This is a genomic window from Flavobacterium sp. PLA-DH12, assembly GCF_059511845.1.
This window is the reverse complement of record NZ_JCAMPD010000005.1, coordinates 173,015-230,685: the sequence shown is the minus strand read 5'-3', so window position 1 is coordinate 230,685 and position 57,671 is coordinate 173,015. Positions and strand designations below refer to the sequence as shown.

At 33.1% G+C, this 57,671-nt stretch carries 48 protein-coding genes (2 of these 48 running past the window's edge); 24 read left to right on the top strand and 24 right to left on the bottom strand.

What is annotated here, in order from left to right; all coding sequences use genetic code 11:
- Positions 1-998 carry the 5' portion of a patatin-like phospholipase family protein gene (locus AC5ZCW_RS11885; protein WP_496120012.1) on the bottom strand. Its footprint begins 268 nt before the window's first position, so only the first 998 of its 1,266 coding nucleotides appear in the window; the start codon lies at positions 996-998; its stop codon lies beyond the left edge, outside the window.
- 176 nt (positions 999-1,174) lie between these two features.
- Positions 1,175-3,055, bottom strand: a complete 1,881-nt coding sequence (gene htpG / locus AC5ZCW_RS11880) for a molecular chaperone HtpG (RefSeq protein ID WP_343544899.1) — start codon at positions 3,053-3,055, stop codon at positions 1,175-1,177.
- A 203-nt stretch (positions 3,056-3,258) separates the two neighbouring features.
- On the opposite strand from htpG, the gene AC5ZCW_RS11875 reads away from it, so the two are divergent.
- From AC5ZCW_RS11875 to AC5ZCW_RS11865, 3 genes are all read left to right on the top strand, one after another.
- The gene (locus AC5ZCW_RS11875) at positions 3,259-3,765 is read left to right on the top strand and encodes a lipocalin family protein (protein WP_202005805.1); all 507 of its coding nucleotides are present in this window, start codon (positions 3,259-3,261) and stop codon (positions 3,763-3,765) included.
- Positions 3,766-3,784: 19 nt separating this feature from the next.
- A complete protein-coding gene (locus tag AC5ZCW_RS11870; RefSeq protein WP_111424469.1) occupies positions 3,785-4,480 on the top strand; it encodes a YiaD family glycine zipper/OmpA-like lipoprotein in 696 nt (231 codons plus the stop codon).
- 106 nt (positions 4,481-4,586) lie between these two features.
- Positions 4,587-5,537, top strand: coding sequence for an ABC transporter ATP-binding protein (locus AC5ZCW_RS11865; protein WP_343544900.1), 951 nt, complete (start codon positions 4,587-4,589; stop codon positions 5,535-5,537).
- A gap of 108 nt (positions 5,538-5,645) precedes the next feature.
- Here AC5ZCW_RS11865 and AC5ZCW_RS11860 read toward each other — a convergent pair whose 3' ends face one another.
- Positions 5,646-8,057 (bottom strand): alpha/beta hydrolase family protein, encoded by a 2,412-nt coding sequence (locus AC5ZCW_RS11860; RefSeq protein ID WP_496120008.1) that lies wholly within the window; start codon positions 8,055-8,057, stop codon positions 5,646-5,648.
- 261 nt (positions 8,058-8,318) lie between these two features.
- On the opposite strand from AC5ZCW_RS11860, the gene AC5ZCW_RS11855 reads away from it, so the two are divergent.
- Complete coding sequence (locus tag AC5ZCW_RS11855; RefSeq protein WP_008464493.1) at positions 8,319-9,326, top strand: 3-oxoacyl-ACP synthase III family protein; 1,008 nt, start codon at positions 8,319-8,321, stop codon at positions 9,324-9,326.
- 136 nt (positions 9,327-9,462) lie between these two features.
- A complete protein-coding gene (locus AC5ZCW_RS11850) occupies positions 9,463-10,134 on the top strand; it encodes a copper homeostasis protein CutC (protein ID WP_496120006.1) in 672 nt (223 codons plus the stop codon).
- A gap of 94 nt (positions 10,135-10,228) precedes the next feature.
- On the opposite strand, the gene AC5ZCW_RS11845 is transcribed toward AC5ZCW_RS11850, so the two are convergent.
- On the bottom strand, positions 10,229-12,649 hold the full coding sequence (locus tag AC5ZCW_RS11845; protein WP_496120004.1) for a TonB-dependent receptor: 2,421 nt from the start codon (positions 12,647-12,649) through the stop codon (positions 10,229-10,231).
- A 330-nt stretch (positions 12,650-12,979) separates the two neighbouring features.
- On the opposite strand from AC5ZCW_RS11845, the gene argS reads away from it, so the two are divergent.
- The 5 genes from argS to AC5ZCW_RS11820 all read left to right on the top strand — a co-directional run bounded on the left by argS (position 12,980) and on the right by AC5ZCW_RS11820 (position 21,102).
- Positions 12,980-14,758 carry an arginine--tRNA ligase gene (gene argS, locus AC5ZCW_RS11840; protein ID WP_343544904.1) on the top strand — a complete coding sequence of 593 codons (1,779 nt, stop codon included), beginning with the start codon at positions 12,980-12,982 and terminating at the stop codon, positions 14,756-14,758.
- Between the two features lie 414 nt (positions 14,759-15,172).
- The gene (locus tag AC5ZCW_RS11835) at positions 15,173-18,370 is read left to right on the top strand and encodes a SusC/RagA family TonB-linked outer membrane protein (protein WP_496120002.1); all 3,198 of its coding nucleotides are present in this window, start codon (positions 15,173-15,175) and stop codon (positions 18,368-18,370) included.
- A 14-nt stretch (positions 18,371-18,384) separates the two neighbouring features.
- The gene (locus AC5ZCW_RS11830) at positions 18,385-19,815 is read left to right on the top strand and encodes a SusD/RagB family nutrient-binding outer membrane lipoprotein (RefSeq protein WP_496120000.1); all 1,431 of its coding nucleotides are present in this window, start codon (positions 18,385-18,387) and stop codon (positions 19,813-19,815) included.
- Positions 19,816-19,829: 14 nt separating this feature from the next.
- Positions 19,830-20,591 carry a BT_2262 family domain-containing protein gene (locus AC5ZCW_RS11825; protein WP_496119998.1) on the top strand — a complete coding sequence of 254 codons (762 nt, stop codon included), beginning with the start codon at positions 19,830-19,832 and terminating at the stop codon, positions 20,589-20,591.
- Positions 20,592-20,649: 58 nt separating this feature from the next.
- Positions 20,650-21,102 carry a lipid-binding protein gene (locus AC5ZCW_RS11820; protein ID WP_496119996.1) on the top strand — a complete coding sequence of 151 codons (453 nt, stop codon included), beginning with the start codon at positions 20,650-20,652 and terminating at the stop codon, positions 21,100-21,102.
- 89 nt (positions 21,103-21,191) lie between these two features.
- On the opposite strand, the gene AC5ZCW_RS11815 is transcribed toward AC5ZCW_RS11820, so the two are convergent.
- Complete coding sequence (locus tag AC5ZCW_RS11815; protein ID WP_281633832.1) at positions 21,192-22,094, bottom strand: DUF6607 family protein; 903 nt, start codon at positions 22,092-22,094, stop codon at positions 21,192-21,194.
- Between the two features lie 105 nt (positions 22,095-22,199).
- On the opposite strand from AC5ZCW_RS11815, the gene AC5ZCW_RS11810 reads away from it, so the two are divergent.
- From AC5ZCW_RS11810 to AC5ZCW_RS11760, 11 genes are all read left to right on the top strand, one after another.
- The gene (locus AC5ZCW_RS11810) at positions 22,200-24,266 is read left to right on the top strand and encodes a TonB-dependent receptor plug domain-containing protein (RefSeq protein ID WP_496119994.1); all 2,067 of its coding nucleotides are present in this window, start codon (positions 22,200-22,202) and stop codon (positions 24,264-24,266) included.
- Positions 24,267-24,292: 26 nt separating this feature from the next.
- Positions 24,293-24,913: an HmuY family protein gene (locus AC5ZCW_RS11805; RefSeq protein WP_496119992.1), complete on the top strand. Its 621-nt coding sequence runs from the start codon at positions 24,293-24,295 to the stop codon at positions 24,911-24,913.
- A gap of 278 nt (positions 24,914-25,191) precedes the next feature.
- Positions 25,192-26,670 carry an SGNH/GDSL hydrolase family protein gene (locus tag AC5ZCW_RS11800; RefSeq protein WP_496119990.1) on the top strand — a complete coding sequence of 493 codons (1,479 nt, stop codon included), beginning with the start codon at positions 25,192-25,194 and terminating at the stop codon, positions 26,668-26,670.
- Positions 26,667-28,088: a GDSL-type esterase/lipase family protein gene (locus tag AC5ZCW_RS11795; RefSeq protein ID WP_496119988.1), complete on the top strand. Its 1,422-nt coding sequence runs from the start codon at positions 26,667-26,669 to the stop codon at positions 28,086-28,088. The genes AC5ZCW_RS11800 and AC5ZCW_RS11795 overlap by 4 nt, the downstream gene beginning before the upstream one ends.
- Before the next feature lies 1 nt (position 28,089).
- Positions 28,090-29,772: an MBOAT family O-acyltransferase gene (locus AC5ZCW_RS11790; RefSeq protein WP_281633827.1), complete on the top strand. Its 1,683-nt coding sequence runs from the start codon at positions 28,090-28,092 to the stop codon at positions 29,770-29,772.
- 248 nt (positions 29,773-30,020) lie between these two features.
- Positions 30,021-31,385: a signal recognition particle protein gene (ffh, locus tag AC5ZCW_RS11785; RefSeq protein WP_095929402.1), complete on the top strand. Its 1,365-nt coding sequence runs from the start codon at positions 30,021-30,023 to the stop codon at positions 31,383-31,385.
- Between the two features lie 154 nt (positions 31,386-31,539).
- Positions 31,540-32,427, top strand: a complete 888-nt coding sequence (locus tag AC5ZCW_RS11780; RefSeq protein WP_496119985.1) for a bifunctional 5,10-methylenetetrahydrofolate dehydrogenase/5,10-methenyltetrahydrofolate cyclohydrolase — start codon at positions 31,540-31,542, stop codon at positions 32,425-32,427.
- Between the two features lie 392 nt (positions 32,428-32,819).
- A complete protein-coding gene (locus AC5ZCW_RS11775) occupies positions 32,820-33,746 on the top strand; it encodes a magnesium transporter CorA family protein (RefSeq protein ID WP_281633825.1) in 927 nt (308 codons plus the stop codon).
- Positions 33,747-34,059: 313 nt separating this feature from the next.
- Entirely contained in the window at positions 34,060-34,674 is a 615-nt protein-coding gene (locus tag AC5ZCW_RS11770) for a hypothetical protein (protein ID WP_496119983.1), read from the top strand.
- Between the two features lie 8 nt (positions 34,675-34,682).
- Positions 34,683-34,973: a winged helix-turn-helix domain-containing protein gene (locus AC5ZCW_RS11765; RefSeq protein WP_057114812.1), complete on the top strand. Its 291-nt coding sequence runs from the start codon at positions 34,683-34,685 to the stop codon at positions 34,971-34,973.
- 59 nt (positions 34,974-35,032) lie between these two features.
- Positions 35,033-36,424 (top strand): DUF4153 domain-containing protein, encoded by a 1,392-nt coding sequence (locus tag AC5ZCW_RS11760; RefSeq protein WP_496119981.1) that lies wholly within the window; start codon positions 35,033-35,035, stop codon positions 36,422-36,424.
- A 41-nt stretch (positions 36,425-36,465) separates the two neighbouring features.
- Here AC5ZCW_RS11760 and rluF read toward each other — a convergent pair whose 3' ends face one another.
- The 5 genes from rluF to AC5ZCW_RS11735 form a co-directional block, all read right to left on the bottom strand.
- Positions 36,466-37,329 (bottom strand): 23S rRNA pseudouridine(2604) synthase RluF, encoded by an 864-nt coding sequence (gene rluF / locus AC5ZCW_RS11755; protein WP_496119980.1) that lies wholly within the window; start codon positions 37,327-37,329, stop codon positions 36,466-36,468.
- Between the two features lie 227 nt (positions 37,330-37,556).
- Positions 37,557-37,901, bottom strand: coding sequence for an antibiotic biosynthesis monooxygenase family protein (locus AC5ZCW_RS11750; protein ID WP_496119978.1), 345 nt, complete (start codon positions 37,899-37,901; stop codon positions 37,557-37,559).
- A gap of 37 nt (positions 37,902-37,938) precedes the next feature.
- Positions 37,939-38,811 carry an alpha/beta fold hydrolase gene (locus AC5ZCW_RS11745; protein WP_496119976.1) on the bottom strand — a complete coding sequence of 291 codons (873 nt, stop codon included), beginning with the start codon at positions 38,809-38,811 and terminating at the stop codon, positions 37,939-37,941.
- A gap of 185 nt (positions 38,812-38,996) precedes the next feature.
- Positions 38,997-39,776: a zinc ribbon domain-containing protein gene (locus tag AC5ZCW_RS11740; RefSeq protein ID WP_091496387.1), complete on the bottom strand. Its 780-nt coding sequence runs from the start codon at positions 39,774-39,776 to the stop codon at positions 38,997-38,999.
- 3 nt (positions 39,777-39,779) lie between these two features.
- Positions 39,780-40,874, bottom strand: a complete 1,095-nt coding sequence (locus AC5ZCW_RS11735) for a Nif3-like dinuclear metal center hexameric protein (protein WP_496119974.1) — start codon at positions 40,872-40,874, stop codon at positions 39,780-39,782.
- 98 nt (positions 40,875-40,972) lie between these two features.
- Between AC5ZCW_RS11735 and lpxK the strand changes: the two genes are divergently transcribed.
- Complete coding sequence (gene lpxK, locus AC5ZCW_RS11730; RefSeq protein WP_496119972.1) at positions 40,973-41,995, top strand: tetraacyldisaccharide 4'-kinase; 1,023 nt, start codon at positions 40,973-40,975, stop codon at positions 41,993-41,995.
- A gap of 23 nt (positions 41,996-42,018) precedes the next feature.
- Here lpxK and AC5ZCW_RS11725 read toward each other — a convergent pair whose 3' ends face one another.
- From AC5ZCW_RS11725 to lipA, 3 genes are all read right to left on the bottom strand, one after another.
- The gene (locus AC5ZCW_RS11725) at positions 42,019-44,190 is read right to left on the bottom strand and encodes a tetratricopeptide repeat-containing hybrid sensor histidine kinase/response regulator (RefSeq protein ID WP_496119970.1); all 2,172 of its coding nucleotides are present in this window, start codon (positions 44,188-44,190) and stop codon (positions 42,019-42,021) included.
- 26 nt (positions 44,191-44,216) lie between these two features.
- On the bottom strand, positions 44,217-45,215 hold the full coding sequence (gap, locus tag AC5ZCW_RS11720; RefSeq protein ID WP_496119968.1) for a type I glyceraldehyde-3-phosphate dehydrogenase: 999 nt from the start codon (positions 45,213-45,215) through the stop codon (positions 44,217-44,219).
- 76 nt (positions 45,216-45,291) lie between these two features.
- A complete protein-coding gene (gene lipA / locus AC5ZCW_RS11715; protein WP_496119966.1) occupies positions 45,292-46,158 on the bottom strand; it encodes a lipoyl synthase in 867 nt (288 codons plus the stop codon).
- Between the two features lie 300 nt (positions 46,159-46,458).
- Between lipA and AC5ZCW_RS11710 the strand changes: the two genes are divergently transcribed.
- Together AC5ZCW_RS11710 and AC5ZCW_RS11705 are read left to right on the top strand one after the other, a co-directional pair.
- A complete protein-coding gene (locus tag AC5ZCW_RS11710; protein WP_496119964.1) occupies positions 46,459-47,331 on the top strand; it encodes a M48 family metalloprotease in 873 nt (290 codons plus the stop codon).
- A gap of 198 nt (positions 47,332-47,529) precedes the next feature.
- The gene (locus AC5ZCW_RS11705) at positions 47,530-48,405 is read left to right on the top strand and encodes a M48 family metalloprotease (protein ID WP_496119962.1); all 876 of its coding nucleotides are present in this window, start codon (positions 47,530-47,532) and stop codon (positions 48,403-48,405) included.
- A 57-nt stretch (positions 48,406-48,462) separates the two neighbouring features.
- Here the strand turns inward: AC5ZCW_RS11705 and AC5ZCW_RS11700 are convergent, their stop codons facing one another.
- The 11 genes from AC5ZCW_RS11700 to AC5ZCW_RS11650 all read right to left on the bottom strand — a co-directional run.
- The gene (locus AC5ZCW_RS11700; protein WP_095929421.1) at positions 48,463-48,843 is read right to left on the bottom strand and encodes a PH domain-containing protein; all 381 of its coding nucleotides are present in this window, start codon (positions 48,841-48,843) and stop codon (positions 48,463-48,465) included.
- A 62-nt stretch (positions 48,844-48,905) separates the two neighbouring features.
- A complete protein-coding gene (locus AC5ZCW_RS11695) occupies positions 48,906-49,643 on the bottom strand; it encodes a DUF4184 family protein (RefSeq protein ID WP_496119960.1) in 738 nt (245 codons plus the stop codon).
- Between the two features lie 89 nt (positions 49,644-49,732).
- Positions 49,733-50,554: an energy transducer TonB gene (locus tag AC5ZCW_RS11690; RefSeq protein WP_496119958.1), complete on the bottom strand. Its 822-nt coding sequence runs from the start codon at positions 50,552-50,554 to the stop codon at positions 49,733-49,735.
- A gap of 159 nt (positions 50,555-50,713) precedes the next feature.
- Complete coding sequence (locus AC5ZCW_RS11685; RefSeq protein WP_281633811.1) at positions 50,714-51,265, bottom strand: RNA polymerase sigma factor; 552 nt, start codon at positions 51,263-51,265, stop codon at positions 50,714-50,716.
- On the bottom strand, positions 51,256-52,362 hold the full coding sequence (locus tag AC5ZCW_RS11680; RefSeq protein WP_343544929.1) for a glycosyltransferase: 1,107 nt from the start codon (positions 52,360-52,362) through the stop codon (positions 51,256-51,258). The genes AC5ZCW_RS11685 and AC5ZCW_RS11680 overlap by 10 nt, the downstream gene beginning before the upstream one ends.
- A gap of 84 nt (positions 52,363-52,446) precedes the next feature.
- Positions 52,447-53,061 carry an FMN-binding negative transcriptional regulator gene (locus tag AC5ZCW_RS11675; RefSeq protein ID WP_496119956.1) on the bottom strand — a complete coding sequence of 205 codons (615 nt, stop codon included), beginning with the start codon at positions 53,059-53,061 and terminating at the stop codon, positions 52,447-52,449.
- A 64-nt stretch (positions 53,062-53,125) separates the two neighbouring features.
- Positions 53,126-54,139 carry a UDP-N-acetylmuramate dehydrogenase gene (gene murB, locus AC5ZCW_RS11670; protein ID WP_496119954.1) on the bottom strand — a complete coding sequence of 338 codons (1,014 nt, stop codon included), beginning with the start codon at positions 54,137-54,139 and terminating at the stop codon, positions 53,126-53,128.
- A 108-nt stretch (positions 54,140-54,247) separates the two neighbouring features.
- Positions 54,248-55,351 carry a pyridoxal phosphate-dependent aminotransferase gene (locus AC5ZCW_RS11665; protein WP_496119952.1) on the bottom strand — a complete coding sequence of 368 codons (1,104 nt, stop codon included), beginning with the start codon at positions 55,349-55,351 and terminating at the stop codon, positions 54,248-54,250.
- Between the two features lie 158 nt (positions 55,352-55,509).
- The gene (locus AC5ZCW_RS11660; protein WP_496119950.1) at positions 55,510-56,556 is read right to left on the bottom strand and encodes a glycosyltransferase; all 1,047 of its coding nucleotides are present in this window, start codon (positions 56,554-56,556) and stop codon (positions 55,510-55,512) included.
- Positions 56,557-56,630: 74 nt separating this feature from the next.
- Positions 56,631-57,368, bottom strand: coding sequence for a hypothetical protein (locus tag AC5ZCW_RS11655; protein WP_496119948.1), 738 nt, complete (start codon positions 57,366-57,368; stop codon positions 56,631-56,633).
- A 45-nt stretch (positions 57,369-57,413) separates the two neighbouring features.
- Positions 57,414-57,671, bottom strand: partial view of a DUF2461 domain-containing protein gene (locus AC5ZCW_RS11650; protein WP_496119946.1) — the final stretch only. 420 nt of this gene lie beyond the right edge of the window; the window shows 258 of its 678 coding nt (coding positions 421-678); the start codon falls outside the window, past its right edge; its stop codon occupies positions 57,414-57,416.

Sequence of the window (57,671 nt, the reverse complement as noted above, 5' to 3'; positions counted from 1 at the left end):
TTTTCATTTTTATTGATTTCGTTTTTGTCATAACCCAATTTGATTCCGAAAGTTGGGGAAGCGGGAACATTCATGTTTTCATGAAAAATATCTATGGGGAAATTTGAAATAATACCGCCATCCATAAACATAACTTCTGAAGGTACGGATGTTCTAAGACAAGTTGCGTCATTCCATTTGTTCCAAGCATCTATTCCGCTTGGAATATTTTTAATTTTAAAAGGGGTAAAAAATAAAGGAATCGACATAGAAGCACGGACAAAGTCGGCTGGATTTTGAACATCTGGGTTGGAGTAAAACAAATCGATCATTTTTGGAAAGATGATTTTGCTTTCGGTAGTAATATCGGCCGTAATTATAGCCATTTGGCTCCAATGATCTACCCGAGTATATTCTTCTTTGTCTCCATTATTTAATCTGTTTATTCGATATAGTTGATTTTTGTCTGAAACGCCTTTTTCTCTCAAAGCTTTCAAATCGGCATAATTTTTTATCCCTTTTTGCGAAAGGAGATTGGTCATCCATTGATGAAAATTATTTCCAGGATTCAGTCCTAAATCATCTTTAAAATTGTCCACAACCTGACAGCCTTTCATTATTAATTTTAGATTTCCGGCATCACTTAAAAGTGCATCAATAAATTCGCGCGCATCATGATCGCCATCAACAAAATCGTATAAATTTTTATTACATAAACAATCTAGAATCCATTCCGATTTTTCAATATCACAAGTTCCCGCAGCAGCCATCAGCATGGTGTTGATGCTTCCTGCAGAAGTTCCTGCGAGACTTAAAAAACGGATTCCCATTTTTTCTAATACATATACATATCCAACAAGTGCAATTCCGAGCACGCCGCCGCCTTCTTGTACAAGATCTACATATTGGCAATTGTTGTTGTCGACAATGTCAGAGAATTTTTTGCCTTTAATCTGTTCTTTTAAATCCTTTATAATTGCTAGAATTTCTCCATTTTCTGTGAATTTTCTTTTATCCATGATTTCTAGAATTTTAGATTTGTTGTTTTGGTTTTAATTTATTGACTTTCAAAATTATGCAATCATGTTTTGCAAGAAAAGGGGAGAATAGCCCTTTTTTTAAGGGTGATTTTAGTGCAAAAAAAATCCTGCAAAACTTAATTTGCAGGATTTTGGAAATATTTATTTTCGAATGATTATTTAATCATCTCGAAACTTCTTTTTACGAAAGCGGTAAGCGCTTCACCTTTTAAAAGGTTTTGAGACAATTTAGCTAAATCTAATGCTTGTTTAACCAAATGCTCTTGGTGCGTTTTGTCTTCTGTATTTAAGATGCTTGAGGCCAAATCAGAATTGGTGTTTACAACCAGATTGTACATTTCTGGCATATTGCCCATTCCGAACATTCCGCCGCCTGTCTGACTCATTTCTTTCATTCTTCGCATAAATTCTGGTTGCGTTATAATGAAAGGAGCAGCCTGAGAATCCATAGCTTCTAGCTGAACGCTGTATGCTTTTGGAATATATGCTTCTAATGAAGTTTTTAAAGCAGCTTTTTCGTCATCAGATAATTTTGAAATCGTATTTTCTTCTTTTTTGACTAAGTTGTCAATATGGTCAGAATCTACACGAACAAAAGTTACATCTTTATTGTCGTTTTCAATTTTTTGAATCAAATGCGAAATAATCGGAGAATCTAAAAGCAATACTTCGTATCCTTTGTCTTTCGCTGCTTCAATATAAGAGTGCTGTGCATCTTTGTTTCCAGCATAAAGAACTACAAGTTTACCATCTTTATCAGTTTGGTTTTCTTTTAGTTTTTCTTTTAATTCTTCTAAAGTAAAATATTTATCGTCTACAGTTGGATACAAAACAAATGCGCCCGCTTTTTCGTAGAACTTATCTTCAGAAAGCATTCCGTATTCTAAAACGATTTTAATATCATTCCATTTTGCTTCAAAATCAGCACGGTTTTCATTGAATAAAGCTTTCAGTTTATCGGCTACTTTACGAGTAATGTAGTTCGAAATTTTCTTAACCGCACCGTCAGCCTGTAGACCAGAACGAGAAACGTTTAATGGAATATCTGGAGAATCGATCACACCTTTTAACATCGTCAAGAATTCAGGTACAATTCCTTCTACGTTATCTGTAACGTAAACTTGGTTTTGGTACAGCTGAATTTTGTCTTTCTGGATCTGCATGTCACTTCCTAATTTCGGGAAGTACAAAATACCAGTTAAGTTAAACGGATAATCTACATTTAAATGGATGTTAAACAACGGATCTTCAAACTGCATTGGATACAATTCTCTGTAGAAGTTTTTGTAATCTTCATCAGTTAATTCAGAAGGCTGTTTTGTCCAAGCTGGATTTGGGTTATTGATGATGTTATCAATTTCAACAGTTTCATTCACATAATCCTCTGGAGCATCTTCTGGTTTTGGAAGCGTTTCAGTTCTTGTTCCGAATTTAATCGGAATAGGCATGAATTTATTGTATTTGTTTAATAAGCCACTGATTTTAGAATCGTCTAAGAATTCCAAAGAATCTTCTGCAATATGAAGAATGATTTCTGTTCCGCGTGAAGTTTTGTCAGCTGGTTCTAGAGTGAATTCAGGACTTCCGTCACATGTCCAGTGTGCAGCTGGCTCATCTTTGTATGATTTTGTAATGATTTCAACTTTTTCAGCTACCATAAAAGCAGAATAGAAACCAAGACCAAAATGTCCGATAATACCAGAATCTTTAGCAGAATCTTTGTATTTGTCTAAGAATTCTTCAGCGCCAGAAAAAGCTACTTGATTAATATATTTTTCAACTTCATCAGCAGTCATACCTAAACCTTGATCGATAATGTGGATTTTTTTTCCTTCTTTATCCACTTTTACTTCGATAATCGGGTTTCCGTATTCAACTTTAGCTTCACCAATGCTGATAAGGTGTTTTAATTTTAAAGTAGCATCAGTACCATTAGAAACAAGCTCGCGTAAGAAAATTTCGTGGTCGCTGTATAAGAACTTTTTAATTAAGGGAAAAATGTTTTCTACTGAAACATTAATTTTACCTGTTGCCATATTTTTTAATTTTTGATTTAATTTGATGATTTTCATTTGTTCAAATAGAATACCAATTGTTTTTTGGGTGACAAAATGTCGCAAATGTTAATTTTGAAAGAAAATAAATGGATTGTAAAACAAAAAATAACTGAACGAATCGTATATTTGTGGTACAATAATTGTTAAAAAGACAAATATTAATCCTAAAAAAATTGTACAAAATGAAGAAGAGTATTTTAATGTGTATGATTGCCGCTCTGTTTTTTGCGTGTAAATCATCTTCGTCCACTGCAGCTTCATCTTCTGAGGCTACTACACTTTCAACTAAACTTGACAAGAAAACTCAGGTAGCTCTAAAAGGGAATTGGGTTCTAACTAACGTATCTTATCCAGGTTCAGATTATATCAAAGTAAATTCTTTCGATCTTGCCGATTCTAAATGTTTCATTGGAAGTACTTGGAGTTTTATTTCTAATAATAATAAAGGAAATATGGCTTTAACATCACCAAGTTGTACTGGATTTTCTTCTCCAATTGTATGGAGTATAAACAGCCAAGGTTTGTTTGTGCTTAAAATTCTTAACGCAGGTGAAAAAGCGAAAAAAGTAAGAGATGGATATTTACTAAAAGTTGATGGAGTGACTGAGAGTTCATTTCAGTTAGTAGACAATATAAATGTTGGAGGTCAGGTAAAAGATGTGGTCTACCAATTTCAAAGAGCTAATTAATATTTTAAAGGTATAAAAAATGAGAAAGATAAAGGTTTTAGGTTTAAGTAGTTTATTGGTATTAGCTAGCTTTTTTACAAGTTGCGATTCAGTAAAAAATGCAAATAACACGCAAAAAGGAGCAGGAATTGGTGCTGTAGCAGGTGGTGTTATTGGTGGTATTTTAGGAAATAATATTGGTCGAGGCGGTAACGCTGCACTAGGAGCTGTAATTGGAGCTGCTGTTGGAGGTGGAACTGGAGCTTTGATTGGTAATAAAATGGATAAACAAGCTCGTGAAATCGATCAGGCGCTTCCAGGTGCTGATGTTGAAAGAGTTGGTGAAGGTATTCACTTGACTTTGAACGAAAATGCAGTTCGTTTTGATACTAACAAATCATCTTTGACTACTCAAGCAAAAGCTAATTTAGATAAATTGATTCCTGTATTCACTGAGTACGGAGATACTAATATTGAAATTTTTGGTTATACTGATAATACAGGAAAACCAGAATATAATTTGACACTTTCAGGACAAAGAGCTGCGTCTGTTCAGGCTTATTTAGTTGCTAAAGGATTAAAAGCTAGCCGTTTCAAAACTTCAGGTTTAGGAATTGCAGATCCAATTGCAACAAATGATACTCCAGAAGGAAGAGCGCAAAATCGTCGTGTTGAATTCTCAATTACAGCAAACGACAAAATGGTAAATGACGCTAAAGCGGAAGCTGGAAAATAATTTCACAATAAAATAAAATATAAAAAAAGCTGTTTCATAATTGAGGCAGCTTTTTTTTGACTTTAGAAATTAAACATTGTAAATTTGACGTCTCATATTACAACTCATGCTCGACATACAAAATATATCTTTTTCGTACACCGAAAATCCTGTTATCAAAAACATCTCTTTTTCTATTGAAAAAGGTCAGAACATAGCCATTATTGGCGAGAGTGGCTGCGGAAAAAGTACCCTGCTCAAGCTTATATATGGACTTTACGATCTAGATGAGGGAAAGATTTTTTATGGGGATAAACCAGTTTTAGGACCAAAGTTTAATTTGATTCCAGGAATGCCTTATATGAAATATCTGGCACAGGATTTTGATTTGTCTCCTTATGAAACAGTTGCAGAAAATGTTGGTAAATTTCTATCCAATGGTTTTGCAAACATGAAAAAACTTCGTGTTCAGGAATTATTAGAGATGGTAGAAATGGATCAGTTTTCTAATGTAAAGACAAAATTCTTAAGTGGAGGACAGCAGCAGAGAGTCGCTTTGGTAAGAGTTTTGGCTTTAGAACCAGAAGTAATTTTATTAGATGAGCCATTTAGCCAGATTGATGCTTTTAGAAAAAATGCATTGCGCCGTAATTTATTTCGTTACCTAAAGCAAAAAGGAATCACTTGTATTATTGCAACTCACGATAGTACCGATGCTTTGTCTTTTGCAGATCAGGCAATCGTGATGCGAAATGGAGAAGTCTTGGTAAAAGATGATCCAGCAAAAATATATGAAGATCCGCAAATTAAATATGTTGCTTCTTTGTTTGGAGAAGTAAATGAAATCCCAACTCATTTATTATTATCGTACAAAGACGAAAATCATAAAACGCTAGTTTATCCGCATCAATTTAAAATGGTTTCAGAATCAAAACTAATGGTAAAAATTAGAAGAACTTATTTTAGAGGAAGCCACTATTTAATTGAAACTGTTTATAAAAGACAATTGATTTTCTTTGAAAGTGAAATAGATTTACCGCTTGAGCAAGAAGTTTTTCTGGCTTTAAATTATTTATAATTAGGGAATGTGTCAATTAGAAAATTAGATAATTTCTAATTGTTAAAATAATAAACCCGACAAGTTTTAAAAACCTGTCGGGTTTACTTTTGGAATCAAATTATGAATTTAGTTTTTCAAATATTTTTCTAAAAATTGATCTTGTTCCCAAAGCAAATGAAGAATGTTTTCTTTAGCTACATAACTGTGAGATTCTTTTGGTAGAATAACCATTCTTGCAGGAGCTCCTAAACCTTTTAATGCCTGAAAGTAACGTTCTGTCTGTAAAGTAAAAGTTCCAGGATTGTTATCTGCTTCTCCGTGAACCAATAAAATCGGAGTTTTCATTTTTTCTGCATTCATAAATGGAGACATTGCATTGTAAACTTCTGGAGCTTCCCAGTAATTTCGTTGTTCAGATTGGAATCCGAATGGTGTTAGAGTTCTGTTGTACGCACCACTTCTCGCAATTCCGCAAGCAAAAAGATTAGAATGTGTCAATAAATTTGCCGTCATAAATGCTCCGTAAGAGTGTCCACCAACAGCAACTTTTTTACGGTTAATATATCCTAAAGCATCAACAGCATCAATCGCCGCCGCCGCATTGTCTACTAATTGCGAAATGAAGTTGTCGTTTGGTTCTGTAGTTCCTTCACCAATAATTGGAAAAGCGGCATCATCTAAAACAATATATCCTTTAGTAACCCAATATACAAATGATCCATAATAAGGGAATGTGAATTCGTTCGAATTTTGAGTCGATTGCGAAGCGCTGTTTCTATCTTTATATTCTGCAGGATATGCCCAGATTAATAGCGGTAATTTTTCTTTTTTAGTTTTATCATAACCTGCAGGGAGATATAAAGTTCCCGAAAGTTCTAATCCGTCTTTACGTTTGTATTTAATAACTTCTTTACTAACGTTTTTAATGCTTTCAAATGGATTTTTGAAATCAGTAACTTGTGTTAGGCTGTTTTGTTTTTTTATATTCCTGAAAAAGTAATTCGGGTATTCACTCTTTGATTGAATCTGAACTAATATTTTCCCAGACTTAAAATCTTCAATTTCTAAGATATCCTCTTTTTTATCTTTGTATGGAGAAGTATAAATACGTTTTGATTTTAAAGTTTCCAGATTGAATTCGTCAACAAAAGGAAATTGTCCATCTTTGGTGTAACCTTCGCCAATTCTATACAAGTTGTTTTTTTCGACAGCTAAAACATATTTGTTGTAGGCATTTTTTCTTGTTTCGAAAACTCCAGGATCTGAATAAACATCCTGAGAATTTCTATCTGTAATCAATTTTGGCTCCTGACTTGGATTTGATGGATTTATTAAAAACGTTTTGGTATTTCTAGTATCATACCATTCTTCTGAAAGAACCGCTAAATTGTCATTCCCCCAAGTAATATCACTGAAACGCTGTGGTGTTTTTGCTAATGAAGATGCTTCTTTGTCGAAAGGCGCATCCCAAAGAAAAACTTCATCTCTAAAATTAACTTTGTTAGCAGGATCTCCTTCATCTAAAGCTACAACATAAGATAATGTTGCAGGTTTGTCGTTTCTCCAAGCCATTTCTCTTTTTCCTTTTCGAACAGCCATAAAACCTTTTGGCATAATTTCATTTAAAGGAACCTCATTTACCGTTTTAATTTCTCTTCCGCTTAAATCATAAACAACAGTTTTGAATGGAAATCTGTTCAAAGGAACTACATAAGAAAATGGTTTTTGAATTGTTGTCAGCATAATGTAATTGCCATCTGGTGAAATTCTTTCTCCTGCAAACATAGCAGCATCTTTATACAAAACAGCGTCACCATTTAGTTTTACTTTGTATAATTCAGAAGTTATGCAGTTTTCAAAATTAGCTTCGTCATTTTTGTTTTTCAACATATCAGGATACGTTCTGTTTTGAGATTTTTCTCCCGAAGTATTCGAAATAATTGGGCCAGTAGGCAGATCCTTTTTAGAGTCCAAAAGCGGCTGTCTGTTTTTAGGAAGCATTTTTACTAATATAGTTTCACTATCCAAAAACCAGCTAAACGGATTTCCAAGATTTGCATTTACTCTAGCCTCTGTAAGTTTTGTTGCTTGTGCTGTTGCCACATCCAAAACCCAAAGTTCAACGCCAGAATTTGTAGTATGAGAGAATAAGATTTTTTTGTCGTTTGGCGACCAAAGAATGTTTGTTGTTTTTGGATTTTCAGGCAGTCCTTTAACCTGAATTTCTTCCTTTCCGCTTATTTTTCTTAGTTTTAGATTGTTTAGGTAAGTTACAGTGCTTGAAATATTAGTAACAGGATTAATTCTTAAACCAGCCAAACGAACTTCGTCTTGATTGAGATCATCGAGCGTTTTATAAGTATTGCGATACATCAATAGCATGTTTTCTTTTTTTGTATCCATAGACACAGAAGGTGCTCTTTGATAATCTGCCAAATCTAAAATGGATTTAGAAGGTTTTTGATAAGTTAGATTCTCTTGAGCAAAAGAGAAAAAACTTATATTTAAAAATAAAAACAGCGTAACCTTTAATTTCATAGTTTAAATTTTATGGGTTCGTAATAGTATTCAAAATGTTTGTCTAAAATACTTTTATGTTGTTACATCTTGGGTCTTATTTTTAATTTTTTTCAATGTTTGTGTCTTAATATTGTCTTTTCAAGAAGTAAATGATCATAAGTCACTTTAGAATTAAAATATATTAAATTGCTAATAACGAAAAAAATAGTATTTTGTGTACGTATATTTTAAAGTATGCGTAAATTTGCAATCCAATTTTTTAATAAATAATAATAGATTATGTATCATTCAAAAATAGCTGGTTTAGGATATTATGTTCCTTCCAATGTAGTGACTAACGATGATTTGTCTAAGATAATGGATACCAATGATGAATGGATTCAGGAAAGAACTGGAATTCAGGAAAGAAGACACATCATTCGTGGAGAAGACACTACGACTTCAATGGGAGTAAAAGCAGCTAAAATTGCAATAGAACGTTCTGGTGTTGCCAAAGAAGATATTGATTTTGTAGTTTTTGCTACATTAAGTCCAGATTATTATTTTCCAGGACCTGGAGTTTTGGTTCAAAGAGATTTAGGTTTAAGAACAGTTGGAGCATTAGATGTTAGAAATCAATGTTCTGGTTTTGTTTATGCATTATCTGTTGCAGATCAATATATTAAAACCGGAATGTACAAAAATATCTTGGTTATTGGTTCTGAGGTTCACTCTACAGGATTAGATATGACCACTCGCGGACGTGGAGTTTCTGTAATTTTTGGAGATGGAGCAGGAGCGGCAGTTTTAAGCCGTGAAGAAGATTTGACAAAAGGAATTTTATCTACGCATTTGCACTCTGAAGGAGAGCATGCAGAAGAATTGGCATTACAAGCACCAGGAATGGGAGCGCGTTGGGTAACAGATATTATTGCAGATAACGATCCGAATGATGAAAGTTATTATCCATATATGAACGGACAGTTTGTATTTAAAAACGCTGTAGTTCGTTTTGCAGAAGTAATCAATGAAGGATTAGAGGCTAATGGTCTTCAGGTTTCAGATATTGATATGCTGATTCCGCACCAGGCGAATTTGAGAATTTCTCAGTTCATTCAAAACAAATTCAAATTAACAGACGATCAAGTTCACAACAATATTCAGAAATACGGAAACACAACGGCGGCGTCTATTCCAATTGCTTTGACTGAGGCTTGGGAACAAGGAAAAATCAAATCTGGAGACACTGTAGTTTTAGCAGCTTTCGGAAGTGGATTTACTTGGGCAAGCGCTATTATTAAATGGTAAATTAATTCATCTTACATTATATTTAAAACCTGCTTCTTATTGGGAGCAGGTTTTTTTATACTTTAGTATTGAAAAATAAATTGCACAATTTTTGTTGTTCTTTGCAATAACAAAACCGAAGAAATTATTCTATTAAATGAAAAAAAATCAACTAGAAATAGCTTGTTTTAATTATGAATCGGCATTGATTGCTAAAGCAAGCGGTGCGGACAGAATTGAGCTATGTGAAAATATGAAACTTGGAGGAACTACTCCAAATTCTATTTTGGTAGTAAAAGTTCGTGAAAGCGTAAATATAAAAATGCATGTTATTATAAGACCTCGTGGAGGTGATTTTGTTTATTCGGATGAAGAACTTACCGAAATGAAACAAGATATTAAACAGTATAAAAAACTAGGTGTTGACGGTTTTGTTTTCGGAATTTTAAAAGAAAACGGAAAAGTTAATAAAAAGCAGAATAAAGAATTGGTGCATCTTGCACATCCTTTATCGTGTACTTTTCATCGTGCGTTTGATGTCGTTAAAAATCCTGAAAAAGCACTTGAAGATGTAATTGACTGTGGCTTCAAAACCATTTTGACTTCAGGTCAAGGTGTAAATGTAGAAGAAGGAATTTTGGCTTTAGAAAGGCTCCAGGAGTTGGCAGGAGATCAAATAGAAATTATGCCGGGAGGTGGTTTACGATCTTCAAATATAAAATTATTGCAAGAGAAATTAGATCTTACTTTTTATCATTCGTCTGCAATTACAGATAACTCAGAAACGGCAAATCCAGAAGAAATAAAAGAATTGCGTAACTTTTTATAGAACTAAAAATAAAAAAGTCTGGAGGTGGCAATCTCCAGACTTTTTCTACAAGAAATTATTTAAAATAGTATTAAAAAAATCTTCTTAGGTGAGATTAGAACATTCCGCCCCCGCCTTTATTAGTATTATCATCTCTTTGTTTACGCTGTAAATTTTTGATTTTTCCGCCTCCAAAGTTGTAAGTTAAACCAAAATAAACAGTTTGGCTTTCCCATTTAAACTGACCTGCTTGAGGATAAGGATTTAATGTGTCGAAAGCATATTTCATAGTATTGAAGACATCGTTGAAACGAACACTTAAATTCATTTTATTGTCTAGCAACGTATAACGCGTACCAATATCCATTTTGTACATTTCGTGGCTATTGTTCTGAAGCCCGTCAGTAGCGCCTCTATAGAATCCGAAAGCTAAGAAGCTTAAGCGTTTGTTTACTTTAAAATTAGAGTTCATACGTCCATTAAATGCGGCAACAGTAACGGTTTTATTTGTTGGTCCAATTTTATTTTCTTCTGGAATAAAGGCATATATAACTCCTGATTGATCAATGCTTGAAAAATCAATCGATGGCTGAATGTCCCACCATTTTGTAATTTTATAATTGAATGACATTTCAAATCCGTAGGCAGTATTATGATCAAAATTTGTATAACTCATAATTTGCTTTTGCTCACTTGGATCGTTAGGATCTGGATATAAAATTCTGCTGATTTGATCATTAATGCTTCTCACAAAAACACCCGCTGTAAAACTTCCTTTTTCAAGAGTTTTCGTATAATTTACTTCGACAGAGTTAGTAAATTGAGGCCTTAATTCTGGGTTTCCTATCGAAGTTACTAATGGAGTAGCAAACTCACGAATAGGTTTTGTCTGTTCTAAACTCGGACGGTCTACACGACGGCTGTAGCTTAATTGCAAAGTATTTTTCTCAGTCAAATTATAGGTCAAATATGCCGATGGATATAAAGTGATGTAATCATCATCAAACTTCTCTTTTCCATAATTTAAATTTGCCTGTACTTTGTAGCTTTCAAAACGTGCACCTAATTGATAGCTTAGCTTTTTAAATTTCTGTCCAAATGTTACATAAGCAGAATAAATATCTGTGTCATAAGTATAGTGAGACGTTTGATCTGCTACAGGAAGTAAAGGATTTCCGGTAATATAATCGTTTTCTGTTCTTGTGATTCTTGCTTCAGCTCCAGCTTCAAGCGTTGTTTTTTCGTTTAATGGATTAACGTAATCAATGTTTACAGTACTTAATTTTCTGGTTCCTTTTAAATAATCTTCATAGAAAACATTTCCAGCAGTATTGTCTGTTTTTGTCGTTTCCGTATCAAAAGAAGCATTTTGTGTTTCTTTATTATCACTATAATTTGCTTCAAAATCTAAAGTATGGCCTTCTTTTTTAAAGATGTGTTTGTAAGCTAAATTATAAGTTCCAACTCGGTCTGGTCCCCAATATTTTGATTTTTGTAAAATATTTGAAATATCAGAACCAGTTACATTATTGTAATCAATATTAGTATCTACATAACCTTTTCCGTCAGATTTGTTTTGGTTGGTATAAATAGATAAAGTGTTGTGATCATCAATTAGATAATCCATACCAATCTTGTATAAATAAGACTCATTATCATTCAAAACATCTATATTTTGAGTGATATCTTCATCAAATCTTTGGATAAAACCTTTATTATGGTATGTTCCAAAGTTTTGTCCCACGTTTCCAAAGAAGTTTACTTTCCCTGTTTTATAGTTCAGATCTAAAGACTGATTGTATTTTGCAGTTTCACCAAAAGTAATACCGCCACTGTAGCTTCCATTAAAACCTGTGTTAGCATTTTTATGCAAAATAATATTAATGATTCCAGACATTCCTTCTGGGTTATATTTTGCACTTGGATTAGTAATTAACTCAATTTTTTTAATTGAAGTCGACGGAATCTGTTTCAATAACTGAGCAGGGTCAATGTTTGTAGGGCGTCCGTCAATTAATACACGAACATTATCATTTCCGCGAAGCGAAAGTTTTCCGTCTTGATCCACATTTACAGAAGGAATATTATTCATAATATCAGATGCCGAAGCTCCTGCAGTTGTTAAGTCCTTTCCAACTGTAACTACTTTTCTGTCAATTTTTTGTTCGATAGTAGAGCGTTCGCTAACAATGTTAACACCTTTAAGCTGAGTTGCTTCTTCTTCTAAAGAAACATTTACAGTTGCATTTTTTTTGTTTTCGCTCAAAAGGATAGAACCGATATATTTTCTAAATCCAATGTATTGAATTTCGATCGTGTAACTTTTTAAAGCAATATTTTTAAATGAAAAGTCTCCGTTATCGTCTGTATTAACGCCTGAAACTACTTTTCCATTTTCTTTAAGCGAAACAGTGGCGTAAGAAATTGGTGCGTTGTTTGACTTTTCTGTAATTTTTCCAGAAATACTTCCAGCATTCTGGGCCTGTGCTGTTGCGATTATACCTAATAACGCAAACAGAAAGAGTTTTAATTTCATGATTTTTTACTGATTATTTTTGATTTGATTGATGATGATTTCGTTTTGTTAGCTTTTTCTTTTTTGTTTTTCCTGACTTCAAAAAAAAATTAAAGTCTCTATTAAGACTCTTTTACGGTTGATATGTTACAAGAAATTCTATAAAAAAGTATATTTTTTTTCTCATTGACTGTTTTGTAAGAGATTACGCTTTTGGTTTTTTGATAATTTTAATAATTAATAACTATATCTTTTTGTCAAATTGAAACTCTTTTCTTGAATTTAATATGTTTTTGATTTTCTCTAATTGATGAATAAGCAGTATCTTTGCTCACTTTAAAATAAGTTTACATGTCATTATCACAAATTCTTACACCTTCTATACAAAAAGCAATACAAGCATTATTTGATGTTACTGTTGATAAAATCGAGTTTCAAACTACTAGAAAAGAGTTTGAAGGAGATATTACGATGGTAATTTTCCCTTTGCTAAAAGTGATTAAAAGTAATCCGGCTGAATTGGGAAATAAAATTGGAAATTATCTAGTAGAAAATGTTTCTGAAGTTGCTCGCTTTAATGTAGTTTCTGGTTTCTTGAATATTGTGATTTCAGATAGTTATTATCTAGATTTCTTTAATGGAATAAAAGACCAAAAACAATTCGGTTTTGTAGCTCCAAATCCTGAAGAAAAGGCAGTTATGGTAGAATATTCTTCTCCAAATACCAACAAACCGTTACACTTAGGACACGTTCGTAATAATTTATTAGGATACTCTGTTGCAGAGATTTTAAAAGCTTCTGGTAAAAAAGTGTACAAAACTCAAATTATCAACGATAGAGGAATTCATATCTGTAAATCGATGCTGGCTTGGGAGAAATTCGGAAACGGAGAAACTCCTGAAACTTCTGGTTTAAAAGGGGATAAATTAGTTGGTAAATATTATGTAGAGTTTGATAAAGCTTACAAAGCCGAAATAAATGGTTTAATAGAAACTGGTAAAACAGAAGAAGAAGCTAAAAAACAAGCACCAATTATTATCGAAGCACAAGATATGCTGAAAAAATGGGAAGCTGGTGATGAAAAAGTAATTGAGCTTTGGAAAAAAATGAACGAATGGGTTTATGAAGGTTTCGCAACAACTTACACTAATCTTGGAGTTAATTTTGATAAATATTACTACGAAAGCAACACTTATCTTTTAGGAAAAGATGTTGTTCAGGTAGGTTTAGATAAAGGAGTTTTCGAAAAAGATCCAGACGGTTCTGTTTGGATTGATTTGACAGATGAAGGTCTTGACAGAAAAATTGTTTTACGTTCTGACGGAACAGCGGTTTACATGACACAGGATATCGGAACAGCCATTCAGCGTGTAAAAGATATGCCAGATGTGGGCGGGATGGTTTATACAGTTGGTAACGAACAAGATTATCATTTTAAAGTATTGTTCTTAATCCTTAAAAAATTAGGTTTTGACTGGGCTTCAAGTTTATATCATTTATCATACGGAATGGTAGATTTGCCATCTGGAAAAATGAAAAGCCGTGAAGGAACTGTTGTAGATGCTGATGATTTGATGCAGGACATGACCGATACAGCCAAACAAATCTCAGAAGACTTAGGAAAATTAGACAGCTATTCTGCCGAAGAAAAAGCAAAACTGTACAAAACAATTGGTTTAGGTGCCTTGAAATATTACATTTTAAAAGTAGATCCTAAAAAACGTATTTTGTTTAATCCAGAAGAATCTGTTGATTTTGCTGGAAATACTGGTCCTTTTATTCAATACACATACGCAAGAATTCAATCAATAATCCGTAAAGCCGATTTTGATTTCTCAAACAAAATCGAGATTGAAGAATTGCATGAAAAAGAAAAAGAATTGGTAAAACAAATTGAACTTTTCCCAGAAGTGATTCAGAACGCTGCTCAAAATCATAGTCCAGCGTTAATTGCCAACTACACTTATGATTTAGTAAAAGAATATAACTCTTTTTACCAGTCGGTGCATATTTTAGGAGAAGTTGATTTGACAAAAAAAATATTCAGAGTACAGCTTTCTCAAAAAGTTGCCGAAGTAATTAAATCTGCATTTCACTTATTGGGAATTGAAGTTCCAGAAAGAATGTAGGAAAAAAGATTAAACAGTTAACAGTGAAAAAAGCCAATAGTTTTAGACTATTGGCTTTTTTTATTACTTTTTTGGCTTTTAGGGGGTAAAAGTAAGAATATACTTCTTTAATTTTGCTCCTGTAGAAATGATTATAAAGATAGTTTGTTGCTTAAACTATGCTCGGTAATAGTATAGTTTTTTGTTTATGAGTTTTTTAAGATATTTTTCCTATTATTATTTTTAACTATTTTGGATTAGTAAGCTTTTAGAAAAAAGTGATAAAGGAATAAAAACCGTATAGATTTATAATCTATGCGGTTTTTTATTTTGTAAGTAAAATATTTCAATTTAATATGTTAATTAGTGATTAATTCTTGTTAAAATTATTTTAATTTTTTAAGTTCGCCACCTAATAACTCAAAATGAAAAATAATGAAACAAAAATTAAAAGGATTAATAGTGATTTTTTTTGTGTTTGCGTTGCAATTTACTTTTGCCCAACAGAAAAAAATTACAGGGACAGTTTCAGACAATACAGGAATCCCTTTGCCGGGTGTTAGTGTTTTGGTCAAGGGAACTAAATCAGGAGCTCAAACTGATTTTGATGGAAAATATGTGATTAATGCCAGCTCGGATCAAGTTTTGGTGTTTAGTTACATTGGGATGAAAACGCAGGAAGTAGCTGCAAGTTCTTCTATAATTAATGTAAAAATGGTGGATGCGGGTGCACAAGAACTTGAAGGGGTTGTTGTAACAGCCTTTGGTATTAAAAGAGAAAAAAAATCTCTCGGTTATGCTACAACTACTTTGAAATCGGATGCGCTTACTCAGGTTGTTAACACTAACCCATTTGAAACACTTTCTGGTAAAATTGCGGGAGTTGATATTACAGCTCCATCACAACCGGGAGCTGCTACAAAAGTGGTTATTCGTGGTTTAAATACGATTACTGGTAATTCAGGTCCTCTCTACATAGTTGATGGTACTCCTATAAACAATACCTCTACAGGTACTAGTAATAACGGAGTTGCATCTGTTAACAGATCTTATGATGCTGGAAATGGAGTGAGTGACTTAGACCCTAATAATATAGAAAGTATGACGGTACTAAAAGGAGCTGCTGCTTCTGCATTGTATGGATCACGAGCTGGTGGAGGTGTAATTATTATAACTACTAAAAAAGGAAAAGCGAATTCAGGGATTAAGGTTGACTTGTTAGCTTCAACAGAGCTAAGCGAAGTTGCACGAGTGTCCCATTTGCAAAATGAGTTCGGACAAGGATGGAGTGGAGCTGGATATACTGCTGGTGGACCTAGTAATGAAAATGGTTCTTGGGGGCCAAAATTTAATGGAGAAATCAGGCCATGGGGAACAGTTTATAATAATAGTCAACAAATTAAACCATATGTAGGTTTAAAGGATAATATTAGAGATTTTTATAATACAGGAATATTATCTACTCAATCTGCAAATATTAGTGGTGGTGGTGATGCTTCAGATTTCTCTTTAGTATTTTCAAATGTAAATAGTGATGGAGTAGTGCCAACAGATGTTGATTTGTATAAAAAGCAATCTTTAGGTTTTAATGGCGGATTAAAAGGAAAAAGAATTAGTTTAAAAACTTCATTAAACTATATCTATAAAGATCAAAGTGTTGTGAATTCTGGTCAGGGTGATAATGCAGGTCAAGGAACTACATTACAGCAGAATTTAATACAAATGCCTGTAGATATTAGTATAATTGATCTAAGGGATTATAAAAACAATATTTTTAATTCACCAAGCTATTTTTTTACTCCTTATGCTGCGAATCCATATTTTACAATTAATGAAAATAGTACAAAAATTTACGGTAACAATATTTTTGGGAATGTAAATTTAAGTTATAAAATAACAGATAAGTTAATAGCTACTTTTCAGATTGGTGGAAATTTAAGAGAGGAGAGATTAAAGAGTTACGGTGCAATTGTTGATTACCTGCCAGGAAGTGCTCAAGCTAAGGCTGGTGCTAGTAAAGTTGTGGGTGGAGTTACAGAAAGCAGATCGGAATATAGTGAATTTGATACATTTTTCAATCTTAACTACACTACAAATTTAAGTGAAAACTGGACATTGAATCTTTTAGGTGGTATAAATTACAATAAAAGAGAGTCTGATCGATTGGTTAATACTATTACGAATTTAGGAGTTCCAAACTATTATGAGCTTTCCAATTCTTCGATAATGCCTACAATTACTCAAACTAATACTTTAAGAAAGACGGGAGCAGTTTATGGATCGGCTGAGTTTGCTTTTAAAAATAGATACTTTGCAACTATTACAGGTAGAGAAGATATAACTTCTACCTTACCAATAGGAAACAATGCCTATTTTTATCCATCTTTATCATTAGGTGCTAATGTAATTGATACGGAGAATACATTTCTAAAACTAAGAGGAGCTATTTCTAAAATTGCAAATGATACCGATCCTTACAAGACAGCAAATTCTTACGTTTCTGGCGCAGCAGCAGCTTATTTTGGTAACATCCTATCTCCAATTGGCGGTGTAAGTTATTATGAAGCATCTGGTACACTTGGAAATTCAGAATTGAAGCCTGAAAGTACTGTTGAATATGAAGTTGGTGCAGAAGGATCATTTTTTAAAAACAGAATTAGCTACGATGTTGCTTTATATTACAAAAAAACTTCTGACTTAATAGTTAGTTCTCCGTTAGACCCTTCTACCGGTTTTTTAACTAAATCTGTTAATGCGGGAGATCTCGTAAATAAAGGTATAGAGTTTTCGCTTAGTGCAAGTCCTATTAAAAATAAAGACTTTACTTGGAGTTTAAATTACACATTTACTAAGAATCTTAATGAAGTAACAGAATTAAAAGGAGAACAGTCTTATGTTGATATCGCAACTGCATATGGAGTAACTTATAGAGCTGCTAAAGGACAGCCTATTGGCTCATATTATTCTTTAGTACCAAAAACGACCCCAACCGGTCAACCCATTGTAAGTGCAGCAACAGGTATTAATGTTGGAACTAGCGATGTGCAACTTATCGGAAATTCTCAACGAGATTTTGTTATGGGTTTACAAAATACATTTAAATATAAAAATTTCAATTTAGGTCTGTCGTTAGACTGGAAGCAGGGAGGAGAGTTTTATTCTTATACAAAAAGACTATCGCATTTTGTAGGGAACGGTATTGAAACGACTTATAATGACAGAAACCCATTTATAGTTCCTAACTCAGTTAATGAGATTGTAAACGCAACAACAGGTGCTGTAACATATGTAGAGAACACTACTCCGGTTGCTTGGGATAATATAAGTAATTACTATAATACGTCAAGTAATTTAGGTATCGAACAAACCCATGTTATAGATAAAACTTTTGTGAGATTGAGAGAGGTAAACTTGAATTATGACTTTCCTTCTGCAATTAGCAAAAGCATAGGATTAAATAAGATAACACTTGGTATTTATGCGAGAAACCTATTCATGTGGACTCCAGGAGATAATCCGTATGTTGATCCGGAAGTAAGTACTTACGGAAGCGGTGTGCTTTCAGATTTGGGAGAATTTGGGGCCAACCCATCACAAAGATCACTAGGTGGAGTTTTAAAATTATCATTCTAAAAAAGTATTTAAAAATGAAAAAAATAATAACATTAATAACAGCTGTTTTTTTATTGGTGTCATGTGATGAAACATTTGATATTAATAGAAATCCGGACACATTGGGTTCAGGGCAGGCAAATAGTACTATTTTCCCTGCTGGTATTACAGGGCTGGTAGGCGCACAAGGGTCATATTACGCCATAATTGGTGGTTTTTGGTCTCAATTTTGGACGCAAAATAATACTTCTAACCAGTATAAAACTATCGATCAATATAGTATAGGCACAAATGATTTTGGAGCTGCTTATACAGCAATGTATGATGCTTTAAATGATATTAGAGTTGTAAAAGCGCAAGCTGCTAAAGAAGGAAATACAAAATACTATTTAATGGCAACTATACTTGAGGTTGAAGGGTCTCAGGTATTAACAGACCTATATGATGCTATTCCATATAGTGAAGCTAATAATCCAAATATATTACAACCTAAGTTTAATAGTGGAAAAGAAACTTATGATTTAATGATTTCTGACTTGAAATTAGCTTTATCAAAAGATTTAAGCGCTTCCGTAGGAGATGGACCAGGAAATGATGATTTTCTTTTTAAAGGAGATATGACAAAATGGACAAAGTTTGGGAATACTTTATTGTTAAAACTTTACATGAGATTAACAAAAGTAGATCCAACATTAGCACAGTCTGGGATTACAAATTTAATTAATTCAGGTGCAACATTTTTAGATACTGATGATGCGGGAATGACTCAGTTTATTGATGCAGCTGATAGAAGTAACCCATTATACGAAACTGACAGAAGAAAATTAAACAGTACTTTAAATTTAAGAGCAAGTAAAACTTTATATTCTTATTTGCAAACTAATGCAGATCCGCGTTTGTCGAAATACTATGGAGCTGGAAATCCAAACAATCAGGGAGATTTCTTAAATACTGCTACTAATCTTTCGTTAGTTACGTTGAGTCCCACAACACCAGTATTCTTTATTAGTAAAGAAGAAAGTAATTTTCTACAGGCAGAAGCTCTTGTGAGATATTATGGAGGAGCAGGAGCAAAAGCTAAATATAATGCAGCTGTTACAGCAGCCATGGCAAGATTTGGAGCAACAGCAACTGCGTTTCTAACGGCTGGTGGGAAATATGAATTTCCAGCAGCGGGAGTAACTGCACAAATTGAGGCAATTATTACTCAAAAATGGATTGCCAGTTTTCCTGGCAATGGTTATGAATCATTTATAGAACAAAATAGAACTGGCTATCCAAAAATATCAGCTGTTCCTCAAACAAGTGATTCTTATGTTCCTGGGCAATTTGCTATTTCTGTAAACAATCAAACAGGTAATCTATTCCCAAAAAGAATTGTACTTCCTAGTACTGTAAGAAATAGAAATCCAAATGCACCAGCTTTAAAGTTAATTACTGACTCAGTTTGGTGGGATGTTAAATAATTAAAAAATAAACAATGAAAAATATATTTATTAAACTGACAGTTATGGTAGTTTGCAGCATGCTTTTTATTGCCTGTGATACAGACTCAACTGGAAATGTGTCGAGAGTTACCAATTATCCGATTATAGAAATAAACGGTGCTAATACAGTATTTACACCAATTGGTACAGCTTTTACGGATCCTGGAGTTGTAGCAAAAGAAGCTGGAGCTGTTATACCTACAATAGTAACCTATTCAGGAAATTTTAGAGGAGCTAAAACATTAGATATTAATCAGGCAGATGAATATACCCAGACTTATACTGCCACGAATAAAGATGGTTTTAAAACAAATTCAACTAGAAAAGTAATTGTTTATAAAACTGGTGATTTAGTGAACAGCATTGAAGGGGTTTATCTTTCTACAACAACTAGAAATGGCACATTATTACCTGCCTCTCAAGGAAGTTCAGTAGATCAGAAATATATCTATATCTGGAAAAATAGTAATGGAACTTATGGAGTATCTGATGCCTTTGGTGGCTGGTACAGTATTGGTAGAAATATTGGTATAACTTCTGCAACTCAAGGAGGAACGATTGCAGGTACTATTTCTACAAATACTTTTACTTTTCCAGGGGGTATTTTAAGCAATCAATATTTTGGTGGTACAGCCAGCATAACCAAATTAACAGTTAACGCTGGAAGTAAAACATTAGTATTGACAACTAATTGGACCGCAAGTGACGGTACGCCTTATTCTTTTGTTTCAACATTAACTCAAGTGCAATTTTAAAATTCTAAAAATGAAAAAAATAAAACTAAACGTAATATACATATTTGTAACAATGCTGATGCTTGTATCGTTTACGGCTTGTGATGAAGTTGGGAATACTGATCCAGGAGGAACATCAGTAGAAGCTATGGCAGGAAGTTGGTATATTACTCTTACTGATTCAGATGGACATATTGTGAAAGAACACGCTTTGCATTCAACTTATAATACTGCGGCAAATAACAACACGATGTGGATTGATGATGCAAAAAAAGGATATGTGATAAAATGTATAGTAACAGTAGACACTAAAACTGGAACTTTTTCAACAGTCTCTGCTGATAATGTATTAGACAAAGGAACGAAAGTTACTATCACTGATGGTAAAATTGAAAAGGGAGCTGGACTATCTAAAGGTGGACATAAAGTAGATAAAATATCATTTAGGGCTCATTTCGATTATGATAAAACCGGATATGATATTCTTTATGAAGGTCATAGAAGAACAGGTTTCTTAGAAGATGAGTATTAATAACTTTTCACGCTGAAAGATCAGTCTTTTACAAACAAAAAAGCCGGAAGTGTAGAAACTTCTGGCTTTTTTATAACAACTAATTCTAATTATTTAACAAATTTGTCAATGATTTTATCAGATTCTGCTTTTGACGCATCTGGTTTCAAATCAAATAAAAGAGAATAAAGTGCTTTTCTATCAACTTTAGCTTCTAGGTTTAAGTCTTGGTGTCTGTCAAAAAGAGTTTGCCATTTGTCACGAACATTTTTCCAAAGAGCATTGTTTTCCTTCCACCATTTTTGCCCTGCAATACATTTTGAATCAGGAACTTTAGTGTAAACATCAAATCCTTTTTCTTGCGCTAATAAAACATCTTTTCCTGCATCATCGCGAACCAATTTGTCATTGTCTTGCTCGTGATTCCATCCTGTAGCAGTGATTTCGTGGATGTTTCTTCTTTTTAAAACATTATAATCGTTACGCTTTGTCTGCTCTCTTCTAGGAAGTGGTGCATCTGCAACGTTTGCCCAATAGTCTTGTCCGTCAACATGTACCCAAGTTGAAGATCCTTCGTATCTTGGACTATCGTCTACTTGATATACTTTTTGAGTCCACTGACCTTTAACCGCTTTTTTATCTAATTTCTTGTATTTCCAAGAATTGCCTTTGTCAAAAGTATATAAATCTGTGTTTTCGTAAAGCCAATCTTGTCTCCAGTGTTTGATAATCATATCAGGACTTACAATAAGTAAATGCTGCATTACAATTTTGTTTGGAGTATCTTCTAATAGCTCAACCCATTCTAAAGCAGATTCGTGTTTAGTCTCAGAAGGTTTATAAGTAAGAGAATCTTTTGGGTACGAGAAAGTTTCTGTGAAATTGAATTTCACCTCATAACAACCGCACATCGATTTAATAGATTTTATGTCTTGTTGTTTCTTGTCCTGACTAAATCCAAGACCACATGTTAAAGCCATAGCGGCTGACAAAAAAAGGCTTTTTGAAATCATAACTTATTGTTTTGTTTTTAAATTTTTCGCAAATATATAAATTTAATTTAGAACAATTAAAAATAGTTATATATTTGCATCGATTATTAAGACTGAATAAAAATAATGAACTTTAAAATTACTCTTTTTGCTGTTGTGCTTTTTTGTCAAATTTCTGTTTCTCAGAATGTTAAAAAAGACAGTGTGGAAACAAATGAATTATCGGAAGTAAAAGTTACTACTGCAACTAGAACAGAAAGAGTGCTTTCATCTTTGCCTTTGCCTATGACAATTATTACGTCTGAAGCAATTATGAAGTCTGGTGTTACAAGATTAAATGAAATTTTAAGTGAACAAACCGGTATTATTTTAATTCCTGACGAAAGTGGTTTTGAAGGAATTCAAATGCAAGGATTGGATGCGGCTTATACTATGATTTTAATTGATGGAGTGCCATTAGTGGGTAGAAGTGCTGGTGTTTTGGACTTATCAAGGGTTTCTGTGGGAAATATAGAAAGAATAGAAATTGTTAAAGGGGCTTCTTCAGCATTGTATGGATCTGAAGCAATGGGTGGAGTAATAAATGTAATTACAAAAAGACCGAAGAAAGATACGTTTACAGGAAGCCTTTCTTATAGATATGCGACTTTTAACACCAATGATGCTAACACGAATTTGTTGTGGAAGAAGAAGAAGTTTTCAGCTAATCTTTTTGCTAATTTTTATTCTACAGATGGTTATGATTTAGATAAAAGTACGCCACTAAAAAATGTGGAGCCATTTTATAATTTTACAATCCAGCCTAAGATATATTACGATTTTTCAGAGAATTTAAAGTTAATTGTAAATAATCGTTTTTATGATATGAAAATGGATAATGTGGCAATTATCGATTCTGAAAACTATAAGGGTGATGCAAAAGAAAAAGAATGGAATTCGCAAATTAAATTTGAGCATAAATGGAGCTCAAAAGTGTATTCTGAATATGAGTTTTATACCACAAATTACAAAAATGATTCCTTTTTAAATGATAAAAATAACGCTTTATATGAAAGTGCTTATTATAATCAATGGTTAGTTCGACCAGAAATTCGAACAACGCTTTCATTAAAAAATGATAAACTAACAGGTGGAGTTGGATTAAATTATGAGACTTTAGACAGAACTTATTTTGAAAAGCAAGTAAATTTTAATTCGCAATATATTTACCTGCAATACGATTACAATCCAACTGAGAAATGGAATGTTCTTGCTGGATTTAGATATGATAATCATAGTGAGTATGCCTCACAGTTTAGTCCAAAATTAGCAGTCAACTATAAGGTTAATGAGAATTTTTCTTTAAAATCTTCTGTTGGTTATGGCTACAAAGCACCAGATTTTCGTCAATTGTACTTTGATTTTACAAATCCATCGGTTGGATATACGGTTTTGGGATATAATGTTGCAGAAGATCGTTTGAATCAACTTGAAGAACAGGGGCAACTTTTGTCTAGAGTAGATGGAGTAAATTTTGGTGAACCGTTGAAGCCAGAAAGTTCAATAAATGTCAACCTTGGAACTTTTTACAAAAAAAACAAATTAAGACTAGACGTGAATGCTTTCTATAATTCAATAGAAAATTTAATTGATACTCGAGTTGTTGCCCAAAAAACTAATGGTCAGAATGTCTTCAGTTATTTTAATATTAGTAAAATCTTTACTTACGGTCTAGAGTTTAATTCAACTTATGATTTTACAAAACAATTATCAGTATCATTTGGCTATCAGTTTTTAACAGCAAAAGACAAATCAGTTCTGGATAATTTTCAAGATTACCAATACATCCGTAACTCGGATTTACAAACAATTCAAATTAAAAAATCGGATTATTTCGGATTGTTTAACAGGTCAAAGCATACGGCCAATGTTAAATTCGCTTACACGATCCCTAAGATAAAAACCGATATCAACTTACGTGTTTTTTACAGAAGCAAATACGGAATGTTTGATACAAACGGTAATCAGATACTTGACAAATATGACACATTTGTCGATGGTTACTTCTTAACAAACCTGTCAATTTCAAAATATATCGGAGATAAATTTATGCTTCAGGCAGGAGCCAATAATTTATTTGATTTTACAGATCCAAGCCAAATCAGCAACTTGGCAGGCAGACAGTTTTTTGCACGAATTCAATATAATTTTTAATCAATATTTATTTAAACCTTTTCAAAATGAAAACAAAATTCTTAAAACTTTCGCTTTTAGCATTATTTATTTTTACAGCATCTTGCAGCAGCGATGATGATAAAAATGAAGTAGCACCAGTAGTAACTACAAAAGTTTCTAATATTGCTGCACCACAAACAGGTGGTCAAGGACAACCAGCTGGAGGAGCATTTGCAAAATTTAGTTTTTCTCAAAATAAATTAGTAACTGATAATAGCTGGGATATCGCTTTTCGCGGTACTACAATTATTGTAAATGGAGGAGCTAAAATTGGTCTTACAGATGAGCCAGAAAGAACAGGATCTGGTGCTGTAAGTATTGTGTCTGGAACATTTGGTGGTGTAACAACATTTCCTGCTTCTAGTACTTTTGCTCAAGATGCATCTACTGTTTATTCAATCCCAACAGGAAGCGGAAAAGGCTGGTATTCTTACAATGCAGAAACTCATATCATTTCTCCTATTGCAGGAAAAGTATTTGTTGTAAAAACACACGATGGTAAATATGCAAAATTTGAAATATTAAGTTATTATAAAGATGCACCTGCAAGTCCAACACAAACTTCGGAGTCACCTTACTATACTTTTAATTTTGCTTACCAAGCAAACAGCACTACTACATTCTAATAAAAAATAATAATCTAGAATAGTTTATTTTATAAAGTGTACTCTTAAATAAAAAACATCAAAAATCTAGTTAATCATTAGCTTTGTTTTTTTTATTTTTTTTTGATAAGGAGGTTAGAATTTTTCTAACCTCTTTTTTTGTTCTACTTTCTTGTTAAAATCAAATAGAAACAAAATGTTATTCTATCTTTGCACAAATTTTTTCTGCAGTAAGTTAACTATTATTGAATTGGTTTAATTTTTGAATGCAGTTCCGCATATTTTATTATAATTATTAAGTGAATACAAAGTCTTATTTTTTTCAGTCTTTTGCAATCGTGGCTTTAGCGCTGGTTGCTTTTATTGGGTTTAAACAAATCCTTCCAGATAAAATATTTTCAGAGACTAAATTAGATTCTAAAAATATATTGATAGATAGTATGCTTTTAGAATCTGTTGCCGACGATTCATTATCGCTAGACAAAGACAGTATTGCAAAAAGTGAGCAAGAATTAAGTGGGCAGAAAATTGTTTTTGATGAAACAGAAGGAATTGAATTTCCTGCGGAAACATTCGAAAACTATAAAGGATATCAATATCTGATTTCTTTCTATGAGAAATTGTATCAGTTAGAAAAAAATCCGCAGAACAAAGTTAGAATTGCTTATTACGGAGATTCTATGACCGATGGAGATTTAATCGTTCAGGACGTTCGTACCAATTATCAGGAACGTTTTGGAGGAAACGGTGTTGGTTTTGTTCCTATTACATCAGAATCGGCAGCATCGAGAGGATCTGTAAAATCAACTTATTCTAAAAACTGGAAAACACAGTCTTATTTAAATGTAAAAAGACCAACGAGCCCTTTTGGAGTTAACGGACATGTGTTTTTTGCCAATGATAGATCCAATTCAACTTGGGTTCAGTACGAAGCTGGATTGAATAAATATTCGACTTCATTAGATAATGCAACATTATTTTATGGACGTTCATCTAAGGTTGGAAAAGTGAATTTCATTATAGGAAAAGATACCCTTAAGAAAAGTCTTTCTCCAAATAGTTTAGTTAACACACTAAAAGTTTCATCAGGAAGTTTAAAAGCCTTTAAAGCAAATTTTGTACAGGCAGATTCTATTCCGATTTACGGATTTAATTTTGATAATGGAAGCGGAGTTCATGTTGATAATTTCTCTCAGCGAGGAAATTCAGGGCTTCCAATTTCGATGTTTAATGCAGATGTAATGAGGGCTTTTAATAATAGCTTAAGATACGATTTGATCATTCTGCACTATGGAACCAACGTTTTAAATTACGGAACAAAAAATTATTCTTGGTATGAAAAAGGAATGACGAAAACCGTTAATAAAATAAAAGAATCATTTCCAGGCGTTTCGATTCTAATTGTTTCAACTGCTGACAAGTCAACAAAATATGATTTAGAAATGAAAACCGATTCGGCAGTAGTTCCTTTAATGAAAGCACAAAAGCATTATGCATTAGAAACTCATGCAGGATTTGTAAACCTTTATACTTTGATGGGAGGAGATGGTTCTATGATAAAGTGGGTTGATGAAACTCCAGCCAAAGCCAATAAAGATTACACACACTTTAACCAGCGCGGTGCAAAAGCAATCGGTAATTTACTTTATGGACAGTTAAATAAAGGATACGAAGAATATAAGGAACTCAGACAAAAAAGAGATGCTGAAGGGACTAAGCCAAAACCAGTAAAAAGAGCCAAACCCGATTCCGTATCAGTAACAAAAGACAGTGTATGATAAATAAATTAATGGTTTTCTTTTGTTGTCTTTTTTTTACAACAAATGAAAAAACTCCAAAAACAGACGTACAGCCAATACCAAAAAGCATGATTCAAAAAGTGGATACCGCAGCAATTGATGCGCCTTCTGATGGTCAGATTTATAACGCAAAAGCGATAAGTGATTTTTTTCATAAACTGGAAAAAAATGAAGATCAGAAAAATCAGAAAATCAATATTGTACATATTGGAGATTCGCATATTCAAAGTGATTTGATGACGAATGAAATCAGAAAAAAACTGCAGCAGCAATTTGGCAACGCAGGACGTGGTCTGGTTTTTCCGTATCAATTAGCCAGAACAAACGGATCTTATAACGAACGTTTCAAATCGAACAGAACTTGGGAAAGCTATAGAAATATTTACCCAGTAAAGCAATGCCCGATTGGATTAAGCGGTATTGGTCTTTGGAGAGATTCAGGCGGATTTGTAATGGAGATGAACATAAAAGATCCAGCGTACAAATTCAATACAATAAAAATTATTACGCCCCAAAATCAGAATATGTTTGATTTGGCTATTTCTTCTAAGATCAATTCTATTCAGACAACAGAACGAAGAGTCATTACGCATAAAATTAAAAAAGGTGAAGTGCTTGGAAGTATTGCAGATAAATACAATGTTTCTGTTGCCGAGATTAAAAGAGAAAATCGTTTAAAGTCAAATAATATCCGTGCAGGAAGAACTTTAAAAATCTCAACAAATGAAACAAGGCCAAAGACCATTTCAATGTCAGAGTTTGTTCCGTTGGCAATCGAATCAGATTCTTTCTCACATTATTATAATTCAGAAAATGCTTTAAGCCGAATTTTCTTGATTCCGAATAAAGAAGCAAAAGATTACGAGTTAAACGGAATTATCTTAGAAAAAGATGCCCCAGGCGTTATTTATAGCAGTATTGGAGTAAACGGAGCTAAATATTCAGATTACAATAAATATCCTTTATTTTTTGAACAGCTAAAATCATTACATCCAGATTTATTGGTTTTTTCATTAGGAACAAATGAAAGTTACGAGAAATTGGATGCTGGAGGTTATATTAAAGAATTACGAGAATTTATACAGAATGTAAGAGCACAGAAAATAGATGCGCCAATAATTGTAATGACACCACCGCCATCTTTGCTAAGAAGAAAACCAAATACATATATCGATGATTACACTCATCACATTATTGATATAGCCCAAAAAGATGATTTTGCTGTTTGGGATTTGTACGATGAGTTTGGAGGCATGAGCGGAATCAAACAATTGAAAGTTCAAGGATTAATAGGGCCAGATTGGGTTCATTATTCAAAAAAAGGATACGAGAAACAAGGAAATCTGTTTGCTCAGGCGTTTTTAAGATCATACGATAATTTTAAATTAAAGAAGTAAGTTGACAACAATAGATAGCATTAATAATTGGTTCATTCAAAATTTTGGTGCAATTACAATAGAACAAGTTAAGAGTTGGTTTGTTTACAACGAAGACGAAAAACTTTTATTCAATACCGGTTTATTCTTAGGTTTATTTCTGGTTTTCTATTTTGTGTATGGTTTTTTACGCAAAACATTTTATTTGAGATTAACGTATGTTATTCTCTTCTCATTATTCTTTTACTATAAATCAAGCGGGATTTATTTTCTGCTGTTATTGCTTTCGTCAGTCGTAGATTATGGTTTGAGCCAGATTATTTACCGAGAAAGCAGAGATGGAGTTAAGAAATTTTATTTGGTAATTAGTGTCATTTTGAATTTAGCACTTTTAGGCTATTTCAAATACATGAACTTTTTGATCGTGACGTACAACGATATGTTTCATGGTAATTTTGAACTTCATAATGTTTTTCTTCCTGTTGGAATTTCGTTTTATACGTTCCAATCTATGAGTTATATTATTGAGATTTATAGAGAAGAAATTAAACCGACAAAGAATTACATCGAATATTTATTCTTCGTATCATTCTTCCCTCAATTAGTTGCGGGACCAATTGTTCGTGCGAAAGACTTTTTGCCTCAGATTTATCAAAAATTAAATCTGACAAAACAAGATGTAAACAACGCCTTGTTTTTGATTATTGGAGGTTTAATTAAGAAAACAGTAATCTCAAATTACATATCGGTAAACTTTGTCGATCGTGTTTTTGATACGCCGATGAGTTATACTTCTTTTGAAAATTTAATGGCTTCGTACGGATATGCCATTCAGATTTACTGTGATTTCTCTGGATATTCAGATATGGCAATTGGTATTGCATTATTGCTTGGATTTAAATTGCCAGTCAACTTTAGAACTCCATACAAATCGACTTCGATTACCGATTTCTGGAGAAGATGGCATATTTCGCTTTCGACTTGGTTAAAAGATTTTTTATACATTTCGATTGGAGGAAACCGTAATGGATCTTTCGCGGGATATTTATTCCCAAGTTTATTTTTCTTCGGATTATTGCTTTGGGGAATGTCTTGTTATAATGAGAGTGTAATTCCGCTTATTATTGCAGGAGTCAGTATTTTAATTTTCGCTTTGTCATTTTTACTTTCAAGCAAAATAAAACAAACTTTAGTAACCAATTTCAACCTGTTTACTACAATGCTTTTAGGAGGTTTGTGGCATGGAGCAGGAGCACAGTTTATTGTTTGGGGGGCACTTCACGGATTAGCATTAGCGGTTCATAAAATATTTATGGAATTCTTTCCTTCGAAGAAAGATAAAAGTCCGAATTTCTTATGGAGATTTTTCTCAATCGTAATCACTTTCCATTTTGTAGTTTTCTGTTGGATTTTCTTCAGAGCAAGAGATTTTGAAACAGCATTACAAGTAATTAATAACATCGGTCAATTAACATTTGAACCAGAACTTTGGAAAACAATTGTTTTAGGTTATAAAAATGTTTTCGGATTAATGCTATTCGGTTACGTTTGGCATTTCTTACCAGAATCATTCACCAACGGAATGAAATCTATTTTTGACAAAACACCATTATTAGTAAAAGCGATAATTCTAGGTTTTGTTTACTGGATTGTTTATGCAACTGCTGTTGCAGGTTCACAGCCATTTATTTACTTTCAATTTTAAAGGTTCATAGCCACAAAGGTACAAAGGCGCAAAGGTTTTATTCTTTGCGCCTTTTTTCTCTCGCAGATTTTGCTGATCTAGGTGATATTTCTCATACCCAATTTAAAAAATAATCTTTTGAATCTGCTAAATCTGCGAGAAACAAAAAACTTTGTGCCTTAGTGCCTTCGTGGCAAAATTGGGTGGAAATAAAAATTGCCTGAAATATCTAATTAGATTATCTTTGCACTTCAAATAAAGAAAATGATATGTTTGATAATTTAAGTGATAAGTTAGATAAAGCGTTCCATATATTAAAAGGACACGGTAAAATTACAGAAGTAAACGTTGCCGATACTTTAAAAGAAGTTCGTCGTGCTTTACTTGATGCCGACGTTAACTTTAAAATTGCTAAAGATTTTACAGCTAGAGTAAAAGACAAAGCTATTGGACAGGACGTATTGACAACCTTACAGCCAGGACAATTATTAGTAAAACTGGTAAAAGATGAGTTGACAGAATTAATGGGTGGAGATGTTGCTGGTGTTAACTTATCAGGAAATCCAACTGTTATTTTGATGTCAGGACTTCAAGGTTCTGGTAAAACTACTTTCTCAGGAAAATTAGCAAACTTCTTAAAAACGAAGAAAAACAAGAAACCACTTCTTGTAGCGTGTGATATTTACCGTCCTGCGGCGATCAACCAGTTACATGTTGTGGGAGATCAAATAGGTGTTGAGGTTTACTCAGAACCAGAAAATAAAAATCCTGTAGAAATTGCTCAAAATGCAATTAAGCATGCTAAAGCAAACGGATTCAATGTTGTTATCGTCGATACAGCAGGACGTTTAGCAGTAGATCAGGAAATGATGGACGAAATTGCACGTGTTCACAAAGCAATTCAGCCACAAGAAACATTGTTCGTTGTAGACTCTATGACAGGACAAGATGCTGTAAATACAGCAAAAGCGTTCAACGATATCTTGAACTTTGATGGAGTTATCTTAACCAAATTAGATGGTGATACTCGTGGTGGAGCTGCACTTTCAATCAAATCGATTGTAAACAAACCAATCAAATTTGTTGGTACTGGAGAAAAAATGGAAGCAATTGATGTTTTCTATCCAGAACGTATGGCTGAGCGTATCTTAGGAATGGGAGACGTTGTGTCTCTTGTTGAAAGAGCTCAAGAACAATTTGATGAAGAAGAAGCAAGAAAACTTCAAAAGAAAATCGCTAAAAATGAATTTGGTTTTGATGACTTCTTAACGCAAATTCAACAAGTAAAGAAAATGGGTAACATGAAAGACTTGGTTGGAATGATACCAGGTGCTTCAAAAGCCATGAAAGATGTGGAAATTGAAGATGATGCTTTCAAACATATTGAAGCGATCATTTATTCGATGACTCCAGGAGAAAGAAGCAAACCAGCTATTATCGACGTAAAAAGAAAAGCTAGAATCGCTAAAGGTTCGGGAACTAAAGTCGAGCAAGTAAATCAGCTGATGAAACAATTTGACCAAATGAGCAAGATGATGAAGATGATGCAAGGCCCAGGCGGAAAAAATCTGATGAAAATGATGGGAGGTATGAAAGGGATGCCGGGTGGTATGCCAGGAGGAATGCCGAAATAATAAAAAGAGTTTCAAGTTTAAGGTTTCAAATTAAGAGACCAAAACTTGAAACTTTTTTAATTCAATAAAAATTAAGTTTCGCAAGTAACGTGAAACATGACCCGAGGCTAAAGCCGAATTGGCGAAGCAAACTTTAAACTTGAAATAACACACAATGCAGCTACTAGACGGTAAAAAAACATCTAACGACATTAAAAACGAAATTGCAATCGAAGTTCAATCTATAAAAGCAGCTGGAGGAAAAGTGCCTCATTTAGCAGCAGTTTTAGTGGGTAATAACGGAGCAAGTTTAACTTACGTGGGAAGTAAAGTAAAATCATGCCAAGAGATCGGATTTGATTCTACTTTAGTTGCTTTACCAGAAACCATTAGAGAAGACGAATTATTGGCTAAAATTAAAGAGTTAAACGAAGATGACAATCTAGACGGATATATCGTTCAGTTACCCTTGCCAAAACATATCGACGAGCAAAAAATCTTATTAGCAATCGATCCAGACAAAGACGTAGACGGATTTCACCCAACTAACTTTGGAAGAATGGCACTTGAAATGGAAAGTTTTATTCCAGCAACCCCATTCGGAATTATGGAATTGTTAGAGCGTTACAAAGTAGAAACTGCAGGAAAACACACAGTTGTAATAGGAAGAAGCCATATAGTAGGACGCCCAATGAGTATCTTAATGAGCCGTAAAGGAAATCCTGGAGATTCGACAGTTACACTAACTCATAGCAGAACTAAAGATTTAGCAGAATTCACTAAAAATGCTGATATCATCATTACAGCTTTAGGAGTTCCAGAATTCTTAAAAGCAGACATGGTAAAAGAAGGAGTAACGGTTATCGATGTTGGAATTACGCGCGTAGAAGATGCATCAAACGCAAAAGGATACGTTATTAAAGGAGATGTTGATTTTGACGGAGTAAGCAAAAAAGCATCTTTCATTACGCCAGTTCCAGGTGGAGTAGGACCAATGACAATTGCAATGTTGCTTAAGAATACGCTTTTAGCAAGAAAAATGAGAAGCGCAAGAAATAAATAAAATTACGTCAAAATATATTATAAAGCCTGTTCGATTGAGCAGGCTTTTTATTTTTTTAACACATAGAAATATAGAATTTAATTTTTTAAAAAGAATGCAAAAGAGAAACAAATTTCTTCCACAGAGTTTACCCAGACTTCTACTATGTTTATTTAAAAAAGTGAAACGCCTTTTCTACAGTTACAATATCTATGTCTCTATGTGTTTAAAATCATCTCAAAGTGCCATTTTAATATATTATTAATAGATTAAAGTTTTGGTTCTTAAAAATAAAGGATACTTTTGCACCACTTAAAAAACACTTCTCCAAATGGACGATTATTATTCGTTAGTATTAAATTAAGCAGCTTTTGAAAATTTCAAAATGCTGCGCTAAAAACCTGTATTTTGAAATGAAAGCCTTTTACACAAACAACAACGGATTAGTAGAAATCCAAAAATGGACTTCAAATTGCTGGATTCATATCGAATCTCCAACAGAATCAGATAAAAATTACTTATTAGAAGAACTTCAACTTCCTGAAGCCTTTTACAATGATATCGAAGATATCGACGAAAGACCTCGTATCGAAATAGAAGACGGTTGGACGCTTATCATTATGCGTATTCCGATTAAAAGCGGAGATGTCAAAATTCCGTTCCATACCGTTCCTCTCGGAATCATATTTAAAGACGATATCTGTGTTACCATCAGTTTTTATAAAACGGAAATAATAAAAGATTTTGTCGCCTATTCGCAGCGCAAAAACATCGAAATCGAAGATAATTTCAATTTAGTGCTCAGATTGCTTTTGTCATCAAGCGTTTGGTATTTGAAATATTTAAAACAAATCAACCATAAAATAAAACTGGCAGAAGATAATTTAGAGAAATCGATCAAAAATGAAGAATTGCAAGCGCTACTTCAAATCGAAAAATGCTTTGTGTTCTTCATCACTTCTTTAAAAGCAAATGACGTTTTGTTTCAAAGAATCAAAAATCTAAAGGCTCACAAAGCTAGTTACGATCCAGAATTATTGGAAGATGTTGAAATCGAATTAAATCAGGCACAAGACACAGCCAATATTTACAACAACATCTTAACAGGAATGATGGATGCTTATGCTTCTGTAATTTCAAACAACATGAATAATATCATGAAACAGATGACATCAATTTCGATCATTTTAATGATTCCAACCCTAATCGCCAGTTTGTACGGAATGAACGTACCAAACGGATTAGAAGAAAGTAAATACGGAATCTGGATTCTGCTTCTAGTTTCAATAATCTTATCCACTTTTGGAGTATTTTTATTCAAAAGAAGAAGATGGTTTTAATTTAAAATCTCGTAATAATAAAAGCCTGTTCGTTAAGAATGGGCTTTTTCGTTTTTATATTTTGGGCGTGACCGTATCGAGATAAGAAGGCAAACATACTTTACTCATATACGCCTTCTTATCTCGATACGGTCGGGCTATCCGCGCTACTTCGGTAGCTAGCTTCTATCCATCACGCAATCATTTTCATAAGAAAGTTTCGTTTTTAAAAAGTTTGCAGAATCCCAGAGGGTTGAAATATTAAAAATAAAATCACTTTTTTATTTGTCAATTCGAAATAAATAATAACTTTGTAACGCAAAGTACTTTAATTATGAATCAAAAGCACCAAGAAGATTTAGCACATATTCGTTCCATGATGGAGCGCTCTTCAAGATTTATATCATTAAGCGGACTTTCAGGAGTTTTCGCTGGTCTTTCAGCTTTAATTGGCGGAATCTATGTATATCAGCTTTTCAAAGTAAACGGTATCGATTATTTAAACGATGGGCATAGATTATATTCTACCAATCTGGTTTCAGAATTATTCTGGATCGGCATCATAATTATGGTCGTTGCGTTGGTATTTGCTGCTTTTTTTACCATTAGAAAAAGCAGAAAATACAATTTGCCAATTTGGACTTCGGCAACAAAAAAGATGCTGTTTCATTTATCAGTGCCACTTATAACTGGCGGGATATTTTGTCTGGCTTTAATACATTATGGGAACTTTGGTTTAGTGGCTCCTGCAACATTAATTTTTTACGGACTTGCTGTTGTAAACGCTGAAAAATATACATTTTCGGACATAAAATATCTTGGTTTCTCGGAACTGATTTTAGGATGTATTGCACTTTTTAATATAGGGTATGGATTGATATTCTGGATTTTAGGATTCGGAATTCTGCATATCATATATGGATTAGTGATGTTCAAAAAATACAAATAAATAACCCAATGGGAATTATTGATAAACTAAATAAAGATTTTGAAAGCCGTGTCAGACTGGGTATTATGTCCGTTCTGATGGTTAACGACTGGGTAGATTTTACCGAGATGAAAACGCTTTTAAATATCACCGATGGTAATTTAGCGAGTCATTCCTCTGCGCTTGAAAAAGCAGGTTATATAGAAGTAAAAAAAGAATTTGTAGGGAAGAAGCCTAAAACCTCTTATCAAGTAACCGATTTGGGGCGTGCTGCCTTCAAAGAGCATTTGTCTTATCTCGAAAAATTAATGAAATCGTAATAACGCTATTTTTTTATCTAAAAACTTTGAATTACAAAGTACTTTTAAATTTGTCAATCATGAAAAAACATCAAATTATCTTAGCTTGTACAGCGGTTTTTATACTGCTTTTTTACAACGAATCTGTTGGAATCAATATTTCTATTTTTGGCGTTTTACTCACGCTTTTAATTAGTTATTTCTTTCAGGAAAAGATGGTAGAGCGATCACATCTTGTTCTTGTAATGACCTCTATTTTGTCTTGTTTTGCTTTTGCTTGGTACGGAGATGCGGCATCATTTTTTGCTTTAGCACTATCAATTTTATTTTTGCAATTCAAAACACAAAATGATGAACTCAAAATAATCCAGGTTTTTCCTTTAATATTTTTAAACGGATTTACTTCCATCGGCCGAATATTCATCTTTAAACAATGGCTTCCAGAACGAAAAATCCATAATGATTTTGCAAAAAAACTAGTGGCATTTGTTCTTATTCCGGTTATCTTTCTCGGATTGTTTTTCATTGTTTACTCTTTCGGAAGCGATCATTTCTCTTCATTATTTACAGATTATGAACTAGATATCAATTTACCGCAATTAATTGCAATGTGTGTTTTAGGATTTTACATCTCGTTTAGTTTCTGGAATTATTGGGTTCCTGATGTTTGTTACGAATACAATCCGAAATTGAACAATGATTTCACAAATGTTTCTGAAGTAAAAAATCAAAGCACTTTTTCTTTTTTAGATCTTGATTTCGAAAGAAAAAGCGGTGAGATTACATTATTTCTTTTAAACATCATGCTTTTAGTTTTTATTGGAACTTACAATTATGAGCAATTTTTTGAAGTAGTCAAAAAAACAAATTTAAGCGCAGACACACATGAACGTGTAAACGCAGTAATTTTTTCAATTTTAATGGCAGTTGGCGTAATCTTATTTTACTTTAAAGGAGGTTTTAATTTTGATGAAAAAGCCAAAACTTTAAAGAATTTAGCAAAAGTTTGGCTTGCGCTAAACGTCATTCTAATTGTAAGTGCTGTGATTAAGAATACAGAATATGTTTCTTTTTATGGTTTAACATACAAACGTCTTGGTGTTTATGCTTTTTTAATCTTAGCTATTATCGGTTTGGCAGTTTCATTTCAGAAAATAAAAAAGCAAAAAACCAATGCTTATCTTTTTAACCAGATGGTTTGGTATTTCTACGGAACAATTCTTTTATGCAGTTATATCAATTGGGGAAACCTTGTTACGAATTATAATATTTCAGTTAACAAAGGAGTAGAACCTGTCTTCTTAAGCGGTTTGAATTTTAATGATGATGCACGTCGTGAATATTTTGAAAAAAATAATTTAAACGGAAAATATGCAGAAGCTGTGCGAGAACAATTGATTTGGAATTATCAAGACGCCAGTTTTTTATCTAAAGCGTTGTATTATGAATTTTTGAATAAAGAAAAGAAATAGAATAAAATGAGAAATCCCATTCAGTTGAATGGGATTTCTTTTTATTTATCATCTCCTCTTTTTTTAAAGCGAGGATCATGTTTTGAAATAAACGTTGTTCTTCGACTTGAATTTTGAGTCGAACCTTGAGTTGAACTTCTGTTTGAATTTCTATTCTGATTTTCTACTTTCGGAAGACTAGCTTCTTCTGTTTTGCTAGAAGGTTCAATTAAGTGGTTTAATTCTTTTATCTCAGCATCGGTTAAATCTCTATATCTTCCAACAGGAATATCCAAAGAAATATTAATGATTCTAATACGTTTTAAGGCTGTAACTTCATAACCCAAGTATTCAGACATTCTTCTAATCTGACGGTTTAATCCTTGCGTTAAAATGATCTTGAAAGTGAATTTGCTAATTTGTTCGACTTTACATTTTTTAGTAACCGTATCGAGAATCGGAACGCCATTTCCCATACGCTGAATAAAACGTTCTGTAATAGGTTTGTTTACTGTAACCGTATATTCTTTTTCGTGGTTATTTCTAGCACGAAGAATTTTGTTTACGATATCGCCATCATTGGTCATAAAAATTAATCCTTCACTGGCTTTATCCAATCTTCCAATTGGGAAAATACGTTTCGGGTAATTAATATAATCAACAATATTATTTTTAACTTCAAGGTTAGTCGTGCATTCAATTCCGACAGGTTTATTGAAAGCCAAATAAACTAATTTTTCATTTTTCTCTACGATTAATTTACCATTAATGCGTATTTCATCATCTGGCGAAACTTTAGTCCCCATTTCAGCCACAGCGCCATTTATCGTTACGCGTCCTTCTTCAATCAATTTATCAGCTTCACGACGAGAGCAATATCCCGTTTCACCAATAAATTTATTAAGACGTTTTAAATTTTCTTCCATACTGCAAAAGTAGACAAAAGTTTAGACATCTTGGGATTTTAGATTTCAGACTTTAGATTATTGGGTTGTTTTGAATCTCATACTGTTTTGTCATCCTGAGGAACGAAGGATCACACTCGTAACTCGACAAAGATTGGCGATTTTGATTGCGGAGTTTCTTGTGTGATCCTTCGTTCCTCAGGATGACAAGTTTGTGCAAAACCTTTGTCTTTTTTTACGCTTGAATCTTAAGAATGAAATTCAGAACTATCACTTGGAGTTTCTTTTCGATCAAACATTCCATAATCACGAACCACAGATGCAATTCTTAAATGATAATCTTTGAAAACTTCATTTCTGCCTTTTGCCTGAGCTGCACGATGCATCTCTAGATTTCTCCACTGTTGGATACTTTCTTCATCTTTCCAAAAAGATAAAGACAGCACTTTTGAAGGATTAGTAAAACTTTGAAATCGCTCTATCGAAATAAATCCTTCAATATGGTCTAATTCTGGACGCAGACTCGCTGCGATATCCAGATATTCTTCTTTTTTTCCTTCGTTAGGGATTACTTCAAAAATTACGGCAATCATTTTGATTTTGGATTTTAGATTAAAAAAGCTTAGAGTCTTAGCGACTTAGTGGCTTAGAAACTTCAGAAAACAGAAACTCAATCACTTTATCATACAATTCATCATCATGCATTCCGTGACCTAAACCGCTGGTTTCAATAAACTGACTGTTTTTCCAATTGCTGGCTATTTTTTTTCCTTCTTCAAAAGCTACAATCTTATCTGTCGTATCATGAGCAATAAAACCTGGAATAGTAAATTGAGAGGCAAATTTTTGTCCCGAAAAATCTTCCAGTTTAAAATTGAAACGATTGACGAATTTGCTTTCCAAAAGAGGCAGCATTCTTCTATTCAAACTAAGCATCGAAATGTAATTGTTAATCAAAGTTTTTAAATCAGAAGGAGCGCCAAGAACAACCATTTTGTTAATGCTCGTATTCGGGAACAAATATTGATGATAAACGCAGGCAGCTCCACCAATAGAATGCCCAATTATAATTTCGGGCTGATATTTTTCTACAGCTTTGTTGATGAATTCGGCGTAAAGAGGCACATTAAATTCTTTTCCGCTGCTTTGTCCGTGTGCAGGCGCATCAATTGCAATAATAGTGCTTCCAGATTTTTGAAGATGCGGTAAGGTTTTTTTCCATCGTGCAGCATTGCTTTCCCAGCCATGCACTAATAGAATTTTGGTTTCATTTCCTTTCCAGATGTAAGTTTGAAAATGATGTTCATTGTGATGAAATGTTTCTGTTTCTGTATGTCGCAAAACTTTTGGTAGATCTTCTTTTTTTAATCGGCCAATTCGAGGCTGGCTAAAAAGAGCATAAGAAAGTTCCATCGCTTTTTGCGGACGAACATAGCTCAAAAAATTAATGTAAGATCCAACTGATTTTAATGTTATGAACCGAATTCCTTTTTTAATTCCCAAAACTTAAATTTTTTCTAAAGGTAAAAAATGTTTTGCCACTCCCGATAGCTATCGGGATAAAGGATTAAAAGATTTTATTAAGCATAAGAATAATTTAATCTGAGTTAATCCTTTTATCCCGATAGCTATCGGGAGAGAAAAAAATAAACGCAAAAAAAAGTCCCGATTTAATCGGGACTTGATATTTAGAATTTTGCGAACAATTGTTCCATTTTTTCTTTTTCTTCTTCAGCTAATTGAGTGTCAACTAAGATTCTTCCAGAGTGCTCATCTGTGATGATTTTCTTTCTTGAAGCAATTTCAACCTGAGTTTGTGGTGGAATTGTAAAGAAAGATCCAGCAGAAGCTCCTCTTTCGATAGAAACAACAGCCAATCCGTTACGAACACTGCTTCTGATTCTGTTGTAAGCAGCTAATAATCTATCTTCGATTTGTGCAGCATACTCAGCAGATTTCTCAGTTAAGAAAGTTTCTTCTTTCTGAGTTTCAGCCATAATAGCATCTAACTCAGATTTTTTATGTTTTAAATGAGAGCTTTTAGCATCAAGTTTTTCTTTTAAATTAGAAATAACTTCTTTTTTGTGCTCGATAGAAGCTTTCATTTCTTTGATTTGCTTTTCAGCCAATTGAATTTCTAATTCCTGAAATTCAACCTCTTTTGTCAAAGAATTAAATTCTCTGTTGTTACGTACTGATTCTTGTTGTTTTGTGTACTTCTTGATAACCTCTTTATGCTCCTCAATAGCAATTTTTTTTGCTTTGATTTGCTCCTCAATCACTTCAAGTTCACCTTTCAGTTTCTCTGAACGAGTGCTCAAACCTGCAACTTCATCTTCTAAATCTTCAACCTCTAAAGGAAGTTCTCCTCTAACGTTTCTGATTTCGTCAATTCTAGAGTCAATAAGCTGTAAATCGTATATTGCTCTTAACTTGTCCTCAACACTTAATTCTTTCGTATTCGTCATATTTTATAAGTACTTAACTGGATTTGTATTTTCTTCCGATAAAATGATTGCAAAATTAAGAATTTTTTTTCGAAGATAATCAACAATATAATTTTTTGTATAGCGTTCGCTCTCAAAATGACCAATATCTGCCAAAAGTAACTTGTTTTCAGCTTCATAAAACTGGTGATACTTCAAATCAGCAGTCAAAAATGCATCTGCTCCAGCACTTATTGCGTTTCTAATTGCAAAACTTCCAGAACCTCCTAACACAGCAACTTTTTTTATTTTTTTGCCTAAAAAAGCAGAATGGCGAATTCCGTCGGAAATCATTTTTTCTTTTACGAAATACAGGAAATCTTTTTCATCCATTTCAGTTTCAAATTCACCAATCATTCCTAAACCAATATTCTGATGAGAATTTTCAAGATTATAAATTTCATAAGCGACTTCTTCATAAATATGATTGGCAAAAAGCGCTTTTAAAATTCGGGATTGCAAGTGCTTTTCAAAAGTAACTTCAATTTTTATTTCTTCAGTTTCGGTTAGTTCATGACGTTCACCAATTACAGGATTACTTTCAGAATTTCCTTTGTATGTTCCAATTCCGTTTGAGTTGAAACTGCAATTTTCATAATTTCCAATTGTTCCTGCGCCAGCTTCAAATAAGGCCTTACGAACTTTATCTGCATTATCTGGAACGGTATAAGTAATTAGTTTTTGAATGAAATTCTGTTTTGGAACTAAAACTTTGGTATTCACTAAACCTAATGCATTACAGAAAATTTTATTAACGCCTTGAGAATGATTGTCTAATGCTGTGTGGACTGCATATATTGCAATGTCATTTTTAATTGCTTTTAAAATTGCACGTTCAACATAATTTTTACCAGTGATTTTTTTAATTCCAGAGAATAAAATTGGATGAAAGCAAACTACCAGATTGCAGTTTTTTGCAACAGCTTCGTCAATTACATTTTCTAAGGCATCGTGGCAAACTAAAACACCAGTGCTTTCGGTTTCCGAATTGCCAACTAAAAGTCCAACGTTGTCAAAATCTTCGGCGTAAGCCAAAGGAGCCATTTCTTCAAGAACCGATATAATATTTTTGATTTTCATTTTAAGATTTGTTTCAAGTTTTAGGTTTCATGTTTCAAGTTCTTTGACTTGTGCCAAAACCTTAAACAAATTAACGAAAAAAATTATACTTTCGTAAAATGAACTTACTTCGAAAAATACTTTTCCCATTCGCAATTTTATACGGATTCATAACTTCAATCCGAAATTTTCTTTTTGATAAAGGAATTTTAAAATCGACTTCATTTGATCTTCCTGTTATTGCTGTTGGAAATTTAAGCGTTGGCGGAACTGGGAAAACACCACAAATAGAATATTTAATTCGATTGTTGTCTGATAAATATAAAGTGGCAACTTTAAGCCGTGGATACAAAAGAAAATCAGAAGGTTTTGTTTTAGCAGATGAAAATTCGAATGCTGAAATTTTGGGTGACGAACCCTTTCAGTTTTATCAAAAATTTCCAAATGTAATGGTGGCTGTAGATGCCAATCGTACAAATGGAATTCAGAAGTTGCTTTCGCAAAATGAGAAACCGGAAATTATTTTACTGGATGATGCTTATCAGCACCGAAAAGTTAAAGCAGGTTTTTATATTTTGCTGACTTCTTACGGAGATTTGTATGCAGATGATTTTATGCTGCCAACAGGGAATCTGAGGGAAAGTAGAAGCGGAGCAGAAAGAGCTAGTATCGTAGTGGTTACAAAATGTCCAAGTATTTTAACTGAAGAAGAGCAAGCAATAATAAAGTCAAGATTAAAGCTTAATTACAAACAACAGTTGTTTTTTAGTTTTATTGATTATGATAATGTGATTTATGGTAAAAATGAAAAAATTACTTTAGGCGAAATTAAACCAGAATCAAAATTGCTGCTGGCAGGAATTGCAAAACCAAAACCATTTTTTGATTATTTAAAGAATGAAAACGACGAATGTCTGACTTTTCCAGATCATCATCATTTTTCTGATAATGATTTAGATGCAATTCAAAATAAAGCAAACGGAAGAAAAATCATTACAACCGAGAAGGATTATGTTCGATTAAAAGACTCAAAGTTAGTTTCGCAATTATATTATCTTCCAATTAAAAGTTCATTCATCAATCATCAGCAAGACTTCGATGCTGCGATTTTAGAGTATGTGAAAGAAAACTTAGAATCTTAGTGTCTTAGCGTCTCAGAACCTTTTTAATCAAAAAATTTAGCAATTGTAGTATAGAATTCATCTGGAACAAAAGGTTTTGTAATCACATCATCCATTCCGTAAGAAAGAAGCATGTCGCGATTTTCATCGAGCGAAATAGCTGTTAAAGCTATAATTGGAGTCGTTTTGTCAAATTCACGAATCAGCTTAGTTGCTGTAGTTCCGTTAATGCCAGGAAGATGGACGTCCATTAAAATCATGTCAAAACGTTTGATTTTTAGAAGTTCAACAGCATCTTCTCCATTGTCAACAATCTCGCAGGTAATGTTTTTGTTTTCCAGCATTTTGCGAGTGATCATTTGATTGATTTTGTTGTCCTCAATCAATAAAATAGATTTGTTTTTCAATTGTTTGTCATTATAAGGTTTTACTTCTTCGATTACTTCCAATGGTTCGTTATTGATTTTGAAATTTAATTTGAAGGTAAACGTAGAACCTTTACCAACTTCACTTTTTAGTTTTATTTCGCCTCCTAAAAGTTCGATTAACTTTTTTACAATAGTAAGACCAAGACCTGTTCCGCCGTATTTTCTGTTTACTTCGATAGAACCTTGAGAAAAGCTTTCAAAAACTGACTGAAGTTTGTCTTCTGGAATTCCAATTCCAGTATCGACGATTTCAAAATAAACAGTTGCTTCTTCTCCTTCTTGTGAGTATAATTTAGCAATAACGTTTACATGTCCGTTTTGAGTAAATTTTAAAGCATTGTTGATTAAATTAAGTATGATTTGAGACAGTTTTGTTGGATCGCCAATTAAATTATCAGGAATCGCTTTGTCTATTTCTAAGTTGAAGTAGTTTTTGTTGGCTGTAGCTAGTTCTTTTAATGAGCTTTGAATATTAAAAAGCAATTCTTTTAAGTTAAAGCTAATATTTTCAACTTCAACTTTGGTTGAATCAATTTTATTAATTTCTAAGATTTCATTGATAAAAGTAGTCAAATAGTTTCCAGAGAATTTTAAAGATTCTAAATATTTGAGCTGTTTTTTCTTTGGTTTGTCTTCGAGCAAGATATGCGTAATTCCGTTAATAGCATTCAACGGTGTCCGGAGTTCATGACTTACGGTAGACAAAAACTCAGATCTTGCTTTTGATGCTTTTTCTGCTTTGTTTTTGGCTAAAATCAATTCTTTGTTTTTTTCGCGAAGCAGTAAATTGTTCTGGTTTCTTATGATGTTGTTTTTGTACAAAGCCAAACTCAAAAGCGATAAAATAGAAATTAAGGCAATGGCCAAAATGCTGACTAGCTTAGAATAACGATAGGTTTTAAGCTGAAATTTTTCTTCGCTTTCTCTTTTAATAGTATTGTTTAAAGATTGATTTTTTTTGAATTTTTCATATTCATTCAAATCAATTTTAGCATTTTTTAATCTTAAAAGATAATTTTCCAGCTGATAATGTTCGTCAAGATAAGAATACGCCAAATCATAATTTTTATTCTGCTTATAGTATTGGCTTATTGCTAAAACGATTTTCGATTTTTTAGGGAAATCATTAATTTTAGAATTGTAATCTAACGCTTTGTCAAAATATATAATTGCTGAATCATTTCGTTTAAGCTGTCCCTCAATTAAACCAAGCTGATAATATGTGTCTACTTTTGTTTTTATATTTGCACTATTATCTGGTTTTTTAGCAATAGTTTTAAATGTTTTTACAGCAGATTTAAGATCGTTGTTAGTCTTAAATGCCAAAGCTTTTTGATAATCTAATACCTCCGCATTATCTTTGATGTTTAGCTGTTTTAATAAATCTTGAGCTTTTGTATAATAAATAGAAGCTGTTTTGTAATCGCCTTTGGCAGTATTGGTTACGCCAATATAATGCAATGCTAAAGCTTTTGTGCAGCTAGGTTTTAGGGTGTCAAATAAAGAAACTGTTTTATGAAAGTTTTTTAAAGCGTCTTCAAATTTTTTCTGGTTGTAATAAATTTTACCGAGTTTAAAAGTCTGATTGGCCAAATTTTCTTTTTTGCCGTTTTCTTCGCAAAAATTAATTGACTTCTCTGTGTAAAAAATTGCCTGATTGTATTTTTTATTGTTAAGATTGGTGTTGGCCAGCTTGTTATAATAGGTCACGCTATCCGTATTCTTTATGGTTTGAGAATACAAAAACGAGTTAAAAAAACAAACAACAATAAAAAGACAGTATTTCATGTATGGCAATGCTATTACAATGAATCTTATTTTTTTCTTATTAGTAAAATTAAATCGATCAACCTTGATGAATAGCCAATCTCATTATCATACCAGCCTACAACTTTTACCATTTTATCGATAACCGATGTTAGCTGAGCATCAAATAAACAAGAATGTGTGTTGCCAATTACATCAACCGAAACAATCGGATCTTCGGTATAATCCAATATTCCTTTTAAATTTGTTTTTGAGGCTTGTTTGAATGCTTTATTAATTTCTTCAATGCTTACAGCTCGTTTTACATTGAAGGTTATGTCTGTTAATGAACCGTCTGGAACCGGGACTCTAATGCCACAGCCACCCATTTTATTGTGCAATTTAGGAAAAATTTTTGTTAATGCCTTAGCTGCACCTGTAGTTGTTGGAACAATTGACTGGCTGGCACCTCTCGCACGGCGCAAATCCTTATGTGGTTGGTCATGAAGGCTTTGGTCTGTCGTGAAAGAATGTATAGTCGTAATGTACGCTTGTTCAATTCCGCACAGTTCTTCAATGATTTTAATCATTGGGGCAGCATTGTTAGTGGTACAGCTTGCATTTGAAACTATATCTTCATTTCCATCCAAAATATCTTCGTTTACACCAAGAACTACCGTTTTTATGGTATCAACTTCTGAAGGAGCAGAAAGAATAACTTTTTTTGCCCCAGCATCTAGATGCGCATTTAATTCTTCGTGTGTTTTGTATTTACCTGTCGATTCGACTACAATATCAATCGAATGGGATTTCCAATCTATGTTTGCAATGTTTTTTTCATGAAAAAAGAAAAAATGCCTTCCATCTACAATAATGCTATTTTCATCGTGACTTACTTCGGCTTTCAAAACGCCGTGAATACTGTCATATTTAATTAAATGCGACATGGTTTTGTTGTCTGCAATGTCATTTATAGCAACGACTTCGATTTCGGGGTGATCTAAAAGAAGACGGAATAAATTTCTCCCGATTCTTCCAAATCCATTAATGGCAATTCTTGTTTTCAATGTTTTATTTATTCGTTTAATTGTTTAACCGTTTAATCGGTTTTACAATTAAACGATTAAACGGTTAAACTTTTTTTTATAAAATATGTTTTTGTGCTTTGTATGAAGAACGAACAAGAGGTCCGCTTTCGACGTGTCTAAAACCTAACTCAAGACCAAATTTTTCATATCTGGCAAATTGTTCAGGCGTGATAAATTCTTTTACAGGAAGATGTTTTTTAGTTGGCTGTAAATACTGTCCAATTGTTACAACATCAACATTTGCATTTTTTAAATCGGTCATTGTCTGGAAAACTTCATCTTCTGTCTCTCCAAGACCAAGCATAATTCCAGACTTAGTTCTGTTAATTCCTTTTTCTTTTAAATAGCGAAGCACTTCCAAACTTCTGTCATATTTTGCTTGAATACGAACCTCGCGAGTTAAACGGCGTACAGTTTCCATGTTATGAGAAACCACTTCAGGATTTGCCTCAACAATTCGATCTATATTTCTTTCAATTCCTTGAAAATCTGGAATTAAAGTTTCAAGAGTAGTTTGCGGATTCATTCTACGGATAGCTCTTACAGTTTCCATCCAAATAATAGAACCTCCATCTTTCAAATCATCCCTGTCAACGCTAGTAATAACAGCATGTTTGATATTCATGATTTTAATAGAGCGCGCTACTTTTTCAGGTTCATCCCAATCTACCGTTTCGGGTCTTCCGGTCTTTACACCACAGAATCCGCAAGAACGAGTGCAAACATTTCCTAAAATCATAAAAGTCGCTGTTCCTTCGCCCCAGCATTCTCCCATGTTTGGACAGCTTCCCGAAGTACAAATGGTATTTAAACTATATTTATCAACTAAACCTCTAAGCTCAGTATATTTTTGTCCGATAGGTAATTTTACTTTTAACCACTTTGGTTTTGTGGTAGGTATATTTTCAGCGACTGTTTCCATATATCAATGTTCAAAGTACAAAGATACGGAATGTAGTTTATTTTGAGATGTTTATTTGCTTTTCGTTTGCATATGTTGTTTGTGGTTAATATTTAAGATAATTTAATTCAATTGTTAATAGTTTGTTTTTAAGTGTGATTTTAGACTTGTTTTTTAATTTATGTTTAAATTTTTAATCTTGAGTTTCGTTTTTATGGATTATAAAACTTCAGCCTTAATCTGTTACAAATTTGGCTTCTTGGGATTTTGCAAAATTATTTATGTAGTAATTTTGCTGTTAATTTAACAGTTTTAAAAACCATGAAAAAGAGAATTATTGTATTAGGAGTTTTATTTGCAATTTTAAGTTTAACTAAAACAAATGCGCAGATACTTTCAGATAAATCGATGGGGGCTTTAGGAAAAGGTGTTTCAGGATTTACTTTTAGTGATGCAGATGCAGCCGCTTTAGCTAAACAATCTATTGCAGAATTGGATGCAAATAATCCAGTTGCGGGCCCAAAAGATGGGTATTCAATTCGTTTAGATCGTTTGTTTGGAAAACATACTACTAGTGAAGGAGTTACTTTAAATTATAAAGTGTATCTAGTAAAAGATATAAATGCTTTTGCATGTGCTGACGGAAGTGTTCGTGTATTTGCAGGTTTAATGAATATCATGGATGATAATCAATTACTAGCCGTTATTGGTCATGAAATCGGACATGTTGTTAATCACGATACAAGAGATGCCATAAAAGCTGCTTATAAAAAAGAAGCTTTGCTAGATGCAGCGTCATCGCAATCAGGAAAAATAGAAACCCTTACCCAATCTCAATTGGGGCAACTAGGAAGCGCTATGATAGATAGCAAACACAGTAGAAAACAGGAATCTGAGGCAGATAGCTTTTCTTACGATTTTATGAAAAAAAATGGCTATGATGTTAATGCGGTAGAATCGGCTTTTAGAATTCTTCAAAATTTAAGCGAAGGAGCAGAGGCATCTTTTATGACTAAGATGATGAGTTCTCATCCTGATTCTGGAAAAAGAGCAGATACAGCAAAAAAGCAAGCAACAAAAGATGGATTGTATCATGCTTACGAACAGCAGAAAATTGATAATACAGCTCCTGTAACACAAACGAAGAAAGCAACTACTACAACAAAGAAAAAAAGCACAGCAAAAAAGAAATAAGCAATACAGGATTCAAAACCGGTAAACCAAAAAAGTTTACCGGTTTTTTCTTTTTACGATAGAATCAAAATCCACTGTAGGTTGATTATCAGCTCATAAAAATGTTTTATCTTTATTTGTTGAAAAACAAGTTTTGTGTGAAATTAAAATAGCATTTTGTTATGCTACATTTGTTGTTAAATTGTAATTATAAAAAATATGAAAAAGAAATTTATAATAGTAGGACTTTTATTTACAGCATTTGGTTTAACTAAAATGACTGCACAGATTAATTTTGGCGATAAAGCAATTGGAGCAGTTCAAAAAGGAGTTACAGGTTTTACTTTCAGTAATGCCGATGCGGCAAAATTATCTAAAGAAGCAGTAGATAAATTAGATGCAGAGCATGAAATTGCTGGACCAACCGATGGTTATACTTTAAGATTAAATCGTGTTTTTGGAAAACATGCTTCTGGAGACGGATTTACTTTAAACTATAAAGTATATAAATTGAAAGAAGTGAATGCTTTTGCAACCGCAGATGGAAGCGTTCGTGTTTATTCTGGATTAATGGATATTATGGATGATAACGAGCTGGTTGCAGTAATCGGACATGAGATTGGGCACGTAGCAAACAACGATTCTAGAGATGCTATTCGTGCAGCTTATCAGAAGGAAGCTTTAATGGATGGAGCAGCTTCTCAATCGGCGACTGTGGCAACTGTAACAGACAGTCAGCTTGGGAAAATTGGAAGCGCAATTATTGATAGTAAATACAGCCGTAAACAAGAGTCGGAAGCAGATTTGTTTGCTTATAACTTCATGAAGAAAAACGGTTATGATGTAAATGCTGAAGAATCGGCTTTTAGAATTTTGGCAAAAATGAGTGAAGGATCTCAGGCTTCATTTATTGATCAGATGATGAGTTCGCATCCTGATTCTAAAAAAAGAGCAGATGATGCTAAGAAAAGAGCAGAAAAAGATGGTTTGTATAAACCGTATGTTCAACAGAAAATTGTAAATACAGTTCCTGCAACTACCACTAAAAAGGCAACTACAACCACAAAGAAAACAACTACAACCAAAAAGAAATAAGAGTTGTTTCTTAAAGTATAAAACCCAGCAAATTTCTGTTTGCTGGGTTTATTTTTTTTATCCTAATACATGAAAAGCAAGAATCTTTTGCACTTCATAAACATTAACCGATTTATTGAATTGTTTTACAATGCTCGGGTGTTGTTCGCTTGAAATCCAGATTTTTAGTTCAGCATCCAAATCAAAAGTTCCTGCAGTTTCTACGCTGAATCTCGTAATGCTTTTGTAGCCAATAGATTTATATTCTGTTTTACTTCCTGTGATTCCTTGTACATCTACTAAGATTAATCTTTTATTGGTAAAAATGAAGGTGTCACGAATAAGTTTGAATCCCATTTCGATTTCTTCATTTGCAGTTAAAAGCTGTCCGTATTTTTTAATTAAATCTTCTTGGCTTACTGAACCTGCATTGCCAAGAATGGCTGAAAATATTCCCATTATTCTGTTTTAATTTAGTTAAAGTGATTTCTGTTTTGAAGGAGTAAATGTAGTGGATTTTGTTAATTTTTTTGAATTGATTTGAATTTAATTATTAGCGGAATCGCTGTTATTGAAAGTAAAAAAGATGCTATAAAGGACACAACTAAATTTCCAATGTTCAGAGCTTTTGGATTTATTATGAATCTCGTGAATAAAATTACTATTGTAAACAAAATCGCAGAAATCCAATAAAGTTTGTTGATTGAGGTTTGAGAAGTAAATTTTATTGGAAGCTTAATGAAAATTATTAATAGGATAATAGTTCCAATAATGGTACTTAAATGCTGAGCTATTTTCCATAGCGGAATTTCATATCCAAAAATTGGAATTGTGTTTTGTAAAGTTTCAATGTGGTTGACAAAAAAGCCATGTTTATGTGTAAAAGCATCCCAAAAAATATGAGAGAATATTCCAATTAATAAAGAAATTAAGACGATGAGCCAATTTCTTTTAAAATAAATATTCCAATTGAAATCTGTGAAAACTAGAATTCTGTTTTTTATGAATGACGGTAGATTTTTAAATAAAAGATTTCGGATTAGATTGTGAAAGAGAAAAGTTAGCAAAAGGGCAAGAGGTAAATCAAACCAAAAAATACCATTTAAAGTATGACTATAATCGCTTTTAACTTTCATTCGGAGGAAATATTCAAAATCAGGAGTTAAGCTTCCGATTATTAATGCTGTTATGGAAAACCATGATTTTGGTAAATATCTCAAGGGAAGAATTATTGCAGGATGGGAAAAAGTGAAGGGCATTGAGTTGGTTTTTTAATTTTGATTAATAAATTAAATGTAACAAAAAAAGCAGAACCTAAGTTCTGCTTTTGCTTTTCAAAATATTTATATTATTCTACTTCTGTTTTTATTGTGATAGGAAGGTTATATGCTGTTCTCACTGGTTTTCCGTCTAGAATTCCTGGAGCCCATTTTGTTTTTAATGATTTTAAAACTCTAATGGCTTCTTTTCCCATTCCGTAACCTGGATCGTTTTTAACAATAATGTCAGTGATCGATCCGTCTTTTTCAACGACAAATGAAACATACACTCTTAGTGTTTTTTCTACGTCAAGTTCTGGTCTGTGGAAATTGTTTCCAACATACTTGTAAAACTGAGCAATTCCACCTGGAAATTCTGGAAGTTTATCCAAAATCGCAGTAGAAACGGGATCATTGCTTGGTGGTGCAACCGAAGCAACTTCGCCATTTCCTCCTCCTGTTGTAGGTAAGGTATTAGTAGCAGTTCCTGTTCCAGAAGCATTTTCTACAACGGGTGCATTTTCTGTATTAGGAGCGATTTCCTTAACAGCTTCTTTTGTTGTTACTACTACAGGATTGGTTAATTGAACCGCTTCTGTTTGGCTTGCTGCAGTTTGTTCAACCATAGGAGCAGGCGGGGCAGGTGGTGGTGGCACAACAGTTGGATCAACGTGTACAATTGTAGGTTCGTAAATCCTAGGTTCTGGTTCGACTTCAACAGACGAAGTCTTTAATTTGCTAATAAGTACGGGTGCACTTCCTAAAGCCGTTATTAACAATAAACCCATAAAGAGAGCTGTAACAGAATTTTTGGAATTCTCCTGGCGTAATTGATATGCGCCATATTCTTTGTTTTTGTTCTCGAAAACAAGATCGGTCCACTTGTTTTCATAAATGCTTAATTTAGACATAATTTTTGGGTTTTAAGGTTAAGTAACTTTAAATCATACGCAGAAAAGGTTTAGGTTTGAGCTAACAACGTAAATGTTGTAGTTTTTAATGTTTATTAAAATGTATTGTTTTTAAGAATAAATATGAGAATAATTTATTCTTTGATTAAAGATAATAAATTATCTATTACGTTCGATAATTTCGGCTAATAATTTTTTAGCGCGCAAAAGTTTTACTTTAACGCTACTTAATGGTTCGTCAATCTTAGCAGCAATTTCCTGATAAGACATTTCCTGAAAATAACGAAGCTGAATTACTTCTTGATAGTGTGGTTTGAGTTCTTTGATGCATAAGAGCAGACGGGAAAGATTCTGTTCTTTAATTAAAGCATCTTCTGCAGATGGAGTAGGATCGGCAATGTTGTATGCCTGCTGGTCTTCGTTGTCTGTGATTTCTATAAAAAGATTAGTTTTCTTTTTTCGAAGTAAATCGATATAGACATTTTTTGCAATGGCAATAAGCCAGGTGTTAAACTGAAACTCTGAATTATAAGAGGCTATTTTGTCAAAAGCCTTGGAGAAAGTTTCTATTGTAATATCTTCTGCGGTAGTTTCGTTTTCGGTACGTTTGAGCATAAAAGCATACACCTCATTCCAATAATGATCTAATAAAAAAGTAAAGGCGATCTGATCGCCTTTTTTTGCTTTTTCTATTTTAGAATTTATTTCCAATATACCGGTTTTGAAAAGATATTAGTTATAAAGATATTAATTTGCGTTAATATAAGCGCTATCTCAACAACTGGAAACCAAATTTTAATATCTTTTTCTTTTAATTTTCCTGCTGAACATCCAATTACGATCCATACAACAGTATAGCGAGTTGCTAAAATTGCCAATACAGCGATCCATTGAAATTGAAATGCTAATAATATAATAACTAAAATAAAGAAGAATAATTGTGAAAGGAAAAATAATCCCAGCTGCATTTTGTCAAAAAACTTATAATGCTCTGCTGTAGAAATGTGCCTTCTTTTTTGAGTAAACCATTCTTTGTATGTTTTCTTAGGTTCTGAATAGGTAAAACTCTCAGGTGTATAAGAAATGGTGGTGTTGGTTTTATTGGCTGCCTGATTAATGAACAAATCGTCGTCGCCAGAACGAATCTGAATATGGTCAATAAAGCCATTTACTTTAAAAAACTCTTCTTTTTTATAAGCAAGATTTCTACCGACTCCCATATATGGAAGACCCATTTTTGCCCATGAAAAATATTGAATCGCAGTTAAAATTGTTTCGAAACGAATGATTTTGTTTAGGAATGAACGCTCTACTTTTTCGTAACCTCCATAACCTAAAACGATTGTTTTGTTCATGGTAAACTGTGAAGTCATAGAAGTAATCCAATCTTTAGAACTCGGAAAACAATCAGCATCTGTAAAAAGTAAATAATCTTTTTTGGCAGCTTTTATTCCAAGCGTTAAGGCGTATTTTTTGTTTCCCCAAAAGGCTTCGTTATTTTCAACTTTTACCAAACGGATATTAGAAAATTCTTTTTCAAATTCTTCAAAAACCTCAAGAGTTTCATCGCTGGATGCATCGTCTATTAGAACAATTTCAAAATCAGGATAATCTTGCTGCGCCAAAAGCGGAATATATTTTTTTACATTCTCTTCTTCGTTTTTTGCACATACAATTACAGAAACAGGAAGATTCTTAGGCTTCACATGCTGAGGCTTGGCAAATGCAAATTTTCCAAAAACTCCGAGATAATAAAAAAGTTGAACTGCAACTACAGCAATAAAAAAGTAAAATATGTATATAAGCATCTGATTTATTTGATTCTATTAATTTCACGTTTTGCGACTGCAAATGTACTTATCAATTCGCTAAATTCAATAGCTAAAACCGATTTACTTTCGGCATTTTGACATTTCTTTTGCAACAGCAATAGACTGAGGGTTTTCGGTTTTTTCCAATTCCGAAATTATGTTTTTGTAATTAAGGTCGTCTCGATTTTGGGAGAGTTTTTTGGTTGCTTGAATTTCTTCAATTTCTATTTCAAAACCAAATATTCCTCGGGCTTCACGCATTGTTTTTTCAGATAAATCTTCAACACGTACAGGGTTTTTAGAATTTACTTCGTATTTGTCTACAAGCTTTTTTAATTGTTCTACCGAAGTTTCGTAATCAACAATCTTGATTTTTCCATAAACATGTACGGCTATATAATTCCAAGTCGGAACATTTTCATGATCGTACCAAGAGGAAGAAATATAACTATGCGGACCTGTAAAAACAGCCAAAACCTGATCGTTTGCTGCAAAACCTTCTGCTTGAGGATTCAGTTTTGAAATATGTCCTTGCAAGATTTCTTTTCCATCAGCATTCACTTCCAATTCTATCGGAATATGTGTTGCACATAATTTTCCGTTAGTTTGATTAATCAGGATTCCGAAACTATTTTCTTTTATAAAAGCTCTGATTTCTTCCTGATTTTCGTTTTTGTATAAATCTGGTGTATACATTTTTCTTTTTTTAGGTTCAAAGGCTCAAAGTGACAGAGGTTCAGAGATTTTGGAGCCTAAATTTCTAAATCACGTTTACTTCCGCTTCAATCTGAATGCCGAATTTTTCAAAAACGGTTTTCTGAACTTCTTTTGAAACGGCTAAAATTTCTTGTCCTGTAGCGTTTCCGTAATTTACCAAAACTAAAGCTTGATTTTTATGAACTCCCGCGTCTCCAAAACGTTTTCCTTTAAAACCTGCCTGCTCAATTAGCCATCCTGCTGGAACTTTTACTTCAGTTTCTGAAACTTCATAAAATTTCATTTCTGGAAATTTCTGGTGGATTTTCTCAAAATCTGATTTTAATAAAATCGGATTTTTAAAGAAGCTTCCGCTATTTCCTAATTCTTTCGGATCTGGCAATTTGCTTTGTCTGATCGCAATTACGGCATTACTTACATCTTTTAAAGTGGGTTCTGTAATGTTGTTTTTGGCCAATTCAGCCAAAATATCTCCATAAGAGGTATTGATTTTATGATTACGTTTCGTCAATTTAAAAACAACCGAAGTAATAATATATTGGTCTTTTGCTTCATGTTTGAAAATACTTTCGCGGTAGCCAAAATTACATTCCGCATTGTCGAAAGTTTTCATTTCCTGCGTTGCGATATTCATGGCTTCGCAAGAAACAAAAGTGTCTTTTATTTCGGTTCCGTAAGCGCCAATATTTTGCACTGGAGTTGTACCGACATTTCCCGGAATAAGAGACATGTTTTCTAATCCGCCAAAATTATTGTCGATGGTCCAAAGAACGAAATCGTGCCAGGTTTCTCCTGCTTGACTTTCAACCCAAACAAAATCATCGTCTTCCTTAATTATTTTTTTTCCTTTTAAGTCGATATGAATAACCAACGCTTCAATATCTTTTGTCAAAAGCATATTGCTTCCTCCGCCCAAAATGAATTTTTTCTCGTTTTTGTTTTCTGCTAAAACTGTTTTCAATTCATCAATAGAATGAACGGCAACAAATTGTTTAGCACTGGCTTCAATGCCGAAAGTATTATATTTTTTTAAAGAAAAATTGGATTGGATTTCCATAAATAAAAGGCTTTTTAAGTTCCGAAACTTCGGAAAAATTCTGAGATCAAAAGTAACGATAATAATTTATTTGAGTAGATTTTCTATAAAAAGACTTTTCTCTAGATTTTATTTTATTGCTTCAATAAATCGCTGCATTTCTTTCATAGTGCCAATGGTAATTCTGGTCCATTTTCCGTTATCTTCATAGATTTTTGTTCCTTGTATATTGTGGGCTTCCAATTGCTTGAAGAAATCTTTTTTATAATTGTCTAAAGAAAAATAGATGAAGTTTGCGTGCGAAGGAATGCACGTTAAATTAAGTTTAGTAAGCTGCTCGATGGTATATTTTTTTACTTCTTCATTCGCCGCGTGTACTTGCTGAATGAATTTATCATCATTCAGCGACGCCATCGCCGCAGCTGTTGACATTACACTGACAGACAAATTTGGAGAAGATTTTAAAGCGCTAAGTTCTTCAATTGTTGACGAAGATGCAACGGCGTAGCCTATACGAGCGCCAGCCAGACCATACATTTTTGAAAAAGTTTTTGTAATGATTAAGTTTTTATTTTCTACAACAAGATTGCTTAATGATTTTTCTTTTGTGAAATCAAGATATGCTTCATCCACAAAAACAATTACTTTTTTAGATGCTTCTTTTACAAAAGAAACCAGTTGCTCATAATCGCAAATTGTTCCAGTCGGATTATTGGGATTGCAGATATAGATCATTTTTGTGTCAGAATCAATTGCTTTTAGCATTGCAGTTAAATCATGCTTTTTATCGACAGTTAGCGGAACTGTGATTTTTTTTAAACCTAATTTCTCAGAAGGAAATGCCCAATAATTAAAGGTTGTTTCGGCCAGTATAAAATTGCCTTTCTGTAAAGCAGTAAATTGAAGAACTAAGTCTAGAATTTCTGTTGAGCCAGCGCCAAGTAAAATATTCTGGTTTGAAACATTATTTTTTGTAGCAATAAGTGCAATTAATTCGTCTGAAAGATTCCAGCCATATCGATTACTATTATTGATGCTTTTTTGCATGGCAGCGCGAGCAAGTGGAGAAGGCCCGTAAGGATTTTCATTTGATCGTAATAATATGGGTGATTCGTCTAAATCTGGAAGAATATATGTTTCTGGTGGAGTATTTGCGAATGTTTCAAATTGGCAGAGGCCTAATCCAACTGCACCTAAACCTATTTGTTTTAACCAGTTTCTTCTATTGCTCATATTACTTAAGAATTAAATTAGACAATTTATTTTAGTAGTATGTCGTTGAGTTTCAATAAAAGTTACGGCTTGTTTTTTTACCGCAAAGACACAAAGTTTGCGCAAGGTTCGCTAAGCTTTATGTCCTTGAGTAAATCTTTGCGAACTTTGCGGTTAAATTATTTTCTAGAATCAATCAATTTATGATATCGATCAGCAATGATTTTCATATTAATATCATAATTCGCGTTTTCTTCTACGAATTTTCTATTCCGAATAATAGCCTGATTTCGATATTCAGAATTCTCAAAAGACCAAATCAATTCATTGGCCAGCATTTCTGTATTGTCAATTTCAATCAATTGCCCATTTTCTCGATGCGTAATCCAACTTTGGTTTCCTGGAATGTCTGAAACTATAGGATAACATTTGCATGCCATTGCTTCAAATAAAGATGCCGAAACACCTTCGGTAATTGGCATACTGATATAGATATTCGATTGCTGTAGCAATTTTGGAAGTTCTGTATTTGGAATTCTTCCTATAAAAATTACTTTTTTTTCTATTTGTAATTCTTTAGCCAAATCTTTCAAAAACTGCAGTCTTGTTCCGTCTCCGACAATTGTAAGCGTGAAGTCAATTTCCTTTTGATGTAAAATTCCAAAAGATCTTAAAATAGAATCATGTCTGTATTCTGGCATAAGCGACCGCGTTACGATTGCTTCAATTTTGTCTGAGGTGTTTGTCGAAGGTGTGAAAAGCGATAAGTCAATTCCTTTTGGAAGGACTAGAACCTTGTTCGTGTCAACGCCAACTTCTTTCATGTGAATGGTCATAACAGGTCCCCAAGCATGAATTAAGTGCGCTTTTTTGAAAGCATATTTCTGAATGAATTTTTTAAAAGGGTATAACTTAGATTCCTCTGGCCATAAATCGGTACGGCCTTGCTGTGCAGTCGCAATGGTTTTAGATCCGGATAATGCGGCGAGAAAACCATAACTGGTGGTTCTTTCTGCAATCACCATGTCTGGTTTCTCTTTTTTAATGATTTTTCGAATAGAAAGAGGAGAGAAAAGATACTCTAAAATGCGTTTGAATCTATAATTGTTTGATGTTTGAAGTTCCCAAGTGATAATTTCAAAATCACCAAATTCCTTTAAACCTTTCATCCAGGTTATAGCATCGGGACGGTAAGATTCTCCAAGAAAAAGTATTTTCCTTTTCATTATTAAGATTTGTAAAATAAGTTTTTGATTAAGCTAGATTTTCTCATCGGTTCCATGAGAAAAGAATTTCTATTTTAAGATTGCCAGATTATTGTGCCCTTTTTGTTTTCTGGATTAAAATATTCCTTCTCTTCAGTACTTATTGCTAGTTTTAGCCAATTTTCACGATAATAATCAAAACCAATAAGAAAGAATCCATGCGGTATATCATGTTTGTATGTGTTAACTGTTATAGAGTTTTCTTTTTTCCAGTCTAGATAAGTTTTCTTTTCTCCAGGATAAAATATTGTAATTTTTTCTGAATATGAATTAGACGAATATATGTTGAAATATGCTTCGAAAAGATTTTTTCTTGTTGCAAATGCTTTCTCAATTTCTTTTCTGTTAGATTCTTGAATTGATGAGATGTCTTTTCCTAATTCAGTAATTAGGAGTAATAAATTTTTGTCGTAGATTAATCTTTCTCTGATCTTTTTTATGAGAAAGAATGAAATGTCTATAAGTTTTTGATGATCAAAATTTTTGTTTGTATATCCGCTTAATCCCATATTCAAAGCTACTGCAATATCTTTTGAAGTTATGCAGTATTCGTTGGGTGATAGATAATAGTCAAATATTCCTTTAAAAGGAACCGATTGTATTGCAAGATTTATGTTAAGATAATCTTCATCACAAAGTTTTTCGTCCTTTATTTCTTCAATTATAGGATAGAGGCAATATTGATATACATATTTCTTTGAATATTGTATTAGCTTTTTCTTAAACCAAAAAAATCTTATTAAGAATTGAAATGTTGAAAAAAGCGTTTTCATGATATCGTTTTTTAAGTTTGATTTAGAAAACAGTAATGAATAAAACTAAAATTCTTCAGTATCTAAAGCTCGGTTTATAAATTCATTTAGAGGTTTTAGGGCAATCAATTTCTGGCTTATCTTTTTCACGAAGTCTTTTTGGGTAACTTCGGAAATGTCGTATTTTTGAGTTGCGGTGAAACTTTTCAGTTTTAAGAACTCAATTGCAGGATGATCTTTTTCGTAACCACGAGGCATGCTTTTAAGCGAATTGTTTTCGTTGATGTCTAAGCTTCCGAATTCTTTTTTGAAATCTTTATTATT

Bases quoted from the DNA above. Each gene is read 5' to 3' on its own strand.
- htpG (WP_343544899.1), bottom strand. From the start codon at position 3,055: ATGGCAACAGGTAAAATTAATGTTTCAGTAGAAAACATTTTTCCCTTA.
- AC5ZCW_RS11875 (WP_202005805.1), top strand. From the start codon at position 3,259: ATGAAGAAGAGTATTTTAATGTGTATGATTGCCGCTCTGTTTTTTGCG.
- AC5ZCW_RS11870 (WP_111424469.1), top strand. From the start codon at position 3,785: ATGAGAAAGATAAAGGTTTTAGGTTTAAGTAGTTTATTGGTATTAGCT.
- AC5ZCW_RS11865 (WP_343544900.1), top strand. From the start codon at position 4,587: ATGCTCGACATACAAAATATATCTTTTTCGTACACCGAAAATCCTGTT.
- AC5ZCW_RS11860 (WP_496120008.1), bottom strand. From the start codon at position 8,057: ATGAAATTAAAGGTTACGCTGTTTTTATTTTTAAATATAAGTTTTTTC.
- AC5ZCW_RS11855 (WP_008464493.1), top strand. From the start codon at position 8,319: ATGTATCATTCAAAAATAGCTGGTTTAGGATATTATGTTCCTTCCAAT.
- AC5ZCW_RS11850 (WP_496120006.1), top strand. From the start codon at position 9,463: ATGAAAAAAAATCAACTAGAAATAGCTTGTTTTAATTATGAATCGGCA.
- AC5ZCW_RS11845 (WP_496120004.1), bottom strand. From the start codon at position 12,649: ATGAAATTAAAACTCTTTCTGTTTGCGTTATTAGGTATAATCGCAACA.
- argS (WP_343544904.1), top strand. From the start codon at position 12,980: ATGTCATTATCACAAATTCTTACACCTTCTATACAAAAAGCAATACAA.
- AC5ZCW_RS11835 (WP_496120002.1), top strand. From the start codon at position 15,173: ATGAAACAAAAATTAAAAGGATTAATAGTGATTTTTTTTGTGTTTGCG.
- AC5ZCW_RS11830 (WP_496120000.1), top strand. From the start codon at position 18,385: ATGAAAAAAATAATAACATTAATAACAGCTGTTTTTTTATTGGTGTCA.
- AC5ZCW_RS11825 (WP_496119998.1), top strand. From the start codon at position 19,830: ATGAAAAATATATTTATTAAACTGACAGTTATGGTAGTTTGCAGCATG.
- AC5ZCW_RS11820 (WP_496119996.1), top strand. From the start codon at position 20,650: ATGCTTGTATCGTTTACGGCTTGTGATGAAGTTGGGAATACTGATCCA.
- AC5ZCW_RS11815 (WP_281633832.1), bottom strand. From the start codon at position 22,094: ATGATTTCAAAAAGCCTTTTTTTGTCAGCCGCTATGGCTTTAACATGT.
- AC5ZCW_RS11810 (WP_496119994.1), top strand. From the start codon at position 22,200: ATGAACTTTAAAATTACTCTTTTTGCTGTTGTGCTTTTTTGTCAAATT.
- AC5ZCW_RS11805 (WP_496119992.1), top strand. From the start codon at position 24,293: ATGAAAACAAAATTCTTAAAACTTTCGCTTTTAGCATTATTTATTTTT.
- AC5ZCW_RS11795 (WP_496119988.1), top strand. From the start codon at position 26,667: ATGATAAATAAATTAATGGTTTTCTTTTGTTGTCTTTTTTTTACAACA.
- ffh (WP_095929402.1), top strand. From the start codon at position 30,021: ATGTTTGATAATTTAAGTGATAAGTTAGATAAAGCGTTCCATATATTA.
- AC5ZCW_RS11780 (WP_496119985.1), top strand. From the start codon at position 31,540: ATGCAGCTACTAGACGGTAAAAAAACATCTAACGACATTAAAAACGAA.
- AC5ZCW_RS11775 (WP_281633825.1), top strand. From the start codon at position 32,820: ATGAAAGCCTTTTACACAAACAACAACGGATTAGTAGAAATCCAAAAA.
- AC5ZCW_RS11770 (WP_496119983.1), top strand. From the start codon at position 34,060: ATGAATCAAAAGCACCAAGAAGATTTAGCACATATTCGTTCCATGATG.
- AC5ZCW_RS11765 (WP_057114812.1), top strand. From the start codon at position 34,683: ATGGGAATTATTGATAAACTAAATAAAGATTTTGAAAGCCGTGTCAGA.
- AC5ZCW_RS11760 (WP_496119981.1), top strand. From the start codon at position 35,033: ATGAAAAAACATCAAATTATCTTAGCTTGTACAGCGGTTTTTATACTG.
- rluF (WP_496119980.1), bottom strand. From the start codon at position 37,329: ATGGAAGAAAATTTAAAACGTCTTAATAAATTTATTGGTGAAACGGGA.
- AC5ZCW_RS11750 (WP_496119978.1), bottom strand. From the start codon at position 37,901: ATGATTGCCGTAATTTTTGAAGTAATCCCTAACGAAGGAAAAAAAGAA.
- AC5ZCW_RS11740 (WP_091496387.1), bottom strand. From the start codon at position 39,776: ATGACGAATACGAAAGAATTAAGTGTTGAGGACAAGTTAAGAGCAATA.
- AC5ZCW_RS11735 (WP_496119974.1), bottom strand. From the start codon at position 40,874: ATGAAAATCAAAAATATTATATCGGTTCTTGAAGAAATGGCTCCTTTG.
- lpxK (WP_496119972.1), top strand. From the start codon at position 40,973: ATGAACTTACTTCGAAAAATACTTTTCCCATTCGCAATTTTATACGGA.
- AC5ZCW_RS11725 (WP_496119970.1), bottom strand. From the start codon at position 44,190: ATGAAATACTGTCTTTTTATTGTTGTTTGTTTTTTTAACTCGTTTTTG.
- lipA (WP_496119966.1), bottom strand. From the start codon at position 46,158: ATGGAAACAGTCGCTGAAAATATACCTACCACAAAACCAAAGTGGTTA.
- AC5ZCW_RS11710 (WP_496119964.1), top strand. From the start codon at position 46,459: ATGAAAAAGAGAATTATTGTATTAGGAGTTTTATTTGCAATTTTAAGT.
- AC5ZCW_RS11705 (WP_496119962.1), top strand. From the start codon at position 47,530: ATGAAAAAGAAATTTATAATAGTAGGACTTTTATTTACAGCATTTGGT.
- AC5ZCW_RS11700 (WP_095929421.1), bottom strand. From the start codon at position 48,843: ATGGGAATATTTTCAGCCATTCTTGGCAATGCAGGTTCAGTAAGCCAA.
- AC5ZCW_RS11695 (WP_496119960.1), bottom strand. From the start codon at position 49,643: ATGCCCTTCACTTTTTCCCATCCTGCAATAATTCTTCCCTTGAGATAT.
- AC5ZCW_RS11690 (WP_496119958.1), bottom strand. From the start codon at position 50,554: ATGTCTAAATTAAGCATTTATGAAAACAAGTGGACCGATCTTGTTTTC.
- AC5ZCW_RS11680 (WP_343544929.1), bottom strand. From the start codon at position 52,362: ATGCTTATATACATATTTTACTTTTTTATTGCTGTAGTTGCAGTTCAA.
- AC5ZCW_RS11675 (WP_496119956.1), bottom strand. From the start codon at position 53,061: ATGTATACACCAGATTTATACAAAAACGAAAATCAGGAAGAAATCAGA.
- murB (WP_496119954.1), bottom strand. From the start codon at position 54,139: ATGGAAATCCAATCCAATTTTTCTTTAAAAAAATATAATACTTTCGGC.
- AC5ZCW_RS11665 (WP_496119952.1), bottom strand. From the start codon at position 55,351: ATGAGCAATAGAAGAAACTGGTTAAAACAAATAGGTTTAGGTGCAGTT.
- AC5ZCW_RS11660 (WP_496119950.1), bottom strand. From the start codon at position 56,556: ATGAAAAGGAAAATACTTTTTCTTGGAGAATCTTACCGTCCCGATGCT.
- AC5ZCW_RS11655 (WP_496119948.1), bottom strand. From the start codon at position 57,368: ATGAAAACGCTTTTTTCAACATTTCAATTCTTAATAAGATTTTTTTGG.